Origin of the sequence: Pseudotabrizicola sp. (assembly GCF_030656345.1) — a bacterium.
Taxonomy (GTDB): Bacteria; Pseudomonadota; Alphaproteobacteria; order Rhodobacterales; family Rhodobacteraceae; genus Pseudotabrizicola.
Genome location: NZ_JAUSNR010000012.1, coordinates 1 through 56,610 on the forward strand (window position 1 = coordinate 1; position 56,610 = coordinate 56,610).

Below are 56,610 nucleotides of genomic sequence, written 5' to 3' on the forward strand. Positions count from 1 at the left end.
CAATGCTCAGCCCCGGCCGCGCAACGCTTAACCCATGGCCGCGCTTGTCATGCCGCAGGATACCCCAACCTACGGGCAAGCGCGCGCAAACCCGGTCCCAGACCCGCAGATCGGTGCCCAGCGAATTGCCGAACACCAGCAGCGGGGCAGTTTCTTGGGCCGGGCGATAGCCATAATGCACGCCATCCAGCGCGCTGAATGCCTCGGTCGTCATGCTCATCTCAGGGTCTTTCGGTCGCAAATGCCGACGAAGCAGGTTCAGGACGGCTAAGCCGCAGACATGTAAAATGCAACCTGTTCCGGCGGCACCGGAAAGTCAGGCGACGGTGACTAACGGTTGAAGCCCGCCCCGCGGTGGCAGGCGGGCGCGACGACCGATGCCTCACCCTCCAGATCGGCAAGGATCGGGCAGTCCGGCCGGTCATCCCCCGAACAGCCCCGCGCCAGATGGTCGAGCGTGGCGACCATGCTTTCCATCTCGGCAATCCTGCGCCGCAACCCGTCGATCTGCGCCTGCGCCAGCTGCTTCACATCCGCGCTGTGGCGGCTGCGGTCGCGCCAAAGCGCAAGCAGCTCGCCGATCGCCTCGACCTGAAACCCCAGATCGCGCGCCCGGCGAATGAAGCGCAGCATCCGCACATCAGACGCGGTATAGGTGCGATAGCCCGCTTCGGTGCGCCCGGCCGCAGGGATCAGCCCGGTCTGTTCATAATAGCGGATCATTTTCGCCGAAACGCCCGAGGTTTTCGCGGCCTCTCCGATATTCATACCGCTTCCCCCTCCGTCCCTGACCGAAACCCCCGCAGCCGCAGGGCATTGCCCAGCACGAACACGCTGGACAGCGCCATCGCCCCCGCTGCAAACACCGGCGACAGCAGGATGCCGAAGGCCGGATACAACACCCCCGCCGCCACCGGGATCAGCGCCGCGTTGTAGACAAAGGCCCAGAACAGGTTCTGCCGGATATTGCCCATCGTCGCCCGGCTCAGCGCGATGGCATCCGGCACACCTGTCAACCTGCCCGACATCAGCACCACATCCGCCGCCTCGATCGCAATGTCGGTGCCGGTGCCGATGGCAAGGCCCACATCGGCCTCGGCCAGCGCCGGGGCGTCGTTGATGCCGTCGCCGACAAAGGCCAGCGGCCCGTGGTCCGCGCGCAGTTGCCGGATCGCCGCGACCTTGCCGCCCGGCAGCACCTCGGCCACCACCGTATCAATGCCCAGCTGGCGGCCGATGGCCTGCGCCGTGCGCGCGTTGTCGCCGGTGATCATGGCAACCCGCAGCCCCAGATCCTGCAAGGCACTGATCGCCGCTGGCGTGGTCGGCTTTATCGGATCGGCCACCGCCAGCATCGCCGCCAACCGCCCGCCGATGGCGGCATAGAGCGGCGTCTTGCCCTCGGTCCCCAGGCGCGCGGCGTCTGGCGCAAAGGCCACCACATCCAGCCCCAGCTGCGCCATATACCTGTCAGCGCCGACATGAACCGGCACATCCCCGGCCATCGCCCTGACGCCAAACCCGGTTTCCGACACAAAGCCGGAGACCTCGGGCAGGCGTACCCCCTCGGACCCGGCAGCGGCAACGATGGCCCGCGCAACCGGGTGTTCCGACCGTGCCTCGACCGCAGCCACCAATCCAAGAACCGCGGCCCGCTCAAACCCCGGCGACAGCAGCAGATCGGTCAGCGCTGGTTTGCCTGCCGTCAGCGTGCCGGTCTTGTCCAGCGCCACAACCCGCACGCCCTGCAACGCCTGCAGCGCCTCACCCTTGCGGAACAGCACACCCAGTTCCGCCCCGCGCCCGGTGCCCACCATGATAGAGGTCGGCGTCGCCAACCCCATCGCGCAGGGGCAGGCGATGATCAGCACCGCCACCGCATTGACCAGCCCGAAGGTCAGCGCCGGGTCTGGCCCGAACACCAGCCACACCCCAAAGGTCAGCGCGGCCAGCGCCATCACAACCGGCACGAACCACAGCGTGATGCGGTCTACCACCGTCTGAATCGGCAGCTTGCCACCCTGTGCCGCCTCGACCATGCGGATGATCTGCGCCAGCATCGTGGCGTCGCCCACCGCCGTCGCGCGAAAGGTCAGCGCGCCGGTCTGGTTGACCGTGCCCCCGGTCAGCAGCGCACCGGCGGTTTTCGCCACCGGCGCGGGTTCGCCGGTGATCATCGACTCGTCGATCCAGCTGTCACCCGTCGTCACCGCGCCATCGACCGGCACCCGCGCGCCGGGGGCAAGCTCCAGCAGATCGCCCGTCCGCACCTCGGATACCGGCACCTCAACCACCGCGCCGTCCCGGTGCACCCGGGCCGTGCGGGGTTGCAGACCCACCAACCGGCTGATCGCCTGCGACGTGCGGCCCTTGGCCCGCGCCTCCAGAGTGCGGCCCAGCAGGATCAGGGTGACAATCACCGCCGCCGCCTCGAAATACACATTTACAGTGCCGGGCGGCAGCAGGCCGGGCAGGAACGTCGCCACCACCGAATAGGCATAGGCCGCCGTGGTGCCCACTGCGACAAGGCTGTTCATATCGGGTGCCAGCTGCCACAGCGCCGGATAGCCCTTCAGGTAAAACCGTCGCCCCGGCCCCAGCAGGACCAGCGTGGTCAGCACGAATTGCAAAACCCAGCTTGCCTGCATTCCGATGGTGGTCATGATCAGATGATGAACCGGCGCAAACAGATGCCCGCCCATTTCCAGCGCGAACACCGGCAGGCCCAACCCCGCCGCGACGACAAGATCGCGGCGCAGCACGGCGTCTTCAGCCGCTTTGCGCGCCGCGCCTTCGGCATCCCCTGTAGGTGAGGCGCTAAGCCGCCGCGCCTCGTATCCGACCGCCTCAACCGCCCGCTGCAGCCGGGCGGCATCCGCCGTTCCGGTCACGGTCGCCCGCTCGGTCGCCAGATTGACGCTGGCCACCGTAACCCCCGGCACCGCCATCAGCGCCCGCTCCACCCGCGCCACGCAGGACGCACAGGTCATGCCCTCAATGGCGAAATCCACCGTCTGCGCCGGCACGCTATAGCCCAGCCGGTCCACCGCCGCGACCAGCGCCGCGCGGTCAACCGGCCCTGCCGATACCACCTCGGCCTGTTCAGTCGCCAGATTGACGCTGGCCGACACCACCCCCGGCACCGCCGCCAACGCCCGTTCGACCCGACCCACGCAAGAAGCGCAGGTCATCCCCTCCACCGGCAGGCTTTGGGTGATCGGGGTGGGTGGGGCAACCGGGGCGTTCATGGGGATGATCCTGATGGTGATGTCGGGTTGCAGCATCAGATAGGCCTTCCCATCATGGGAAGGTCAAGGGGCATAATGTACAAAAACACCTCTTGACCTTCCAACGCTGGGAAGCCCCATCTTGGGTAAATTGCAATTCAACTGACCGGGGATGTGATGCAGTTCCATATCGAAACCATGACCTGCGGCGGCTGCGCGCGTGGCGTGACCAAGGCGATTCAGACCGTTGATGCCACAGCCGTTGTTGTGGCTGACCCCCCTGCCCGGCGGGTAGAGGTGACCACCACCGCCGCACGCGATCAGATTGTCGCCGCCCTGACCGAAGCGGGCTTTGCCCCTGCATGATGGCCGCCCGCATCTGACCCGCGCGTTTGCCCCCCGAGTCTGACCCCAAGGAAACGACCATGAAAAAGACCGTAATCGCCCTCTCCGCCGCTGCCGTCATTGTTGCAGGCAGTCTAACCTTTGCCCAGATGACCGGCATGGATCATTCCAACATGGACCACGGCACCATGGATGGGATGTCGATGGACCATTCCACCCTGATCCCGCCCGAATTCGCCGATGACCCGGCCACAAAGGCCTATGCCGCCGCCATGGACAAGATGATGGCCGATATGGCCGTGCCCTTTACCGGCAATCCGGACGTGGATTTCATGGCTGGCATGATCCCGCACCACGAAGCCGCCGTGACGATGGCGCGGATCGTGCTCGACCACGGCACCGACCCCGAAGTGCGCGCACTGGCCGAAGAGGTCATTGTGGCGCAAGAGCGCGAGATTGCCCAGATGAAGGCTTGGCTGGCCGCGCGAAAGTAAACAGATCGTCAACACGGAAAAGCCAAGCTGTTGATTTCAAACAGTTGCCATAGCTGCAACGCAAGGGGAGGCCCCTGTGCCCCCTCACCCAACCGCATCCGCCAGCTGCTCGTCATCCGGCAGGTCGGCCAGGCTTTGCATACCGAAGGCGTCAAGGAAGGCATCTGTGGTCACGTAGGTATAGGGTGCCCCCCGTCGCGGGGCCCGGGGGCCGGTGGCGATCAGCTCGCGCTCAAACAACCGGCCAATCAGGTCGCGGCTGATGTCTTTACCGAAAATCTCGCGCAGCCCGTCGCGGGTGATGGGCTGATGATAGGCAATGGCCGCCAGAACGGCGGTATCAAATTCGCTCAGATTCAGCGCCTTGTCCTTCACATCCGCAGCAGTCCGGATCACCCCGGCATAGGCAGGGCGCGTCCGCAAGGCCCAGCCAGAACCGATCCGCGCCACGGTATAGGGCCGGTCCGCCAGATCGGCGCACAGATCCTCGATCAGCAGATCCACGCTGGACCCCTGTCCCACAATCCGCGCCAGATCCTCACGCGGAACCGGGGCCGCACTGGCAAACAGCACCGCCTCGACCCGGCGCATCCATTCGCGCCAGCGCAGATCGGGGGGAAGATCGGCCAGCTCGCGATCTATGGCGTCGCCCTGCGCCATGGCTAAAGCCCGTAAAGGCGGAAGGTGTCGCGCCCGGTCAGCTCGCGCACGGCACCAAGCGCGACCAGACGGTCACACAACCGCCGCGCGGCCCGGTCTGACAGGATGGGCACCAGCGCCGAGGGCGCGACGGCGTCGCGGGTCAGGAACATCTCCACCGCCTGCCCCGCACCCTTGGCGCGCAGCTTGGGGGCAACCGCCCGCAACCTGTCGGCACGGCGGGCCAGATCGGCTGCCAGCTGAACCGCAGGCCGGGCGGATGTGATGACCGCCCGATGACAGAGCAGCCGCAGCGCAGCACCAGTCTGGCGCAGATCACGTGGTTTCAGACCCGTCGCCAGCAGCGGCAGCAGATGCGACCATCCCAAAGCCAGCGCCAGAACCGCATCTCCCAGAATAAGCGCCGTCGTTTCCGCACGCGGGCTGTCGGTCAGCACCGCCTCGATCACGGCGGCAGCGCGGGCGACCGGGGTGCCTTGCGCTGTGTCCAGCAACAGCGCGATCTTTTCGGCCGGCACCTTTGGCAAAGCGCGGCGCAGACCGGCCACAGAAACCGGCCGCTCTGCCGCGCGGGCCCATTGGCCAAGCACCTCTCCCGCCGGACCGGGATGGTCACCGGGGCGGGTCAGATGCAGCGTATCGCGCAGCGCCGACGCCCCCTCTGGCCGCCCGCCGAACCGGACACAGACTTCGGCTGACGCAAGGGCCAGCCGGGCGCGCCACAGCGCCTGCGGAGTCTGTGCGCAGGTGGTCGAAATCTGCAGATGGGCCAGAGCTGCCCCTGACAGAAACGCCATGTCTTCAATGGCTTCGGCCCGACCGACAGCAACCCACCCTGGCATCACAGGGGTGGCGCGCTGGCCCGGATCAAAGTGTGCAATGGCTGGCTTCATGGCAGAACGCTAGATGATACCGGCGCTTTTGGCAAGCATTAGGCAGGGTTAGCGCCGCAGATATCTGGTTTTCTTTTGCGTCCGGTAATTGCGGTGCCGTTCATGACATGCGTATGATTCAAACCTGAACAAACTGTCGCCGGCCCTTCGGGTTCAGGTGCCAGAGTCACTTCAACCCGGCCCATGGCCCCCTTGGATGATGCGTATGAAAAACGAGACCAGACCAGAGGACGCCGCTGATCAGGTGCAGGCCGAAGCGGCCACCCTGCCCGCCCATGTCGCGGGATCCGGAGCGCTGGACCGGCTGGTTGAGACGGCGCGGGATTATGCCCGTCAGGCAGTTTCAGAGAACACCCTGAAGGCTTATGCGCAGGACTGGGCGCATTTTGCGCGTTGGGCCCGGATGCGCGGGGCAGAGCCGTTGCCGCCATCCCCCGAACTGATCGGCCTTTACATCGCCGATCTGGCGGCCCCCGCGGGAAAGGCCCCTGCCCTGTCGGTTGCCTCGATCGAGCGGCGTTTGTCGGGTCTGTGCTGGGGTTTTGCGCAGCGCGGGGCGCGGCTCGACCGCAAGGACCGCCACATCGCCACCGTGCTGGCCGGTATCCGGCGCAAACACGCCCGGCCTCCGGTGCAGAAAGAGGCGATTCTGCCCGAAGATCTGCGCGACATGCTGGCCACGCTGCCGCACGATCTGCGTGGATTGCGCGACCGGGCGCTTTTGCTGATCGGTTTCGCGGGGGGGCTGCGGCGGTCGGAAATTGTGTGTCTGGATCATGGCAAGGATGACACGCCGGATTCGGGGGGGTGGGTACAGATCCTGGATGATGGCGTGCTGATCACCCTGCGCGGCAAGACCGGCTGGCGTGAGGTGGAAATCGGGCGTGGGTCCAGCGACCAGACCTGCCCGGTGCACGCGCTGACACAATGGCTGCACTTTGCCCGCATTGATTTTGGCCCGGTCTTTGTGGCGGTGTCGCGTGATGGCCGCCGCGCCAACGCCGACCGGCTTTCCGACAAACATGTCGCCCGGCTGATCAAGCGCTGTGTCGAAGATGCAGGTCTGCGGCCCGAACTGTCAAAGGCAGACCGCCTGATGCTCTATTCCGGCCATTCCCTGCGCGCCGGTCTCGCCAGCAGCGCCGAGGTCGATGAGCGTTATGTGCAAAAGCAACTCGGCCATGCAAGCGCCGAGATGACCCGCCGCTATCAGCGGCGACGTGACAGGTTCCGGGTCAATCTGACCAAAGCGGCGGGGCTGTAGGACCGAGAGCGATGCGTGCTAAACACGACTCACCTTTGACATCAGACGGCATTTGCGACGATCTTGCAGAGATTTGCCTACGGTTGGTGGCAATTATGCTTAGACCCACAATATGTCGGACGGTGCGGACCCAAAGGTGTTTTTAAAGACTTTTCAACACTTTATCCGGTCATTCGAGGTCCGTGAGCAAGCTGCTGCAGTGTACTGAGCGCCCAAAGCCAAAAATTTTGTTGCCGTAGCGCGAGTTGCGTGGCATCACTCCACTTGTCGCAAGGTTTCGTTTCTGACGCCCTTATGCGACGAAACGCAAAGTGGCCCGGCAAGAGGTCATCGAGGGTAGTATGATGGCGAGCACCGGACTTCCAGCACCTGGCACTGTGGCGGGCACGATCAGTGCCAATGCGGCGCGGTTGTCAGAAGCGCTGAACATCCATATGCGCAACAGCTTTCAACCCGAAAGCCGCAAATCCCTGCGCAAGTTCCACCCTGCCGAAGTGTCGGAACTGACCGGCATTTCGATGTCGAACATCAGAACACGGCATCAGGAAGGCGATTTTCCGGAGGTAGAAACAGATGGCCGCGGCCGCCGCCTCTACTCTGCCGAAGAAATCGACCAGATCCGGCACGTCATGGCCCGGACGGGCCGCAACGGCGAGACCTATCTTCCCGGGCGTCGTGAGGGTGACGGGCTTCAGGTGATCTCTATCGTAAATTTCAAAGGTGGGTCCAGCAAGACAACGACGGCCATTCATCTGGCGCAGCGCTATGCCTTGCGCGGCTACCGGGTGCTGGCGGTCGACATGGACCCGCAGGCAAGCCTGACGACCATGTTCGGATACCGGCCCGAAATCGAATTCGCAGAGGCCGGGACGATTTACGACGCGCTGCGCTATGAAGACCCCGTTCCCCTGAGCGATGTGATCCGCAAAACCTACTTTCACAATCTGGATCTGGTACCGGCGGGCCTGCTGCTTTCGGAATATGAAACCGAAACCGCCTATGCGCTTCAGCATCGCATTGAACCGCCCTTCACCCAACGTCTGGCGATTGCGCTGGATGAGGTTGAAGACCGCTATGACCTTGTTATCATTGACTGCCCGCCGCAGCTTGGCTTTACCACGATGTCGTCTTTGCTGGCGTCTACCGGCTTGCTGATCACGGTTGTGCCCAGCATGCTGGATGTGGCGTCCATGGCGCAATTCCTTGAAATGGCAGGAGAAACCGTTCGTACGCTGGAGGAATCCACCGGGCCTACGGATTGGAAGTTCCTCAAGTTCCTGATTGCCCGTTATGAACCCACGGACGTGCCGCAGGCGCAAATGGCGGGCTTTCTGCGGTCAATCCTGCTGGATCAGGTGCTGACCACACCCATGCTGAAATCGACCGCGATTTCTGACGCCGGCATGACACAACAGACAATCTACGAACTGGACCCGAACCAGGTGGTGCGCAAAACGCTCGACCGGATTCTGGAAAGCGTGAATGGCATGGCGGATGAGTTCGAGAAGATCATCCAACAAGCCTGGGGACGGAGAACCACCTGATGGCACGTCGCAACATCTTTCAACCGCCTCCGCCTCCCACGCCGGAGAAAGAGGCTGACGCGCGGCCGCGGTTCCCGAATACCGGGGCGATGTCTGGTGTGAAATCGACCCTGCGCGACCTGTCTTCCAATGCGGTAAAGGAAATCGACCCGGGCCTGATCGACGATGACGGGCCCCGCGACCGGCTTGCTATTTCAGATGCCGATGTCGCCGAGCTGTCGGAAAGCATCCGGTTGCACGGTCAGCAGGTGCCGATCATGGTGCGCCCGGTGCCGGACGCGCCCGGGCGCTATCGCATCGTTTACGGCAGGCGGCGGCTACGGGCGCTGAAGCTTGCCGGTGTGCCAGCCAAAGCGCTGGTCCGATCCTTGACGGACGAGCAGGCCATTCTTGCGCAGGGGCAGGAAAACAGCCTGCGTCTTGACCCCAGTTTCATCGAAAAAGCGGTCTTTGTCAGTGAGCTGGCTGACGCCGGATATGAGCCGACAATCATTCTGGATGCGCTGGCCATAGACAAGCCGATGCTTTCGCGGATGACAAAGGTCGCCAGAACGATCCCCGCCGATGTGATCCGCTTTGTCGGTGCAGCGCATGGCGTCGGTCGGCGGCGCTGGGAAGAGCTGGCAGATGCGGCCAGAGACCACGCTGTCGATCTTGCGCTGCTGGCCGACACTCTGGGCACTGCGCTGGCCGAATTGCCGTCAGATGACCGCTTCGCCCGCTTGCAGGCAGCTGTGACAAAGCAAGTCACCAAGGCCCCGAAGTCAGGCGGGCACCCTGCCCTGTCGGTCACGGCCCCCAGCGGGTTGACGATCGCCGAGGTGAAGTCAACGGCGCGTGTCGTGACCATCCGGGTCGCCAGGGACCACAGTCCCGGCTTTACCGACTGGATGCGTGAGAATGCCGAGCGCGAAATCCTGCGACTTTATGAGGATTGGAAGTCGGCAAATTCGTCTGACTGACGAGACATTATCACCGCAACAACAAGGGAGCACATAAGCAGCCACAGGAAACAAAAGAGCCCCCCAAGGTCACCCCCGGAGAGCCCAATCTGTTGCCTAGCATCGACAGATTTATCAGTTTCTCCGCCTCAGTCAAGACAACCGATTCGGTTGATTGATCGCTTTTGCCCAAATCGGGCAAATTGTTCGACCTTTGGTCCGGGCAAACACCTTGGTTTGCCGTGAAGTCACATGAGTTTCAAACATGCCTCTGCGCCCGTCAGCGCGCAGACCAATGAAGCGTTGTCCGCGGACAACGCAAAGCCTGATCGCTTCACCTTGATCGATACGGTCCGCCGCGCCGCAGCAGAGCTGCGCATCGGCCCGCCCGTCATCGCGACGCTCGATGCGCTGTTATCTTGCCTTCCGCCCAAACGCCCCCATGACATCGTGTTCGCCTCCAACGCGACACTTGTCATGCGCCGCAACGGAATCTCTGACCGCACCCTTCGCCGTCATCTGGCCCAGCTTGTCGAAGCCGGTTTCCTGACCCGCATCGACAGCCCCAATGGCAAGCGGTATTCAAGACGCGACCCGGCGATGGGAACGGTTCTGCGCTTTGGCCTTGATCTGGCACCCCTGTTTGCCGCCTTCGCCCGGCTTCGCACAATCGCGCAGGAACAGGCGGTCGCAATCGCCCGCAACGCCTACCTTCGCACCAAACTGCGCGTCGCGATTCACCTTAGCCTTGCCAACGATTGTGACTGCGATGTTGCGACGGCTGCCCAAAAGGCCCTTCGTCGCAAACTCACCAACGACGACCTGAACAGCTGGCTGGAGAAGCTGCCATTAACAGCAAAGATCAATGAGGAATACGAGGGTAAAACCGCTGAAGAAACCATAGATATGTCCGGCAGCAGCGGCCAAAATGTCCGCCACCAACAGAACTCAACAAAAGACCTTAATGATAAAGAAGATCTGACGACTGAACGTAAAACCACAAAGTCTGTCGTAACGCTGGACGCCCTCACCCTGGCATGCCCGCAGGCGACAGGGTTTTTGCTGGAGAAGCTCAGATCGCCCTTGGACATTGTGAGCCACGCCAGACGGCTGGCACCGATGATTGGCATTGATCAGAGGTGTTATGACGCGGCCGAGGCAAAACATGGCCCGTTAGGCGCGGCTTTGACGATTTGGGGCCTGCTTGAAATGCAGGACAAGATCCAAAGGTTGGGCGGATATTTCCGTGCCATTACCAGTGGCGCGCGCAGCGGAACCTTTGATCCTTGGAATCTGATAGATCGGTTGATCGCGAAGTCACAAAATTGTCCGCGGACAACGGCGGCACAGTTGGGATGATTAAGCCGAAGCTCACATTTGAATTCTGGTGCTCTGGGGCGGGGCAGGGGGGCTGTTTAACGTGGACGATTTCCAGTCTGCAATGACATTCCCGTTCCTCTTTCAATCAATTCGCTTTCCGGCCCAACGGCCTCTGCTATCATCACGCCCATGAAAGAACTGACCCTCAGGCAGATGGAAGTGGTGCGCGCAGTGATGATTGCGGGGTCCATTCAGGGTGCCGCAAATCTGCTGCATGTCTCTGCCCCCGGAATCAGCCGGTTGATCAAACACACCGAAGACGGTCTGGGCCTGCGATTGTTTGAACGGCGGGCGGGAGTCTTTGTGCCCGCACCCGAAGCCCATGCGATTTTTGCGATGCTGAACCAGGTCTATCACCAGGTTGAAAATCTGAACGCGGCAGTGTCGTCGGTGCAGAAGGGGCAAAACTTTGCGCTGTCCTTCGCCTCTGCTCCATCCATCGCGCAGTTCATTGCGGCCCGCGCCATCCGGTCGGTCCGTGCACGCTTTCCCGATCTGATGATCGACCTCGACATCCTCAAGATCGAGGAAACGCTGGACTATCTGCTGCTGGAGCGTGGCGAGGTGGTGTTCATGTCCTCTCCGGTTGAAAACTCGGCGCTGGAGTCGACAGCCCTCGCCAAGGGACGCATCGTGGCCATTCTTCCTGAGGCGCATGAGCTTGCGGCCAAAGACACGGTATCGGTGCATGATCTGATGAAGTATCCGTTCATTGGCGTCGATCCTGATGATCCCTATGGCGAAACGTTGTCGCGCCCGTTCCGCGAGGCGGGTCTGACGCCGCATCATGCGATCCGCGGGCGTTTCGCGCAAACACTGGTGAGCCTTGTGCGGCATGGTCTGGGGGTTGCGGCGATAGATGAATTCGCTGTCGCCGAAGTGTACATGCCCGGGCTGGTGCGCAGGCCATTGGCGGAAACGGCGGAAATCACTGCGTATGTCGTGCAGAAGCGGGGCCGCCAGTTGTCCAGTTTTGCTGAATTTACGATCCAGCGCTTTCGCCATGAACTGACCGAAGCGACCTCACGCCGACACTGGGACCCACCAACCGGAAGATAACATCATGTTACGATATTATTAATATCGGTATTTGCGGTTACAGGGTGTTTGAGCGATAGTGCCTTCATCAAAGCTGCCATGGGGGCGGGGGATTACATAAGGCGACGATGGGGGAGGGGGGGTCAGCTGTTTCATGACGCCTTACCGCTATCCTGAGCTTCATCGCTAAACCCCACTTTGGGGCCTGATTTTCCGCAAGAGGACCGTATGACCGACCTGATACACTTGGGCCTGATCGGCGACAATATTGCCAAATCGCAGTCCCCCCGGCTGCATCGTCTGGCCGGTGCGCAGAACGGGCGGCGGGTGATTTATGATCAGCTGGTCCCGGCAGAGCGCGGCCAGCCGTTCGATGATCTGTTTGAATGGGTGCGCGTGAATGGCTATCGGGGGATCAATGTCACCTATCCCTACAAGGAACGCGTGACGGCCAAGGTACGGGTGGATGATCCGCTGGTGCGAGGGATCGGGGCGGTGAACACCGTGGTGTTCGATGCGGGCGGGCCACTGGGGTTCAACACCGACTATTCGGGCTTTATCGCGGCCTATCGCCGGGTGCGCGCAGACGCGGGCCCCGGCCCGGTGCTGATGATCGGCGCGGGTGGTGTGGGCAAGGCCGTGGCCTTCGGGCTGGTGGCGCTTGGCCTGACCGAGATAAGGATCGCTGACCGTGATCTGCCCAAGGCGCAGGCACTGGCCGACGCTCTGGCTGCTGCAAGCCCGGAGCTTGTCATCCAGACCGGCACCGATGCTGCAACCTTCGCGGCCGGAGCCAGCGGGATCATCAACTGCACACCCGTGGGCATGGTCGGCTATGACGGCACGCCGTTGCCCGCGGCTTATCTTGCCGGAGCCGAATGGGCTTTTGATGCGGTTTACACCCCGGTTGATACCCAGTTCCTGCAGGACGCAGGGGTTGCAGGTCTGCAGGTGATTTCAGGCTATGAGCTGTTCTTTGGTCAGGGCGTCGATGCCTGGGCTATCTTCACCGGGCTGGGTCTGGACGAAGCGCGGATGCGCCGCGAGCTGGCGGAAGGAAAGGACGTGACATGAAGACCTCGATCGCCACCGTATCGATCTCGGGCGGGTTTGCCGAAAAGCTGAATGCCATCGCGGGCGCGGGCTTTGACGGCATTGAGATCTTTGAACAGGATTTCATCGCATCAGATTTCACCCCCGCCGAGGTCGGCGAAATGGTGCGCGATCACGGTCTGACCATCACGCTGTTCCAGCCGTTCCGCGATTTTGAGGGCCTGCCCGAACCGCTGCGTAGCCGGGCCTTTGCCCGCGCCGCGCGCAAGTTTGATCTGATGAACCAGCTGGGCACCGATCTGGTACTGGTCTGTTCGTCGGTTCATCCGGCGGCGATGGGGGGCGTCGACCGCATGGCGCAGGATTTTCACGATCTGGGCGATCTGGCGGCCAGCCATGGCGTTCGCGTCGGGTTCGAAGCGCTGGCATGGGGCCGCCATGTCAACGATCACCGTGACGCGTGGGAAGTGGTGCGCCGCGCAGATCATGCCCATGTGGGGCTGATTCTTGACAGTTTTCACACGCTGGGCCGCAAGATTGACCCTGACACCATCCGCCGCATTCCCGGCGACAAGATCTTTTTCGTGCAGCTGGCCGATGCGCCCGCCATCGAGATGGACCTGCTGTACTGGTCGCGCCACTTTCGCAACATGCCGGGGGAGGGCGATCTGGATGTTACCGGATTCATGCGTGCGGTGACGGCGACGGGCTATGCTGGCCCGCTCAGTCTTGAGATTTTCAACGATCAGTTCCGCGCCGGGGTGCCGCGCCTTGTGGCCACCGATGGCCACCGCAGTTTGATCTCGCTGATGGACAGTGTCCGCCGCACGGAACCCACGCTGATGGTCGACCTGCCGGCGTTTCCGCCATCGGCCCCGGTGCAGCGCATCGAGTTTCTGGAATTTGCCACCGCTTCCGCCGATGCCCCGGCGTTGGAATCCTTGCTGACGTCCACCGGGTTCACGCAGACCGGCCGCCATGTGTCGCGCCCGGTGACCCTGTGGCGGCAGGGTGGGGTCAACATTCTGGTCAACACCGACGCCGAAGGGTTTTCGCGCACATCCTATGTCGCGCATGGCACCACGGTGTCTGAGGTGGCGCTGATGGTGCCTGATGCGCGCGCCGCCCATGCCCGCGCTTTGGCACTTCTGGCGCAAGACCATGACCAGCCCGCCCGCGCGGGTGAGCTGGACATTCCCGCCATTCGCGGCGTGGGCGGCAGCATGATCCGGCTGCTGGACGCAGGTTCTGACCTTGCCCGAATCTGGGATGTGGATTTCCGCACCAAAGCCACCGGCCCCGGCGCCGGGCTGACCGGTATTGATCACCTTGGCCAGACCATGGCCTATGATGAAATGCTGTCCTGGGCACTGTATTACACGTCAATCTTTGGCGCGACCAAGGCCCCGATGGTGGATGTGGCCGACCCCGACGGTCTGGTGCGCAGTCAGGCGGTGCAGTCCGGCGGCCTGCGCGTCACCCTGAACGGGGCCGAGGCGCGCCGCACGCTGGCGGGACGCTTTGTCGAGGAAACCTTTGGCGCATCGGTGCAGCATATCGCCTTTGCCACGGCGGATATCTTTGCGACGGCGGCGGATCTGGCAAGCCGGGGCTTTCCGGCGCTGCAGATCGGCGCGAATTATTATGAGGATGTTCAGGCCCGGTTCGGCCTTGATCCCGCCCTTGTGGCCCGGATGAATGCGGCGAATGTGCTTTATGACGAAGACGCAGGCGGGCAGTTCTTTCAGCTCTATTCCGCGTCGCGGTCCGACGGGCTGTTCTTTGAAATCGTGCAGCGGCAGGGCAACTATCAGGGCTATGGTGCGCCGAATGCTCCGTTCCGCATTGCCGCGCAGAAGCGCAGCACGCGGCCTTCGGGAATGCCCCGTGCGTAAGGTGTCGGGATGGCACAGCAGCTGAAAGGATATCTCCATGACTGACCTGACCGCCAAAGCCATGACCACCCGCCGCCGCGTGTTGGGTGAGGTGCATGTCAACCGGGCCGAAGCGGTGAAGACCGGCTTCGACGCGCCGTTTCAGGCGCTGATCACCGATGCGGCCTGGGGCCATGTCTGGAGCCGCGACACCATCAGCCTGCGCGAACGGTCGATGCTGACCATCGCGCTGCTGGCGGGTCTGGGCAACGATCATGAACTTGTGTTGCACCTGCGCGCCACCCGCAACACCGGCGCGACCGAGGCTGACGTGCTGGAGGCGCTGCTGCATGTGGCAATCTATGCCGGTGTGCCGCGCGCCAACCACGCCATCAAGATCGCAAAAGACACGTTTGCCGCCATGGCAGAGGAGGAAGAATGAAACCCGCCGAGTATTATCAGCGCGACCGCCTGGTCCAGCCGCCCGCCCTGACCCCCGACTACAAGACAAGCGTGGCGCGCAGCCCGCGTCTGGCGATGCTGTCGCTGCAAGGCTCGATGTCGGAAATCACCGGGCCGACCTTTGGTCACAGCGACATTGGCCCGATCGACAACGACCTGATCAAAAACTACGCCAAGAGCGGCGATCCGGTGGGCGAGCGGATCATCGTGCATGGCCGGGTGCTGGATGAAAACGGGCGTGGCGTGCCGGGCACGCTGGTAGAAGTGTGGCAGGCCAATGCGGGCGGGCGCTACCGGCACAAGAAAGACAGCTACCTTGCGCCCATCGACCCCAACTTTGGTGGGTGCGGGCGTACTTTGACCGATGAAAACGGCTGCTATTTTTTCCGCACCATCAAGCCGGGGGCCTACCCCTGGCGCAACTGGGTGAACAACTGGCGCCCCGCGCATATCCATGTGTCGGTCTTTGGCGCGGCGTTCTGCCAGCGGCTGATCACCCAGATGTATTTCGAAGGCGACCCGCTGATTGCGAAATGCCCCATCGTCAACACCATTCCCGACCCGCGCGCGATTGATCAGCTGATCGCTCCGCTGGACATGAATGCTGCGGTTCCGCTGGATTGTCTGGCCTACAAGTTCGACATCGTGCTGCGCGGTCGCCGGTCAACGATGTTCGAAAACCGGCTGGAGGGGAACTGACATGGCGCAACCATTGGGCTACCTGAAGGAATCCGCGTCGCAGACGGCGGGGCCCTATGTTCACATCGGCCTTGCGCCGGGGGCTGCGGGGTTTGACATCTACCGGCAGGAACTGGGGCTGGATATCGCCGGGCCAGACGCCCCGGGAGAGCGGATAAGGGTGGAGGGCGTGGTCTTTGACGGCACCGGTGCCCCGGTCAAAGACGTGCTGCTGGAGGCATGGCAGGCCGATGCGGCCGGCATCCATCCGCACCCCGAAGACCCGCGCCACGCCGGTTGCGCGCCGGGGTTTCGCGGCTGGGGCCGGATCATCACCGATTTTGACACCGGGGTCTGGGGGTTCGACACCATCAAGCCCGGGTCGGTCATGGGCCGCGACGGCCGCCCGATGGCCCCGCATATCAGCCTGTGGCTCGTGGCGCGTGGCCTCAACATCGGGCTGCACACCCGGATGTATTTCGAGGATGAAGACAACAGCGCCGATCCGGTGATCAACCTGATCGAACATGTGCAGCGTCGCCAGACCTTGCTGGCGCGCAAGACCGCGCCGGGGCAGTACCGGTTTGACATCCGCCTGCAGGGTGACGGCGAAACCGTTTTCATGGATGTGTAAGCGATGACCTTTTTGCCGCGCGTGGAAGGACCCCGATGCCCGCAGCCGTAGCCGATTCCGCCATATATAGCCGCCTGTTCGGCGATGCCGAAGTCGCCCGGCTGTTTTCCGACAGCGCCGAACTGCGCGCCATGCTGTTGGTCGAAGGCGCGCTTGCGCGGGTGCAGGGGGCCTTGGGCCTGATCCCTGCCGAGGCCGCTGCCTTCATCGACCGCGCCGCGCAGGAGGTGCAGATCGACCCGTCGGCACTTGCCGCCGAGACGGCGCGCAACGGGGTGCCGGTTCCGGCCTTTCTGGCCGCATTTCGCAAGGCCGCCATGGCCCCCGATCCGATGCAATACCTGCATTGGGGGGCGACCAGTCAGGACATCATGGATACCGCACTGGCCCTGCGCCTGCGCCCGATGCTGGCCCTGTGGGAGGCGCGGCTGGATGGCCTGACGGCCCGACTTGCCGATCTGGCGGAAAGCGGCGCCGATTTGCCGATGGCGGCGCGGACCTATGGCCAGTTTGCCACTCCCACCAGTTTCGGGGCGGTGGTGGCAGGCTGGGGCTGGCCGGTGCTGGACTGGCGCGCGCGGATGGCAGCCTTGCGCGGGGATGTGCTGAAGGTTTCCCTTTCCGGGGCGGCGGGCACCTTGTCGGCCATGGGCGACGCCGGGCCGCAGGTGCGCGCGGATCTCGCCCGCGAACTGGGCCTGACTGATCCCGGCCGCAGCTGGCACAGCGACCGCAGCGCGCCGGGCCAGCTTGCCGGTTTCGCCGCCGGTCTGGCGGGCAGCCTTGGCAAACTGGGCGAAGATGTGCTGGCGCTGTCGCAATCGGGGTTGGGCGAGGTGGGCTTTCGTGGCGGATCGGGGGCGTCTTCGACCATGCCGCAAAAGCAGAACCCGGTGGCGGCTTCGGCGCTGGTTGCCCTGGCGCGACAGGTGATCGGGCTGGCCGGTCTGGTGCAGGGCGCGGCACTGCACCGGCAGCAGCGCGATGGCGCGGCGTGGTTCAGCGAATGGCTGAGCCTGCCACAACTGTGCATCAGCACCAGCCGGATGCTGACCCTGGCGGATGAGATTGCAGCCAGTCTGGTGCCCGACGCCATGGCCATGGCGCGGCTGCTGGAGGATGGTCTGGGCCTGATCCACGCCGAGGCGCTGAGCTTTGCGCTGGCAGGCCAGATGCCCCGCCCCGACGCGATGGCCGCCGTGAAAGAACTGTGCCAGGAGGCGCAGGCGACGCAGACGCCGCTGACACAGCTTGCGGGCCAGCGGTTTCCCGGCACCGACTGGGCGGAACGATTGGCCACAGGTGGCCTTGGTCAGGCCCCGGTTGAAGCGATGGCCTTTGTGGCACGGGTGCGCACGGGCTGATCCATTGCGCAGCCTTGCCGGAGCGGGGTGCGGCAAGGCTCTGACTGTGATCCGAACACCTTGGCTTCTGAGCCTCATCAGGGTTCGGACAGGCCCGCGCTTGCGCATCTGGCAGATGCACAGCGCTCGTTTCCACGCATCACATCCCTTCCGCAAGGTCAGCGTTGACGACGACATAATCGATCTATAACCATCCAAGTGGATTATATTTGGATTACAAAAATGCCGCCGCTGCAAAAAACAACAGCTGATCACCGATCCAACGACAGCGAAAAGGTCACGATCAACCTTGGTCATATTGAGGCTGGCCAGATCGAATTGCTGGTGCTGGAGGGGTTTTACGCCAACCGCTCGGACTTTATCCGGACCGCGATCCGCAACCTGATCGACAAGCACGCACTGGCGGTTGATCAGGCGATGGCGCGGCGACGCGTCGTGCTTGGGCTGCACCGATTCAGCAGGGCAGAGCTTGAGGCGTTGCTTTCAAACGGCGAAGCGCTGGAGATACGGGTGCTTGGCCTTGCCGTCATCGATCCGGACGTCCCCGCCGAGCTTGCCCGCGCCACCATCCGTTCGGTGTCTGTGCTGGGGGCCTTTCAGTGCAGCGCGGCTGTGAAAGCGGCGCTTGCAGACCGAATGTCCTGACCCTTTATATTGGAAAACCGCTATGAACCGCAAATTCCTGTCTGACATGGCCGAAGCCACCGCATTGACCCGCGCTGGCAAGCTGACCGATGCGACTGAAATGTTGCAACGCGCGCTGCGGGGTCAATCCGAAGATCCCCGGCCGGACGCGGCCTTGGAAACTTCGGGGGATGATATCATCGATGGTGCATTCACGGTCGTGACCGAACCCGCCAGGGAACCGTCCGGCCAAAGCACTGCCCCCAAAGCCGACCCGAAGCCGCGCAAGCCGCTGGGGGCAACCTTGCGTGACATATCCCGGGGCGGCATGCCGGATTTCGGCTTTCGCACCACCCGGCCTTCCGAAGCCGATCCGAATTTTACCCTGCACCAGCACAGCAGCGCAGCAGGGTCGCGTGATTACATGATGTTCCTGCCAAATCCGATGCCGGCGGCCCCTTGTCCGGTCGTGGTCATGCTGCACGGCTGCACCCAATCGCCACAGGATTTCGCAAACGGCACCCGGATGAATGCCCTTGCCCAGACCGAGGGGGTGATCGTCATCTACCCCGCGCAACCTGCCGGGGCGAATATGAACAAATGCTGGAACTGGTTCCGCCCGGAGGATCAGCGGCGTGACACGGGCGAGCTTGCCATCATCGCGGCAATCACCCGCGAAGTGCTGTCACAGCAAAATGCCGATCCGGCCCGGGTATATGTGGCAGGTCTGTCTGCTGGCGGGGCAGCGGCGGTTCTGCTCGCGCAGGCCTGTCCTGATCTGTTTGCCGCCGTGGGTGTGCACTCTGGCCTGGCAGCGGGGGCGGCAACGGATATGCCGCAGGCATTTGCCGCGATGCGCAGTGGTGCAGCAGGATCGGTGACCAAACACAGCATCCCGACCATTGTGTTCCATGGAACTGCCGATGCGACGGTGCATGTTGAAAATGCCCATGCGGTGGCGAAACAGGCGCAACGCGGGCTGGGCGGCAATCGCAGCATGACCAAGGCCACATCGGCAAATGGCCGATCCTATGACCGCACCCTTCTGACCTCGGCGGATGGCAAGGCTCTGGGTGAGGTGTGGCTGATCGACGGGGCGGGCCATGCCTGGGCGGGGGGCAGCACCGATGGCAGCTTTACCGACCCAAAGGGCCCTGATGCCAGCGCTGAAATGCTGCGCTTCTTCCTGCAGCATCGCCAAGCCCGCAACTGATGCAAGGGCGTGCCCGCCAGACCAAATGGCCTGCCATCATACGCCCGAACCTCGGCCCCCACCTGCGGGAACCGTTCCGGCAGTCACGCGTTAGTGTGCCATGCAACCCGCCTGAAACAAGGCACATAGGTCTGAGGGATTATCATGAACAGCGTCATTTACATTGTCGGTCTTGTCGTCGTCGTCATCGCCATTCTGTCCTTCTTCGGTCTGCGCTGACGGCGCGGACCGGAAAGCGCTGGCCGCTGCACCTTCCCTCCGCAGGAACGCTGCAGCGGCGGTCGCTCATTCGTGATCCATACCAGTGATGATGCGTTCGACAGCCTCTACGCTGGTGGTGCGCGGGTCGATATCGTCGGCCACGACTGTGCCAAGCCGCATCACGGCAATGCGGTCAACCACTTGGAACACGTGGTGAATGTTGTGCGCGATGAACACGCAGGAATGGCCGGTATCCCGCGCGGCGCGCACAAACCGCAGCACACCTTGGGTTTCGGCCACGCCCAGATTGTTGGTCGGCTCATCCAGGATAATCAGGTCACTGTCAAAATGCATCGCACGTGCGATGGCGACCGCCTGACGCTCGCCCCCCGACAGGGCGGCGATAGGGGTAGTGGGCGGGATATTCTTGGAAATACCGACCTGCTTCAACAGCTCTGACGCGACCCTTTCCATCATCGGCAGGTCAAGACGGTTGAAGAACCTGCCACCCCGCAGCGGCTCGCGCCCCAGGAACAGGTTCCGTGCGATGGAAAGCTGCGCCACAAGGGCAGAGTCCTGATAAATCGTCTCGATTCCGTTGGCGATGGCGTCTGCCGTGGTTTTCATTTCGACACGTTTGCCCCGGATGTAGATCTCGCCACTGGTGCTGGGCACGGCCCCGGACAGCACCTTGATCAGTGTGGATTTCCCGGCCCCATTGTCGCCCAGCAGGCCCAGAACCTCGCCCCGGTTCACCGTCAGATTGACACTGTCGAGCGCTTTGACCCGGCCATAATGCTTCGTGATGTTCACCATCCGGATAAGTTCGTCGGTCATGTCAGCCGCCCGATTGGTTGCGGCGGTCAAGCCATGAATGCAAAGCCATCATGCCAAGGATGATCGCGCCGATGAAGATGTTATAGGCCAGTCCCGGCACCCCGATCATCACGATGCCATTGCGCATCAGCCGCAGGATGAAGATGCCAAGGATGGTGCCGATGATGGTGCCACGCCCGCCCATCAGGGCGGTGCCGCCGATCACCACCATGGCGATCACCTCCAGCTCATACCCGGTGCCCGAATTCGGATTGGCGGCCGAGGTGCGGATGGAACTTATGATCCCGGCAAAACCCGCAAGTGTGGCGCTGAGCACAAACAGCGCGACCTTGGTGCGCGCCACATTGACCCCTCGCGCGGCGGCGGCACCGGCATTGCCGCCGGTGGCCTGAATCCAGTTTCCGACGCGGGTTCCGGTCAGCACGTAATGCAGCAGCAGGGCAAAGGCGATGAACCAGAACAGCGACATATACAACCGCAACTGGCCAAAGCGGACATCGCCGACCAGCACTGCCGCCAGCCATTCGCCGTCGGCATTCCAGGTTCTTTGTGGAAAGCCGTCGGTGATGTAAAGCGCGGTGCCGCGTGCCACCAGCAGCATCCCCAGCGTCACCAGAAACGACGGAATCTTCAGCGCCGTCACAAACCAGCCGCTGACCGATCCGATCAGGCCGGCAATGCCAAGGGCCAGCAGAAAGGCCAGCTCCAGCGATGTGGCACCGGAATTGAACAGGCTCCACATCAACACCGGGGTCAGGCCAAACAGCGCGCCCACCGACAGATCGAATTCGCCAGCGGTCATCAGCAGGGTCATTGCAAGCGCGATCAGGCCAAGCTCAACAGTAAAGGCCAGCGTGTTGGAAATGTTGAGGACGGAAAGAAACGCCGGATTGATCGAGGTAAAGGTCACGATCAGCAGCACGAGCAGGATGGCAGGGCCGGCTTCTGGCCTTGCAAACACCCGTTTGGCAAGATTCTGCGGTTCCAAGGCAAGTCCTTTTCGGCTGTCTTCGGGGGGCGTGACGCGGGGGTCACGCAAGGCTCGGAGGCCCCGCAACTGCGGTGCTGCGGGGCGCAAAGCCGTTTACTTGCCGCTCATGATATCGTCATAAATCTGCGCTGTGGCTTTTTCATACAGCGCGCCGGTGATCACATCAAAGGCCGCCGGGGTGCCGCCCGCCTGCATTGCCGCCAGCGACAGGCTGACATAGCTTGTGGCCTGCGGGTCCTGCCACTGCGCGGCGTTGATATAGCCGTTCAGCACACCTTGGCTGGTATCAAGCGAGTTGCCCCAGCCGACGACCGGAATCTCGCCCGCTGCAACGCCGACCTGATCAAACACCCGTGGGATCGATCCGGTCACCAGATCGCCCAGACCGATCACTGCGTTGATGCGGCTGCGGTTTGCGGTCAGGTAGTCCGACATCCGGGTGATGATCTCGGCCTGATCCAGCGTGGTGTCTGTCACCTCCCACGTGATGTTCAGCGGGGTGAAGACTGACGAAATTCCCGCCTCTTCCTGTACGCCATAGGTCGCGCCCGGAACTTCGACCGGCATCCAGACAAAATCGCCTTCCTTGACCAGATTTTTGTCGACCAGATACTGCGCCCAGCCAGCCCCCACCACCTCCAGATCAGACCCGACATAGGCGTCGAAATCGGCGGTCGGGTCCGGAGTGTTCATGTTGATGATCGGGATGCCGGCGGCGACAGCCTCGGATACCACTTCAACCAGACTGCCCGGATCGGGGCTGGATGACACGATGCCATCGGCCCCGGTCGCTATGGCAGCGCGGATGGCTTCCTGATGCGATGGCACGTCGCCGGAGTGAAAGGACGTATTGACCCTGTTGCCGGTATCGGCGGCCCAACGATTGGCCCCGTCCAGAAAGTAGGTCCATACCGGGTCTGCCGGGGACCCGTGCGACACCCAGTAAAACGTTTTGCCCTCTGCCAGCGCCACAGACCCTGTGGCAACAACCGCGACAAGGGCTGTCGTCAGGCCAAGAAATGTTCTTCTGATCATGGTCGTCTCCTCCTCTGAGCAAGCCCGGACCGCACTGCCGGAACCATGGTTCCGACCGGCCCTTTCTGATGGTTCTCTGCTATGGGCAGAGGTCTGTGCAGTTGCCGCCGTTTGCCGGGCCTGCCTTCTGGTCATCAATTGCTGAGGCGGCGGGATAGGGAATGCAAACCAAAGTCACATCAGATTACATCAGGGGTGTTGTGATGCTTGTCCGCATTCCCTCGGACCGTCGCGGAAATCCGAAACGCTGACAACTGGATCGCTGTAGCGCCCCATTGCGACGCATGTGCAGAACTGATGCAATCGCATCAGCTTTGTGCTCATCTTGCGGCTGATTTCTCACCTCACACATCACCGGCGGGGACCATCATGCGCAAAGTGACCATTCGCGACATTGCTGCCCGCGCCGCGCTGTCCACCGCCACGGTGGACCGGGTGCTGAACGGCCGTCCCGGCGTGTCGGCGGCCAATCGTCAGCGGGTGAACATGGCGGTTGAAGAGTTGGGGTATCTGCCCAGCGACGGTAAGGTTGCGCTGCCATCGCGGCCCGCGCATCTGGAGTTCTTCATTCCCCTTGGCCGCAGCGAGTTCATGCACAATCTGGCCGCCACGATCCGCGATTTCGCCGAAAACCTGCCGCTTGTGGCGTCCTGCACCATTCACAGTCTGGACGGCTTGTCGCCGCAGGCACTGGTCAGGGCGGCAGAGAATATCGCCTTGCCGACCAGTGGCGTGGGGCTGATCACGGTTGACCATCCGGTGACCCGCAATGCAATCCGCCAGCTTTCCGATGCGGGTCTGCGGGTTGTGACGATTGCGTCCGATCTGCCTTCAACACCGCGTTCGGCCTATGTCGGGGTCGACAACCGGATTGCGGGGCGCACGGCTGGGCTGGTCATGGGCAAGATGGCGGGCACGGGCGGTGGTGCGCTGGCGCTGTTCCTCGGCACCCGCGCCTATCACGGGCATGAAGAGCGGGAAAACGGGTTTAGGGCCATGATATCCGAACAGTTCCCGCACATGGAATTGCTGCCCGCGATCCAGACCGATGAAGACAACGCGGCATCTTACGCCGCCGCCACACGGTTGCTGCGCAGCCGGGCCGATGTGCGGGGGATCTATTGTGTCGGGGCAGGGCGGTCTGGCATCGTGCAGGCCGTGGCCGAGATCGACCGCCCCCGCCCCTTTGTCATCCTGCATGATCTGACCAACCTGACCCGACGCTTTCTGGCCGAGGACCTGATCGACGTGGTGATCGACCAGAACGCCCGGCTGACCGGCGAACAGGCGGTGATCCGGCTGTTGGGTTCCATCGCCTCGACTGCGCCGTTTCTGACGCTGAAATACATCGAACCGCGCATCATCCTGCGCGAGAATATCCCGGTGCGGTGACCGCGCGCCTCTAAATCTCAAGCCGGGTGGCTGCGCCTATGGCGACTTCGGCCCCGCTGCGCCGCGACTGGATGGCGGCAAAGGCAAGCGCCAGACTGTGCAGGTTTTCGGTCGCCCCGTTTGCCGGTTTGGTATCGTTCTCGATCGCCACCAGCAGCGCCCCCATCGCCCCGCGAAAGCCGTCGTTGAACCACGTGCCCTGCAAAACCGGCCGGGCGACCCCGGCTGCGGTGGTCAGGGTCACGGTTTGCTGGCCAAGGTCGGGGCCGGTGCTGGTCAGCGACCCGAGGGTGCCAGCGATAAACGTGGTGTCACGCGGCCCGTGCGCGGTTGATCCGTCAAAGATCAGCGAAGCCTGACCACCCTGCAGCCGGATCAGCACCTGTGCCAGAAGCGGGGCGGCAGCGCCCTGCCCGATGGCAGGGCCCGACATCGCCACCACCGACTGCGCCCGGTCCCCGACGATGCTGTGCAGGAAATCAAACCAGTGAATTCCGAAATCATACAGGATCAGATCTTCGATCCGGTCAAACGGGGTGCCGGTGATCCAGCCGTGGTTCCAGTGCACCGTACACTGCAGGCTGATCACATCGCCGATCAGCCCGGCCCGAACCGCCTCTCGCATCCAGGCCATGTGGGGGGACCAGCGGCCGTTCTGGTTGATGGCAAGTTTCACACCATTGTCGCGGGCCAGTGCTGCCAGACGTGCGCCGTCGGCCAGATCGAGCACGAAGGGCTTTTGCGACAGCACATGCTTGCCCGCGCGCAACGCGGCCTCAATGATCGGCAGGCGGTCTGCGGGATGCGGCGTGATGTCGACCACATCAATCGCCCGGTCGTCCAGAATGTCCTGATAGCGATCAGTCACCCGGGCGAGGGGGGCAAATTCATCTGCCCGTGCCTGCGCGCGGGCGCGGGTGCGGTTGCAGATCGCCGCAACATGCCACCCGGCGCTGCGATAGGCATCCAGATGCGCCGCAGCGATGCCGCCTGCACCGACAATCCCGATCCGCGGGCGATAGGCGCGCGGGGCAGGGGGCTGCCATGGCAAATCGGGGGCGGCCACGTCGGCCAGCCGGGCGGTGCGCAGCGCATACGTGTCGGCGTCGGGCAGATCCTGTGTCATGCGATCAGCGGCAGTGTGCGCTTTTCGCGGGCGGACAGCGCGGCGGTGTCAACGATGCGTTGGCCCAGCAGGCTGACCGCCGGGTCCAGCGGGCCGGTCACGGGCGCGCCGGTTGCAATGCAGCCAAGCATATACTCCACCGGGTTGCGCTGCCCGGCTGGCAGTGGATCTGCCGGAACCGGGTGCGGTTCGGGGCGGTCGCGGGTCTGGACCATGACATGATCGGTATAATCCCAGCTGGCAATCGTGCCATCGGTGCCGACCAGCACAAAGCCGCATTTGGGTTGCGGCTGGATCATCCACGGGTCGGTGAAGGTGCCCCAGCGGGTTTCCATCTTTGACAGGCCGCGCGGATAGCGGCAGATCGTGATGGCGTGCTGGTCAACCTCTATGCCCGGCGTTTCATCGACGACACATGTCACCTCGACCGGGGCCTCGCCGTTCATGTACCATGTGCCCAATGTGGCCCCATATCCCAGATAATCCAGCAGGCTGCCACCGCCCGCCGCCCGTTTGTACCACCACGAGTCGGGCTTTTGCCGCTCCACCTCTTCGCCCGACACTTCGACCTTGTCGGCCAGATGATACAGCGGGCCACGGTTGCCGCCGTAATAGTGAATCTCGGTCAGATCGCCGATCAGGCCTTCGTCAATCAACCGCTTGGCGGTGACATGGCTTGCCACCCAAGCCAGTGGCCAGTTGACCGCCAGCCGCTTGCCGGCAGGCTCCATCGCGGCGATCATCGCCCGGGCATCGGCGACCGAGGCTGCAAAGGGCTTTTCCACCAGCACATGCACGCCATATGCCGCCAGCCGTTCGGTATAGCGCGCATGATCCGCAGTGGCGGCGCACAGGATGGCAAGGTCGGGTTTCACCGTGCCCATGCAGGCGTCAAAATCAGTGAACACCCGATCCGGGGACAGGCCGAACTGCGCCACCGCCCGGTCCATCGTGGCCCGGTCGGGATCGAAGATCCCGGCGATTTCGGCCTGCGGATCATCCTGCACCAGCCGCAACAGATCGCCCATGTGCATGTGATCGAAACTGATGCCGACAACCTTTGTCTGTCCCATGTCTTTTCCTTTTCAGCTGCGGTCGGTTAGGCGGATATACAGGGCCGTGACCGCTAGAATGATCGCCCCGAACAGAATGCGCCGCCCGCCCTCTGGCATTTGCAAGAGCGTCAGCATCGTCGCCAGCACCGTCAGGATCAGCGCGCCCACAACTGTGCCGCCATAGCCGCCCCGCCCGCCGAAAATAGACGTGCCACCAATCACCGCCGCCGCCACCGATGGCAGATCCAGCGGCAGCGCAAGCGACAGCGATGCGGTTCTGACCATCCCCAGATACAACAGCCCGGTCAGCCCGGCGATGAACCCGGACAGCGCGTAAAGCGCCAGATGCACCTGCCACACCCGCACACCCGACAGGCGCGCCGCCTGTTCGTTCGCGCCGATCGCATACAGCAACCGCCCGAATCCGGTGCGGCGCTGGCCCCAGATCAGCAGGATGGCAAAGGGGATGAACACCACCAGCGCATTGGGCAGCCCCCATGTGCGGCCGGTGCCCAGCCAGACAAACACCTCTGGAATCCGGGTGCCGGTCGAGATGAAATAGCGCTGATAGACCAGCAGACAGCCGGTCGCGATCAGCCCGGTGCCCAGCGTCATGATCAGCGGATGCACCCGGCAGAAGGCGACGCCGACGCCGTTGACCAGACCGGCGGTCAGGGCGCAGGCCAGGGCGATCAGAACCGCCTCGGGTGCGCCCAGCATTGGTGTCAGCGTGGCGGTGACAAAGGCGCTGATCGTGGCGACGGTGCCCACCGACAGGTCGATGCCGCCGGTCAGCATCGTCAGCGTCTGGCAGGCCGCCAGCATGGCCAGCGGAATCGCAAACTTCATCGTGTTGCTGATCCAGCGCGGGTTGAGGATACCGGGCTGCATGGCCTCCAGAACTGCGACCAGCCCGACCAGCAGCCCGATCAGCGGGATCAGGGGGAAATCGACCATCAGACGGCCAAGGCGGGCCAATGGTGTGGGGGTTTCAGCCACCGTGGTCATGCCGTGCCCCCCGCATCGCCAGAACGCCGCCGAACATCACGACCACCACCATGATCGTGCCCTCAACGATGGCAGACACATTCGGATCGACCGACAGCAATGTCAGATCCAGCCGCACCAGCCGCAGCACGAACACCGCAAGGATTGGCCCCAGAATGCCACCGCGACCGCCACCCAGCACAACGCCGCCCAGAACAACCGCCGCGACCGAGGCCAGCAGATAGGGCCCCGGTATCGGCTCTCCAATGCCGGTGCCCATCGTCACCGACAGCCCGCCAAGGGCGGCGAACAGGCCGCAAAGGGCATAGGCCGCCACCCGTGTCAGCCCCACCGGCACGCCAGAGCGGAAGGCGGCCAGCGGGTCAGAGCCGATGGCATAGAACATCAGCCCCAGCTTTGACCGCCGGACCGGGACCCAGATCACCGCTACGCAGACGACCAGAAACACCAGCCCCTTGGGCAGCCATTGGGTCAGCACAGGCGGCACGCCGGGCAGGGTAACCCCGCCCACAATCAGGGCGCGCAGCCATGGGGCCGCCCCGCCGCCGGGCGCGTTCAGGATCAACAGGGCCACGCCCTGCCAGATGAACAGCATGGCCAGCGTCACCACAATGTCAGGCACCCGGGTGACGACGATCAGCGCGCCGTTGATCGCGCCCATCGTCAGCCCCAGCGCCAGCACGGCCAGAACCGCCAGCACCGATTGCCCGCCCGTCGCCCCGTCCATCAGCACGGCGGCTGTCACGCTGGCCACCGCCATCATCGCGGCAATCGACAGGTCAATCCCGCCCGCAATCACCACAACTGCCATGCCGACCGTGGCCAGCGCAAAGGGCAGTGCGGCGCGGGCCAGACTGTCGAGGCCGGATATGCCGAAATCGGGCTGGATAAGCTTGGTCGAGATCAGCAACAGCACCAGCAGCACGCCAAGCCCGGCCGTCCACCCGTGTTTTCCGATCAGCCGGGTCATGCCGGTGCGCCCTTTTGTTCGGTCAGACCGTAGGCGGCGCGCATCAGGGTGGGTTCATCGGCATCGGCGGCGTCGATCACATCGACCACCCGCCCGCCAAAGATCACCACCGCCCGGTCACAGGCCAGCCGCACCTCGGCCAGTTCTGATGTGTAGAACAACACTGCAGCGCCCTGATCGGCCAGATCGCGCACCAGCGCGTAGATCTGGCGCTTGGTGCGGATGTCGATGCCGCGGGTCGGATCGAACAGCAGCAGGGTTTCCACCCCCCGTGCGATCCAGCGGGCAATCGTGACCTTTTGCTGATTGCCGCCCGACAGCCGGCGCACCTCGCCCTGCGCCCTTGTGTCGATCTGCAACCTGTCTATGGCGGATGCAACCCGGGTCGCCTCGGCCCGCATCGGCACCGCGCCCCATGTGCTGACGCGGGCAAACAGCGGCAGCGCTATATTCTCCCGCACGGAACGTTGCATCAGCAGCGCATGGGCGCGGTCGCCGGGCACCAGTGTCAGACCGGCTGCGATGGCATCGGCCGGGTGGGAAAACACCATCGGCTTGCCGTCAACCTCGACTGTGCCGCCGGTGGGACGGCGGTTGCCGGCCAGAATGTCGAACACCTCATCCTGGCCCTGACCTTCCAGCGCGATCACGCCCAGCACCTCACCCCGTCGCAGATCGAACGACACATCTGTCAGCCGCTGCCCGGTTTGCAGGGCGCGGACGCGCAGGCGCGGGGTTTCGGGCGCGGCGGCGCACGATGGGGCAGGACGGTCTGCCGCTGCGGTGGCGATGGCATTGCCCAGCATCAGTTCGACAATCCGGTCTTCGATCCCGGGTTCAATGGGCAGATCGGCCACGGTCAGCCCGTCGCGCAGCACCGTCGCGCGGTCACAGATCGCAGCAATCTCGGTAAAGCGGTGCGAGATGTAGATGACCGCCCGCCCGGCATCTGCCTGCGCCCGTACCACCTTCAGAACCCTGTCCACCAGATCGGTCGGCAAGGCGGCGGTCATCTCATCCAGCAGCAGCACATCCGGCTCTGCCGCCAGGGCGCGGGCCAGATCAAGGATGCGCAGGCTGGCCAGCGGCAGCCGCCCGATCATCGCATCCAGCCGCAGACCGGCCAGCCCCAGTTCGGCGACCCAATGACGAAAAGGCTCCACCGGGGTGTCGCCAAGGCGCAGGTTGTCGGCGACCGACAGATCCGGGATCAGCGACGGTTCCTGATACACCGGCACCAGACCAGAGTGGCGCGCGCCGGCAGGCGAGGCGACGGTGCTGTCGCGCCCCTTGATGCGGACATGGCCGCTGTCAGGCTTCAGGGCGCCGGTCAGGATTTTCACAAAGGTGGATTTGCCTGCCCCGTTGGCCCCCATCAGCGCCACGATCTGCCCACGGTTCACCAGCAATGACGCATCGCGCAGGGCAACCACCGCGCCAAAGCGCCGGGCAATGCCGCGGGCATCAAGAACGGGCACAGGCCCTGTCGGGTCGGTCATGAAATCTGTCACCTGATCAGGGAAGACATGGCCCCCGGACAGCGCCGGGGGCCGGATAGGTTCAGGCGTGAAAGCTCATTCACCCGGGCCTTTGCAGGCGATGATCTGCTCGATGGTATAGGTGGTCCAGCCGGGGATAGAGACCGAAACCGGCCATTCCGGTGACAGGTCCGGGTTCTGGCCGCCTGCGATCAGGGCCTTGCCCTCTTCGCTGACATTGTCCCACAGGACCGGATCGACCAGCACAGTCTTTTCTGCCGGAACCTGACCATCGAGGATCTGCAACGCCAGTGCGACGCCCGCCCCACCGACCGAGCCGGGGTTGGTGACAGCGGCCCCTTGCAGCCCTTCGACGCTGACCAGCTGGTTCACAAAGCCTGCGTTGTCGGCCCCGACAATCGGCACCAGCTCGGCACCGGATTCGACAAAGGCATCGACGATCACATTGTCGATGCCCGAGGTCCAGACGCCCTGAAACGGCAGGCCCGCTGCGATCAGATCGTTGATCTGCTGCTTGCCCTGATCCTGCTGCCAGCCGGTGAACACTTCCTGCGCGATGGTGATGTCGGGGAATTCCGCCATCGCCCGTTTGAAGCCCTTGTCGCGGTCATTGTCGGCCCCGGCCCCGGCGGCACCGCGCATATAGACCACGGCCCCGGTTCCGCCCATCGTCTCGAACAGCCATTTTGCACCGATATAGGCGTATTCTTCCTGATTGTTTGACAGGATATAGGCCGAAGGCTCTGTCACCGCCTGATCGACGGCCACCACCACAATCCCGGCATCCGTCGCCTCTTTGATCGCAGCGTTGATGCCATCGGCATTCGCGGGGTTGACCACGATGGCATTTACCCCGGCCTGAATCAGGTTGCGGATGTCTTCCTGCTGACCTGCCGCATCAGTGTTGCGGTGCGCGATGTTCAGCGAGGCGACCTTGCCCGAAGACAACGCCTCTGCCTTCATCGCGCAGACCATCTCTTCGCGCCAGCCGTTGCCCTGAACGGTGTTTGAAATGCCGATCTTGTATCCGTCGGCCTGCGCCATTCCACCAAGGCCAAGGGCCATGGCCACAGAGGCGGTTCCCAGTAGCAGCTTTTTCATCGGTGATCCTCCCAGATCGTTCAGTTCTGTCGTCTTCACTGTGCCTCAGGTCACAAAGGGGCGAAGCACATTTCCTGCCAGTCGGAAGCCGCGTTTGATTGCGGCGTCTGATCCCTCAAAGTTGCGGTCTTCGTGTTCGATGATGACGGAGCCGTCGTAACCGGCATGGTAAAGCCCGGCAAAGAATTCCGCCCAGTTCACTTCCCCCAACCCCGGCATCCGTGGCACCTGCCAGCCCATCCCCGCTGACAGGATACCGTTTTCATACAATCCGTCACGATCAATCATCAGATCCTTGGCATGAACATGCACCATATGTGCGCCAAATTCACGGATGAACCTTGGCTGATCAATCATCTGCCAGACCAGATGGCTGGGATCGTAGTTCATGCCGACCGCATCGCCCCAGGTCTCGAAAATGCGCCGCCAGATTTTCGGCGCATAGGCGATGTTATGGCCGCCCGGCCATTCGTCGTGTGAAAAGATCATCGGGCAGTTTTCAAAGGCCAGCGTTACACCCGCATCGCGGGCCTGCGCGATGATCGGCGCGAAAATCCCGATCGCGCGGGTCCAGTTCTGATCAACGGTCAGCGCGCGGTCCCCGCCAAGAAAGGTGTTGACCACCGGCACCTGCATCATCGACGCGGCAACGATAACCCGTCCCAGATGGGCGATCACCGCGTCGCGGTGTGCCGCATCGGCGTGCAGGGGGTTGGGATAGTAGCCCAGACCCGAAACTGTCAGCCCCTTGTCAGCCAGCATGGCCACAATCTCTGTGCCGCGTGCCGGGGTCATGTCTTCCACCGGCAGATGGGCTGTCCCTGCATAGCGCCGCTTTTCTCCACCCGCCGTGGGCCAGCTGGCGATTTCAAGGGCCTCAAACCCCTCGGCGGCAGCCCAATCGGCCACCTGGGCCAAGGTCTGATCGGCGAAAGGTGCGGTCAGTATGCCAAGTTTCATGCGGCGCTCTTTCTATGCATCCGGAATATCCACCCACCGCCCGTCCTGCGCGCTTTTCAGCACGGCATCGCAGAACAGCATCTCGTAATGCCCGTCATCGAAACTGGCATAGCTTGACGCAGCCCCGCGTGCCCCACGTTCTACATCGGCATAAACCTGCCGGAAGAATGCGTGGAACGTATCGGCAAACCCCTCTGAATGACCGCCGGGCAGGGTCGAGGCGGCTATGCCCATGGGGTTCATCATCGACGGGTCGCGCAGCATGATCTGGTTGGGTGCATCGCGGTGCCCGATCCACAGCTGTTCCGGCCGGTCGGCGTGCCACGCGGCCGAGGCGTCGGTGCCCGACATATCCCACCACAGCGTGCCCCTGTGCCCCCGGCTGATCTGGCTGGTGGACATCACGCCGCGCGCGCCATCCGGATAGCGCAGCAGGATCATTGCCGCGTCATCGGTGTTGATCCGGCGCGGTTCAGTCCCGCCCTTTGCGGCAGAGAAGGTTTCGACCGGACCGGTCGGCTTTTGCCGGACCGGCATAAAGGTGGCCAGTTCGGCAAACACCGCGCTGGCCCGCTGACCCGAGATAAAGCTGGTCAGATCGATCCAATGCGTGCCGATATCGCTGACCGAGCGCAGCGGGCCGCCCTCATCCGCCTCCAGCCGCCAGTTCCAGTCGGTGTCCTTTGCCAGCCAGTCCTGATGAAACTGGCCACTGATCAGGCGGATCTGCCCCAGCTCTCCCGCTGCCACCATGCCGCGCGCCTGCTGGTTCAGCGGGTAAAAGCGGGTGTTGTAGCAGACGGCGGCAATCTTGCCGCTGTTATGCGCCAGCGTCACCATCTGCGCCGATTGGGCAGAGGTCATTGCCAGCGGCTTTTCGCAGATCACATGCTTTCCGGCGGACAGGATCTGCGTCACCTGATCGAAATGCGCGACATTGGGCGAGGTGACATGCACCACCTGCACGAGCGGATCGGCCAGCAGCTCATCCAGCGAGCGGTATGCTTGCGCCACGCCAAGCGCCGCTGCCCGTTCGGCACCGCGTTCGGGGCTTGACCCCAGAACGCCAATGACCGGCACCCCAAGCCTGCGTAGTGCGCCAATGTGTACGGTTCCGATAAAGCCGGTGCCGACCACCGCCGCCCCTGTTCGTGCCACATCATGCAATCGAGTATCCTCCATCAATCGGCAGACAGGCCCCTGTCATGAACCCGGCAGCGGGCGAGGCCAGAAACAGCACCGGCCCCGCGATATCTTCTGCCTGACCCCAGCGGCCCATCGGTGTGCGCAGATTGACCGCCGCCACATGCGCGGGGTCGGTCCGGCTGCGTGCTGATTGTTCCGTCACAACGAAGCCCGGCGCAACTGCATTGACGCGGATGCCATCGGCGGCCCAGGCAATGGCCAGCGATTTGGTCAGCTGAACCACGGCGGCCTTGCTGGCACCGTAAGCCGGGTTTCGCGGGCTGCCGAACATCGCATACATCGAGGCGATGTTGATCAGGACACCGGAGCGCGCCTTGAGATGCGGGTGAAACGCTTCGGCCATCCGAAACGTGCCGTGCAGGTTCACATTCACCACATGCTCAAAAAACGCGGGGGCCATTTCTTCGCCCCGCGCGGTGATGGCGGCGCAGTTGACAAGGATGTCGAGCCGGTCCGTCGCCTCTGCCAGCGCCCGGACGGCACCTGCGTCGGTCACATCCAGCCGGGTATAGGCAAAGCGGCCCCGGTCTTCGGGGGCGGGTTCCGGTTCGGCACCCGTGATGGCGACGCTGGCCCCGGCGGTCTGGAACGCGCGGGCGATGGCGGCACCGATTCCGGCCCGGCTGGCCCCCACAACCAGCACCGAAGCGCCGGAAAAGTCGAAGTGCATGGGCATCATGATGGTCCTTCGGGGGGATGGACTGGTTGGGGACACAGGGGTTTTCCGGCTGACATGGTTCAGATCGCCCCTGCCACACGCTGTTCAAAATCAATCACCGCCCCGCTCATCGGCGCGGACGCACCGCCCAGCAAAAACACCGCCAGTTTCGCGGTTTCCTCTGCTGTCACCAGCCGCCCCAGCGGCATCGCGGCCGCAGCCTGTGCTTGCCAGTCAGGCCCCTTGCCAAGGATCTCGGCCTGCATCCGGTGTTCAGCTTCGGTCGCGACCCAGCCCAGATTGATCGCGTTCACCCGGATGCGGTCGGCCATATGGGCATGGGCGGCATTGCGGGTCAGCGTGGCCATCGCGGCCTTTGACCCGGCATAGATTGCAAGGTCAGGGTGGCCGCAATGTGCGTGAAGCGACAGGATATTGACCACCGATCCTGCCGCGTCGCGCGCCAGCATATCGGCGATTGCGGCCTGCATCAGGAAGAATCCGGCCCGGGCGTTTACCGCAAACAGTTGATCCCAGATCGCGGCTGTGCCGGTGAGGACCGATCCGCGCGTGGTCAGCCCCGCTGCATTCACCAGACCGTCGATCCGGCCAAACCGGGCAACGGCGGCCTGCGCAATCCGCTGCGGGGCGGTGTCTTCGGCAAGATCGGCGGGCACGCAGCACATCTCGGTTGCGCCGACAAGCTCATCTGCCAGCCGCCCGCAGCCATCGGCGTGCCTGTCCGTCAGCACAAGGGCCCCCACGCCTTCGGCAGCCGCGCGGCGGGCGATGGCGGCACCGATGCCACTTGCGGCCCCGGTGACGATGATCACCTTGTCTGCCAGTTCCATTTTCATGCGCCCATCCCGGGCATCACCTTGCCTCGCCGACGGCGATTTCGATCTGACCGTTCACCACCCGCGCCGGATAGGTCGCCAGCGCCACGCAGACCGGCGACCGCAACGGTGCCCCGGTCTTGTAGTTGAAGCGCCCGTTGTGCTTGGGGCATTCGATGGTGTCGTCGATCACCAGACCATCAGCCAGATGCACCTTTTCATGGGTGCAAAGCCCGTCGGTCGCAAACACTTCCCCCGCCGCTGACCGGTAGACCGCATAGGTCTGACCGGCGTGGTCAAAGCGGATCACGTCTTCGGGGTCGATATCATCTTCGGCGCAGACGGCTACCCAGTCGCTCATGCCGCACCCGTCGTTTGTTGATTGCGGACACGCCCGATTTCAACCGCGTGCAGGTCGGCGCGATAGGGTCGCGCCGTGGCGGGCAGGGTGCGGATGATGGTGTAGCCCGGATCGGTCCTTTGCCGCCAAAGCGCGCGCAGCATCGTGGCATAGGCGTGGGGAATTGACGGATCGGGCGGCGGCAGATCGTCCTTGATCAGCGCATGAAGCTGCGGCAGGGCGTGGTAGGGCACCATCGGGAACATGTGGTGCTCGATATGGTAGTTCATGTTCCAGTAAATCCAGCGGCTTATGGGGTTCATGTACACGGTGCGGCTGTTCAGCCGATGGTCCAGCACATCTTCGGCCAGCCCGCCATGCTGCAAAAGCCCGGTCATCACCATGTGCCATGCGCCATAGATGCGCGGCCCGCCGATCAGCATCAGCGGCAGGACCGACCATGTTGCCAGTGCAAGCGCGACAGCAGCGGCATAGACCGCCATATGCACCCGCGCCCAGAACACCGCCTTGGCGCGTTCGGTGTCGGGCAGGTATTCCGCCTCTTCGGCGCTGATGATGCCAAGGGCGTTGCGGGCAATCACCCGGAAATGCAGCCAGATATCGGGTATCCCGATGAAATGGAGTGCTGTCATCAGCATTTGTGGCGGGCGGAAATGCGCGATTTCAGGGTCGCGCCCGACGATGATGGTATCGGTGTGATGGCGCGCATGGCTCCATCGCCAGCTGACCGGGTTGCGCATCACCATGAAGCTGGCGATATGGTAGACCACATCGTTCATCCAGCCGGTGCGGAAGGCCGTTCCGTGGCCGCATTCATGCCAGCGGCTGTCGCAGGCCGATCCGTAAAGCACGCCGTAGACGGCAAAGAACGGCACCGCCCACCATGTGTCCCAGGTCAGCGCGCCGCCCAGGCCTGTCAGCAGCAACAACCCCAGCCACAGCGCAGTGTCGCGCAGGGCAGGGCCATCGCGGCGCTGCATCAGCTGCTTCATCACCTTGCGTGGCACGTCCGAATGATACCATCCGGCAGAGGCCAGACCGGCATCAACGGCGCGGCGCGCCTCTGGCCCGGTCAGGCTGTAATCACGCGGGGCGGTGGGGGAAATGGTGGCTGTCATGCTGGCACCCCGGTCTGGTCAGTGGCGTTGTGCAGCGATGCAAAGCGCCCGGTCGGCACGGGATGGTCCGTGTCGGGTTGGGGTGCGATGCCGGTGATCCGGGCCTCAGCCGCTGCAATCGCGTCCGCCCCGTCCAGCACGCTGAAACGGGTGTCGTAGCTGCGGCTCTCCTGCGCTCCCAGCCAGATCATCTCGCCCCTGCTGCGGGCGAACAGGTTGCCTTTGACGTGGTGCGTCGACGGCTCGACCGCCATCACATACTGGCCTGACTGAAAGTTCTGCCATTGATAGGTGCAGGGTAACTGGTCTTTGCGGGTTTCGACCTGAAGACCCAGCCCGATCCGGTCGTTTACGACGGCAACGGGGACAAGGCCCTGTGCGTCACACGCCATTTCGTGCTGCCAGACCTGTTCAGCAGCGCCGCCGGGCAGGGGGGCAGGGCAGCGGCGATAGCTTGCCTGCGCCGGGCCGGTGGCATCATGCGAGGCCCAGACCACCTCTTGTATTGGGGCCAGAAGGCGGGTGCCTTCGTCGATCACCGGATAGCCGATGTTGATGTGGTAAAAGAACATATGCGGCGTGCGGACAAAGCCTGCGTTGACCACCCGGTCAGACAGGCGCACATCGTTTCCGCCCAGATCAGCCTCTATCCGGCGGTGCAGATGCAGCACCTCGCCAAAGACGGCGGCCTGCACCATCACGCTTTCGGCCCAGAGAATGCAGCGATTCCCCTCCCAGCGTTCGCCGTAACCAGTCAACCGCGCCGGAACAGACCCGATCCGGCCATGCAGCCCATGCCCGGCTATAGCCCGGCGGGGATAGTTATAGTCATCGGCAGGCACGGTTTCCGGCCCAAGGATATGGTCCAGCCCGCAGGTGTTCAGAAACCCCGAGAAAGAGCGCAACCAGCCAAGCCCGCCTTCGGCCTCGGCGTCATGCAGGCCGGGGTGGCGGAAGCCGGTGGCCGAATGCCATCCGATGGCCCGGCCATTGTGGGACAGATCCGCAATATCCATTGCCCGGTCCAGCAGGACAGAAAAGCACAGCCCACTTCCGGTGCGGAACTCCAGCATGCGGACCCCACGTTCGACCCCGTCGGCCAGTGTCACCAGACGCACACCGCCAACCTGCGACAGGCTGCCGGTGCGGGCCGCTAGGGTCGCGGCATCGAACGTCCTGCCGTAAAGTTCGGCCAAATATTGTCCCTTCCTCCATTTGCCTCGCCAGAGGTCTGGCAGAGCCGCACGCTACTGGTCGGGAGGATAGGAAGAGCAAGACCATCATCACAACTTCAAAAGCCATCAGTTCACATCAGCTGCTGATGAACACCCGAAGGCTGCAACGCAGAGCCGTGCGGCCAGTCCCCGGACAGGGTGGATGGCCACACGGCGTTTCGCGGTTCAGCTGTGCGTGATCCGGGTGCCCAGCACCTTCAGGCATTCACGCATGAACGCCGCCAGCCCGGTCCAGCCTTTGGCCGAAACCATGGTGCCATCGACATAGGCTTCATGCGGTTTGACGTCGATATAGGTGCCTCCTGCCAATGTGACCTCGGGTTCACAGGCGCCAAGAGCGGCGACCTTTTTGCCGCGCACCACACCATCCACCGCGATCAGGATCTGAACGCCGTGACAGATGGTGAAGATCGGCTTCTTGGTCTCATGGAAATGCCGCACCATGGCCTGAATCCGCTTGTCGGTGCGGATGTATTCCGGGCCGCGTCCGCCCGCGCAGTAAACGGCGTCATACTCATCCAGCACGACTTCGGAGAAGGTCTTGTTGATTTCGGCAAGGTGGCCGAAGCGTTCGATATAGGTCTGGTGACCTTCGAAATCATGCAGCGAGGTCTGGATCATCTCACCCTTTTTCTTGTCGGGGCAGATGACATGGACGGTATGGCCTACGGCCTCCATCCCTTGTTGAAAGACAAAGATTTCATATTCTTCGGTGAACTCACCACAGAGCATGAGGATTTTCTTGCCGGGCATCGTCGGTATCTCCTTTTCGCGGATAATCCGGGGCGCCCCGCAAAGAGCGCCCCGGCAGGATCAGAACGGGGAATCGGGGAAGTAGAACTGATCGGCATTTTCAGGCGTGATCAGCGGCGCATCCAGTTTGAAGCTGCCGCGCATCGGGGCCTGACCAGTGAACTGGCCCGCAACCATATAGATCGCGGTCTTGATCATCGACGGCGGGTACGGGGTCGAAATCGGCGTCATCGGATCGTTGGCCATGACCATTTCGATCACGTCTTTCATGCCATTGCCGCCAAGCGCATATTTGATATCGGTCCGCCCGGACTGCTTGACGGCTTCGAGCACACCCAGCAGCATATCGTCATCATTGGCCCAGACCGCATCAATCTGCGGGTATTTGGCAAGGTAATCCTGCATCAGGGTAAAGGCTTCATCCTGATTCCAGTTGGCATACTGGATGTCCAGAATTTCGACGTTGGTATCCTTCATCACATCGGTGAAGCCCTGAATACGCTCGTCATCGATGACGGTCGGAATGCCGCGCAGCACGACAACCTTGCCTTCGTTGCCCAGCTTGTCCGCCATCCATTTGGCGGTATTGGCACCCACGGCGATGTTGTCACCCGCGACATACAGGTCCTGAATCGACGGATCGGTCAGGCCACGGTCCACCACGGCGATAAAGGTGCCGTTGGCCTTGATCTGTTCGACCGGGCCGGTCAGCTCTTCCGAGGTGAACGGCAGGATGACCAGCGCATCCAGCGTTTGCGCGGCCGCCAGATCTTCCAGTGCCGACACCTGCGCGGTGGCGGAAGGCGAGGTTTTAACGATCACGTCGATGTTCGGGAACGCCGCCTCGATTTCCTTTTCGGCCTGTTCAGCGTGATAGACCACGCCGCCGGTCCAGCCATGGGTTGCCGCCGGGATCGACACCGCGATAACCCTTTTTTCCTGCGCCATGGCCGTGCTTGCCATAAGCGCCGCGAAGCTGCCCGCCGCAATCAGGCCAAGCGCCCGTCTGTTGATGAACGTCATTGTCGTATTCCTCCCTTTGAAAGACTCCGCCCCTCCCGGGCGGCTATTTGATAAAGCGGTGTGCCAGCATGGCGAGGATGATGATCACCCCCTGAACCGCCGCGACCAGATACTCGGACACCATGTTTGACAGCACCATCAGGTTGGCGATCACCTCAAGGATGAGTGCCCCGGCGACTGTGCCCCAGACCCGCGCCTTTCCACCGCGCAAGGCGGTGCCGCCGATCACCACTGCGGTGATGACCTGCAATTCCCAAAGTTGCCCCGTGGTCGGCGTGGCCGCGCCCAGACGGGGGATGTAGCAGATCGCCGCGATGGCCACGCAAATGCCCTGAATGACAAAGGCCATGGTGCGGACCCGTGCTACCGACACGCCGGAAAACCGCGCGACCTCGGCGTTCGATCCGGCGGCCATGCAGCGGCGGCCGTATTTCGTGCGGTACAGGATGAACGCCCCGATCAGCACAACGATCAGCGTCAGGATCACCGGAAAGGGGATGCCCAGCACATTGCCAAAGTAAACCGGGCGGTAAGGTTCACGCAGCGCGCGATCAATCGGAATGGACCCGCCATCCGACATCCAGGTGATCAGCGCGCGGAAAATCCCCATGGTGCCAAGGGTGGCGATGAACGGCTCGATCTTGCCCACCGTCACGATCAGCCCGTTCAGCAAGCCGCACAGCGCGCCCACTACCAGCCCGACACCCGCCCCGGCCAGAATGGCGTTTGCCCCCATTGATGGTTCCAGCCGGTTCATGGTCAGGATCATGATGCCGGTGACAAAGGCCATCATCGACCCCACGGACAGATCCAGCCCGCCGGACGATATGACAAAGGTCGCCCCCACCGCGATGATGGCGATAAAGGCAGACCGTGTCACCACATTGGCGATGTTCGTGCCGCTCAGAAAGCTGGAGTTCAGCATCACGCCCACCAGCACCACAATGGCCAGCGCAATGAACGGCCCCATGTCGGCCCAGCGAAAACGGCGCGGCGCGGCTGTGCCTTCGGTCAATACGGATGCAGTCATGCTGTTTTCCCTCCGGCCTGCGCCGATCCGCTGGTGGCGGCATAGACCACGTTCTGTTCGGTGACCTGACCACCCGTAAGCTGCGCCACAATGCGCCCTGCGCGCATCACCAGCACCCGGTCGGACAGGCCGACCAGTTCAGGCAGTTCGGATGAAATCACGATGCAGGCCTTGCCCGCCCGCACCAGCTTGTCGATGAAATCGTAGATCTGGCTTTTGTTGCCGATGTCGATGCCGCGCGTGGGTTCATCGATGATCACCACCGAAGGGTCGGTCATCATCACCTTGGCCAGCAGCAGCTTTTGCTGATTACCGCCCGACAACTGCCCCGCATCCAGATGCACTGACCGCACGCGGATATCATAGTCTGCCACCGCCCGTTCCAGCCCGGCCATTTCCTTGCGGCGGCCCAGCGTCAGGCGACCATGCACAACGTCCAGCGCCTGCAGTGTCAGGTTCGGGGCCAGCGGTTCATCCAGCAGCAGGCCTTTGCCCTTGCGGTCCTCGGTCAGGTAGACCAGACCCGCCGCCTGCCAGCCGCTGACCGACCGATGCGCAACGTCAGTGCCGTTCAGCGTGCAGCGGCCCTGCGCCGGGCGCAGGCCCATCAACCCCTCGAACAGTTCGGTGCGGCCAGATCCGATCATGCCGCCGATGCCCAGCACCTCGCCGGGATGCACGGCAAAACTGCCCAACACCGCGCCGTGATCGACGACAAGATCGCTGACTGTCAGCAGCGGATCATTCGTCGGGGCTGGGCGTTTGGGCGGATACAGCATATCCAGTTTGCGACCGACCATCAGCTCGGCCATGTCGCGCTGTGTCAGCCCGGCGGCGGGCCATGTGCCGATCATCCGGCCATCGCGCAGCACGGTGATGCGGTCGGCCAGCGTTTCAACCTCATCCAGCCGGTGTGAGATATACAGCACCGCCGCACCTTTTTCGCGCAGTCCCCGCACCACCGCCAGAAGGGCGGCCACCTCGTCATTGGCGAGAACCGCAGTGGGCTCATCAAAGATCACCACCTTGCGCGGCTCCAGCAGCGCGCGGGCGATCTGCACCAGCTGCCGCTGCGCAAGGGGCAGGCTGCCCACCCGGTCAGAGGGATGACAGCGCGCGCCAATGGCCGAAAGGATTGTGGCGGCCCGCCGGTTCATCTCGCGGTCGTTGACCATCAGGCCCCGGGTCAGTTCGCGGCCAAGGAACAGGTTTTCGGCAACCGACAGGTCACCCGCCAGCAAAATTTCCTGATGCACCAGCACCACGCCCGCCGCTTCGGCTGCGGCAGCATCGGCAAAGCTGACCCGGTGGCCTGCCATTTCCAGATGCCCGGTTGACGGCTGGACATGACCCGCCAGCAGCTTCATCAGGGTCGATTTTCCGGCACCGTTTTCACCGATGACCGCGTGAACCTCGCCCGGCCGGATATCCAAGGCCACATCCGACAGCACCGTGATCGGGCCATAGGCCTTACCCAGGCCTTCGGCGCGCATGGCCGTGGCAGGATCAGCAGTCCTGCTGGCAAAGGGGCCGGATATGGGCAAAGCCTGGGTCATCATCATTCAAAGGCAGACAGCAGACGGTCACGCGACCGCAGGATGTGTTCCCGCATGGCGGCCTCGGCGGCAGGGGCATCATCGGCGCGGAAGGCAGTCAGCAGGCTTTCGTGCTCTTCCAGGGCCTCTTGCGTGACGCGGGTGTGAAACATCAGGCGGAAGATGTGCAGGTGCACATGCTGGTTGAACAAGGTGAAGCGGATCACATCATTGCCGGCAATCTTCAGGATGGCATCGTGGAAATAGGCATCCGCGCGGGCAAAGCGGGAATAACGGCTGGTGCGGTCAACCGGGGCCTCGCCATGGCCCATATCGGCCGCCGCTTCTTCCAGCAGTTTCAGCGCGTCGGGCGTCATGTTCAGCGCCGCCAGCCGCGCGCCTTCGGGTTCGAGCAGCAGGCGAAAGGTGTACAGGTCGTCAAATTGCTTGCGCGTTAGCTGGGGGGCGGCGGAATAGCCGATCAGGTGTTCCTTGCGCACCAGACCCTCACGCTCCAGCCGCGACAGGGCTTCACGCACCGGGGTCTGCGAGACATTCAGATCGCGGGCAATGACATCAATCGGGATGCGGGCGCGCGGCGCGATTTCAAGCGACATCAGCCGTTCGTAGATGTTGTCATAAACACCATCGACCACGCTTGCCGGGCGCACGGATGCTGCCCTGTCTGTCGTCCGGTCCGCTGCGATTGCCATCTGTCCACCCTTTGCATCTTCGACTTGACACGTGGCAATGAGTCGCAAATATGGTATCAAATGTCAAACACAATATCATATACGATCTGATATAGGATTTGATGCGCGGATCGGTTAAGCTCGGAATAGCTGGCTTTTTCCGTACTACAGACCGGCGCGCACTGCTGAACGCCTGACCCATACGGGAGGAATTGGACAAGATGGAATACTTCGGCACGATCAGGGCTCCGCGCGAAATTCTGTTTGGCTTCGGGCAACGCCGTGCACTTGGCACCATTGCGCAACGGCTGGGAAAACGCGCTTTGGTGGTCACTGATGCGCGGCTTGCGGCGGATGCAGATTTCCACGCCATGATTGCCGATCTTGAAGGCTTGGGGAGTGTGGTGCGCGTGGAAGCCGGCACCCTGCCGGATGTGCCCGTCGGGTCCGCCATTGCCGCGGCCGAGGCGGCACGCGGCTTCAACCCCGATCTGGTGATCGCCATCGGCGGCGGCTCTTGCCTTGATATGGCCAAATGCGTCGCCCTGCTGCTGTCGCATGGCGGCAAGCCGCAGGATTACTATGGCGAGTTGAAGGTGCCCGGCCCGGTTCTGCCGCTGATCGCCATTCCGACCACCGCCGGAACCGGGTCAGAGGTGACGCCGGTGGCGGTGCTGTCCGATGCCGAGCGCAGCCTGAAAGTGGGGATCTCCAGTCCGCATCTGATCCCCGCCGTCGCCATCTGTGACCCTGACCTGACCCTGACCTGCCCGGCCAGCCTGACCGCGATTGCCGGGGCAGATGCGTTGACCCATGCGATAGAGGCGTTCACCGCGACCCGGCGCTCGGTGACGGACGGGTTGACGCAAGAGCGTGTGTTCATCGGCAAGAATGCCATTTCCGACCAGTTCGCACTGCGGGCGATTGCGTTGCTGTGGCAAGGGCTGGAAGCGGCCTGCACCGTCGGCACGGACCTGACCGCGCGCGCGCAGGTGATGCAGGGCGCGACCTTTGCCGGTCTGGCCTTTGGCGTTGCAGGCACTGGCGCGGCCCATGCGATTCAGTATCCGGTCGGGGCCCTGACCCATACCGCGCATGGGCAGGGGGTTGCCTGTCTGATGCCATGGGTGATGGACTGGAACCGGCCCGTGATCAGCCGCGAACTGGCGCAGATGGCCACGGCCATGGGGCTGGCGAGTGGCGAAGATGTGATCCCCGCGATCTCTGCCCTGTTCCGGCGCATTGGCATTCCGCCAACCCTGTCAGCGCTCGGTCTTGCGCAGGACCGGCTTGCATGGGTGGCCGAACAGGCCTGCGGCATCGAACGGCTCATCCAGAACAACGCCCGGCCCCTCGCCCGGGCCGACATGCTGCGCCTGCTGAACTCTGCCTTTGCGGGCGACCGCACTCTGATGGCCACCGCCTGACCCATCCTTGCAAGGACACACCATGCCCCTCGAATCTCCGACCCTGTCCGCGTTTTCAGACCCTAACCTGCATGCGCAGGGTCTTTTCATCGGCGGCGACTGGCTGCCCGGTGGCGGCATTCCGGTCATGAACCCGTCAAGCGCAGACCTTTTGGCCGAGGTGGCGGACGCCACCGCCGCCGACGCCTTGCGCGCTGTTGATGCGGCCGAAGCCGCTGCCGCCGGCTGGCGTGCCACACCACCCCGCCAACGCGCGGAAATCTTGCGCCGCTGGTTCACACTGATGACCGACCATGCCGAGGATCTGGCCCGCCTGATCTCGCTGGAAAACGGCAAGGCACTGACCGATGCGCGTGGCGAGGTCGCCTATGCCGCGGAATTCTTTCGCTGGTATGCCGAAGAAGCGGTCCGTATCGCGGGTGAATTCCGTCAGGCCCCGTCGGGTGCGCACCACATTCTGGTCGATCACGATCCCATCGGCATTGCCGTCCTGATCACCCCGTGGAACTTTCCCGCTGCCATGGCGACCCGCAAGATCGGCCCCGCGCTTGCGGCGGGTTGCACCGTGATCCTGAAACCGGCATCCGAAACCCCGCTGACTGCCTTTGCCATGGCGCGTCTGGGGGCGATGGCCGGTGTGCCTGCGGGTGTGGTCAATGTCATCACCACAAGCCAGCCCGGGCCGGTGGTGAACGCCATGCTGGCCGATCCGCGCGTGCGCAAGCTGTCGTTTACCGGATCGACCGGCGTGGGCCGCACCCTGCTGGCCGAGGCTGCAAAGACCGTGGTGTCGTGCTCGATGGAACTGGGCGGCAACGCGCCGTTTCTGGTGTTTGACGACGCCAATCTGGACGCCGCCCTCGATGGTGCGATGATCGCCAAAATGCGCAACGCGGGTGAGGCCTGCACCGCCGCCAACCGCTTTTATGTGCAGTCGGGGATTCACGATGCTTTCGTCGCGGGCCTGACGCAGCGCATGGCGGCGCTGAAAGTGGGGCCGGGAACCGACCCCGCCACACAGGTCGGCCCGATGATCACGACAAAAGCGGTCACCAAGATCGACCGGCTTGTGCGTCAGGCGGTGGCGGGTGGGGCCAGTGTCACCACGGGCGGCGCGCCGCTGCCCGGTTCGGGCTACTACTACCCGCCCACCGTTCTGGAAAACGTGCCCGAAGATGCCGAAATCGCCCATGAAGAAATTTTCGGCCCTGTCGCCCCGGTGTACCGCTTTGACACCGAGGCGCAGGCCATCAACCTTGCCAATGCCACTGAATACGGGCTTGCAGCCTATGTCTATTCGCGCGACCTTTCACGGGCGTTGCGGGTCGGCAAGGGGATTGAAACCGGCATGGTCGGCATCAACCGGGGCCTGATGTCAGACCCGGCCGCCCCGTTTGGCGGTGCCAAGCAAAGCGGGTTGGGGCGGGAGGGCGGCGTCACCGGGATCCTGGAATTTCTGGAACCGAAGTACTTCGCGGTCAATTTCTGAGGGGGCGCATGGCACAGGATCTGTACCGGAACCGCGATTTCATTCCGGATTTCGATGCGCTGATGGCTGAAATTGCGGCACGGTCCCATGAATTTGCCGCAGGGGTGACCGTGCAGGCCGATGTGGCCTATGGCCGGGAACCACGGGCGCGGATGGATATTCTGTTGCCCCCGACTCTGCGGAACGGCGCGCCGGTGCATATGTTCATCCACGGCGGCTATTGGCGGTCGGGAAACAAGGCCGACCATCACCTTGTCGCGGTGCCCGTTCATGCGGTTGGGGGGGTCGCCGTGATCGTGGGCTATGGCCTGCTGCCCGCCACCCGGCTGGGGCCTGTCGTGGCCCAGATCCGCCGTGCGGCCCAGCATGTGCTGGCGATTGCCCCCACGCTTGGGGCCGATCCCGCGCGATTTACCGTCAGCGGTCATTCCGCTGGTGCGCATCTGGCCAGCTACCTTGCCGCCCATGGCCCAAAAGATCCTCCTGCGCCCGAGTTTCCAGCGGTCCGCGCGATTCTGATGGTCAGCGGAATCTATGACCTGTCGGACATCCCCTCCAGCTTTCTGAAAGACGAGGCCGGTATGACCGCACAGGAGGCCAAAGACTGGTCGCCGCTGACCGCTGCACAACGGCCCGGACCTTCCAGAACCATCACCCGTGGCGCACAGGAAACCGCGCCGTTTCACGATCAGGCCCGCGCCTTCGCCAGCCTGCTCGACCACAATGGTCAGCCCTGCACCCTGCACGAAGAACCCGGCCTGAACCACCTGAGCATCCTGCTGGCGCTTGCCGATCCAACCAGCCGTCTGGGCGGTGATCTGGCGGCTATGATCTCGGGATCATAGCGAAAACCGGCTGTTGCACCCGTTACGACGCGCCAGAGTGAATCCGGTCGCCGGTCTTTGCGTCACACAGTGACGCCCTATGGTGAAGGGTGGCATTCCAGCTGCCTCAACGGGACGTCTGGTCTTCTGCCAACAGGCTGCGGAACCGCGCGATGCTGGTTTCAATGAACTGCCGCGCGATTTCTGTCGGCGGAATGCCATCGGTCACGGCGAAGGCGAAACGATGCAAAAGCCGTTCGCGCAGTGGCCGGATTTCGATGGGCAAATGGGCGAAGTCGCGCGCCATCAACTCGTTGACCAGCGTCACGCCAAGCCCGCGCGCGGCCAGCGCGCAGGCCGACTGCACGGAATGCGCCTCGACCCGCACCAGCGGGCGCATTCCGACTTCCCAGAACGCTTCGTCGATATCACGCCGGGGCAGGCGCATGCGGCCCAGAAGGATCAGCGGCACGGCGTGAAGATCACTGATCGAGACCTCCTTGCGGTCGGCAAGGGGGTGACCCCGCGGCATCACGCAAACGGTTGGTACTTCGATCACGGGCGTTGTATCCAGCCCCGAGCGCTGTGTCGGCATCCGCAGAAATCCGACTTCTGCCCGTTCATCCAGCACCATCCGCTCTATCGTGTCATAGGCCCCGGTGTGCAGCTCAACCTGAACCCGTTCATTGCGTTCAAGAAATTCTGCCAGAATGGCCGGCACGATCGATATGGTCAGGCTGGCCGGAAACGCCACGCGCAGCATCTCGGTCGCATAATTGCCGACCTTCAGCTCCGCCGCGCGCTGGGTCAGCCGCGCACCGTGGTCGACAAGCCCGGCGATTTGCGCCTGCAACAGCTGGTTTTCGCGCGTGGCAATCAGACGACCCCGGTCCCGCACAAAAAGCTGCAGGCCCAGATCCTCTTCCAGCTGCGCGATGCGGCGGCTGACGGCAGATTGCGACAGGCCAAGCGCCTGCGCGGCGGCCTGAGTGGTGCCCTTTTCAACCACGGCACGGAATGTCTCCAGAAGGCTCAGGTGCATCTATGCGAATCCATCATAGGGTAACCGGCAATCTTCATAGTCTTGCATAGTCGCGAATCGTTCTGCAATGTCGGATTGCAACGGGAAGGTAACACCCAAAATGGCATCCACTCTGACGTCGGCGCAGGCGCGTCAACGGATGGTCAGGACATGACCGTCTTTATCTTCCGGCGGCTGATTCAGGCAGTGATGGTGCTGCTGGTCACCTCGCTGATCGTGTTTCTGGGCGTCTATGCCATCGGTGACCCGCTGGAGATCTTGTTGCCGGGGGATGCCACAGCGGCAGAACGGGCACAGGTGGCGGCATCGCTCAACCTCGATGCGCCGTTGCCGGTGCAGTACTTCACCTTTCTCGGCTCGGCGCTGACCGGCGATTTCGGCAATTCGTTTGTCTTCAACCGTCCTGCGTTGACCGTTATCTTTGAACGTCTGCCCGCAACGCTGGAGCTGACGATTACCGCACTTGTGCTGTCGCTGGCGATCGGCCTGCCGCTCGGGCTCTGGGCGGGCACCCGACCGGGGACGGTGGTGGATGAAAGCGTGATGACCGGGTCCATCCTTGGCTTTTCGCTGCCGAATTTCTGGCAAGGCATGATGCTGGTGATGATTTTCTCGGTCTGGCTGGGCTGGCTGCCATCGACAGGGCGGGGCCAGACCGGCACGATCTTTGGCATCCGCACAAGTTTTGCCACATGGGACGGGTTTACCCATCTGATCCTGCCGGCCACAAATCTTGCGCTGGCCCAAATTGCGCTGGTGATCCGGCTGACGCGGACCGGCGTGCAGGAAACCATGCCGCTGGATTTCATCAAATTCGCCCGCGCGCGGGGCTTAAGCGAACGGCGTATCCTGTTCGTGCACGTGTTCAAGACCATTCTGATCCCCATTGTCACGGTCATCGGGGTTGAGTTCGGATCGCTGATTGCCTTTGCTGTGGTGACAGAGACGATCTTTGCATGGCCCGGCGTCGGCAAGCTGATCATCGATTCCATCAACGCGCTCGACCGGCCAGTGGTGGTGGCCTATATTCTGGTCATCGTTGCGATGTTCATCGCCATCAACTTCCTTGTCGATGTGCTGTATTCCCTGCTCGACCCGCGCATCCGGGGCCGGGCATGAGCGTGGCGTTGTTTTCAGGCGACACCATGTTTGCGCGTATCCTGCGCGGCATTGTTGCCAGCCCGAAGGCCACCGCGGCGGCGCTTGTCTGCGTGACCTTGATCGCGGCGGCGCTGCTGGCACCGCTGATCGCGCCGCAGAACCCCTATGACCTTGCGGCCATTGATTTCTTCGACGGTCGCCTGCCGCCGGGCAGTGAAAGCCTGTCGGGAATGACCTTCTGGCTGGGGACCGATACGCAAGGCCGCGATATGCTGTCTGCGATGTTGTACGGGCTGCGCACCAGCCTTGCGGTCGGCCTGACATCCGGGCTTCTGGCGCTGCTGGTCGGCACGACGCTTGGGCTGATCGCGGCCTACGCCGGTGGGCGTCTGGATGCCTTTATCATGCGGTTCGTCGATCTGATGCTGGGCTTTCCCACCATCCTTGTCGCGCTGATGATCCTTGTGGTCTTTGGGCAGGGCACGTGGAAGGTGATCCTTGCGCTGGTTTTCGTGCAATGGGCCTATTTCGCCCGCGCCGTCCGGGGGGCCGCGTTGGTTGAGACCGGCAAAGATTATGTCGAGGCCGCGCGCTGCCTTGGGCTGTCGCCCGCGCGTATTCTGGCGGCGCATATCCTGCCCAACTGTTTGCCGCCGCTGATCGTGATCGGCACCATTCAGGTGGCGAATGCTATTGCCGCCGAAGCCACGCTGTCATTCCTCGGGATCGGGCTGCCGATCACTGAACCTTCACTCGGGCTACTGATCGCCAATGGTTATCAGGTGATGCTGGCCGGGTTGTACTGGATGAGCGTCTATCCGGGGCTGCTGCTGCTTGCCATCGTGTTCTCGGTCAACATCGTCGGTGACCGGCTGCGCGAAGTGCTGAACCCGAGGCTGGAAACATGACCGCACCGTTGCTGAAGGTCGAAGGGCTGAAGACCTGGTTCGACACACCCAAGGGCATGGTTAAATCTGTTGACGGTGTCGATCTGGACCTGCGCCGGGGCGAGATTCTGGGGCTGGTCGGCGAAAGCGGATCGGGGAAATCCGTGACCGGCTTTTCGCTGATCGGGCTGGTGGACCCACCCGGCCGCGTGGTCGAGGGGCGGATCGAGTTCAACGGCGAAGACCTGCGCACGGCGTCCCCGGCACGGCTGCGGTCATTGCGCGGCGACCGGATCGCGATGATCTTTCAGGACCCGATGATGACGCTGAACCCGGTTCTGCGCATTGCCACGCAGATGATCGAGACCGTGCGCGCGCATCGCAACGTCAGCCATGCCGAAGCGCGGGCCCGCGCTGTCGAGGCGCTTGGCAAAGTGGGTATTCCGCGCCCGGCAGAGCGGATCGACGCCTATCCGCATGAATTTTCCGGCGGGATGCGGCAGCGCGTGGCGATTGCCATCGCGCTTCTGCACGAACCTGACCTGATCATCGCGGATGAACCCACAACGGCGCTGGATGTCACCATTCAAAGCCAGATTCTGGCCGAGGTGCAGAAGCTGGCGGCGGAAATGGGGATGGGGCTGATCTGGATCAGCCATGATCTTGGCGTCGTGGCCGCGCTCGCGCAGCGGGTGGCGGTGATGTATGCGGGCCGGATTGTCGAACGTGGCACCATTGACGAGGTGCTCGATACCCCCCGCCACCCCTATACCGCCGGGCTGATCGGCTCGACGCCGATGGCCAATGTGCGTGGCCAGCCGTTGCGGCAGATTCCGGGGTCGGCCCCACCGCCGCTTGGCCGCCCCGAAGGCTGCCCGTTCCGCCCGCGCTGCGCCCATGCGACCGAAATCTGCAAGACCGAACCGCAGGAAACCCTTGCCGGTGGCCATGGCTGGCGCTGTTTCCATCCGCTGCAGGATCAGGCCGGGGGGCGCATATGACGGATACACCTGCACCCGTGGCGCGCGCTGTTGCGGTTACCAAACAGTTTCAACGCAAGACCGATTTTGCCGACCGGCTGGCCATCCGGCTTGGCATAGCGTCACCGCCACCCGCCGTTCATGCCCTTGATGCCGTGGATCTGGAGGTGCGCAAGGGCGAGGTGGTGGGGCTGGTCGGCGAATCCGGCTGCGGCAAGTCTACGCTTGGCCGCGTGATCGCCGGAATGCTGCCGCCCACTGCGGGCCGGGTCGAACATGATGGCAAGGACATCTCGCAGCTTCGGGGACAGGCGGCGCGGGATATGCGCCTTGCGACGCAGATCATCTTTCAGGACCCGATGTCATCGCTGAACCCGCGCAAACGGGTGCGCGAGATTATCGGTGAAGCACCCCGTGTCCACGGCCTCGTGTCCCGCGCCAATACGCGCGCACTGGTCGAGGATCTGCTGGCACGGGTCGGGCTTGATCCGGCGATGGCGGATCGCTACCCGCACCAGTTTTCCGGCGGGCAGCGGCAACGCATCGGCATTGCCCGGGCGCTGGCGGTGAACCCCGATTTCCTGATCTGCGATGAAAGCATCGCAGCACTTGACGTGTCGATTCAGGCGCAGGTGATCAACCTGTTCATGCAGTTGCGGGCCGAACTGGGGCTGACGCTGCTGTTCATCAGCCATGATCTGTCAGTCGTGCGCCACATCTCGGACCGCGTGGTCATCATGTATCTGGGCCGGGTGGTGGAGGAAGCGCCGACCGATGCAATCTTTGACACGCCGCGACACCCCTATACCGAGGCACTGCTGCACGAAATACCGCGACTCGACCGGCGGGCCCGCAGCTTTTCGCCGGTGAAGGGCGAAATCCCTTCGCCCGTGAACCCGCCCTCGGGCTGCCATTTCCATCCGCGCTGCCCGTTCGCGATGGAGATCTGCAGCACCACTCGCCCGCCGCTGGTGGAGGTTGCGGCCAACCATCGTACCGCCTGCCACCTGAATGACGGACAGGGGCGGCTTCCGACTGACATCCAGATCCAGACACAAACCGAAAAGCAGGGAGAAGACCTATGACCTTCATGAAATCCGCCGCCCTTGTGGCGTTGCTGAGTGGAACGGCCTTGCCGGCCTATGCGCAGGATCTGACGATTGGCCGTTCCAGCGAGCAATCGTCGATTGATCCCCAGTTTTCGCGCACGGGCAACAACCAGATGACCTCGACCATGATTTTCGGGCGGCTGGTCGAGTTCGACTCGAACCTGCAGGTAAGCCCCGGACTTGCGGAAAGCTGGGAAAACATCGACCCCACCACGTGGGAGATCAAGCTGCGGTCAGGCGTGACCTTTCACGACGGATCGCCCTTCACCGCCGATGATGTGATCTTCTCGCTGGACCGCGCCGATGAAGTCCCGAATTCACCCGCGCCTTATACCGATCAGGTCTCTGCGGTGGCCAGCATGGAAAAGGTGGATGACCTGACCCTCCGCATCACCACCAACGCCCCGGCCCCCACCTTGCTGGAAGACATTGGCCGGGTGTTCATCATTTCGAAAGCTGCAGCCGAAGGCCGGGCGAGCGAAGATTTCATGACCGCAGACGTGGCCGTCGGCACCGGGCCCTACAAGTTCCTGTCGTGGACCCCGGGTGAGACGCTGGAACTGCAGGCCTATGACGGATTTTACGGCGATGCGCCGGAATTCAAGGATGTGCAGGTCCGCTTTATCTCGAACGATGCCGCACGGGTTGCGGCCCTGCTGTCCGGCGCTGTGGATGTGATTGACGCAGTGCCGCCGACCGACGTTGCCACGATTGAAAACAGCACCGGGTTCAAGGTTTACTCCGCGCAATCGGGCCGCATCATCTATCTGGGCCTGTCGATGCGGGGCGATACCGCGCCGGGGGTAACTGATCTGAACGGACAGCCATTGGCTGAAAACCCGTTCAAGGACGCGCGGGTCCGCAAGGCGGTGTCGCTGATGATCGACCGGCAGCTGATCGTTGACCGCATTCTCGGCGGTTCGGGGGTCGCTGCGGGGCAGCTTGTGCCTGACGTACTTGGCGGCCATGCCGCTGATGTCACGCCGGACCAGCCAGATCCGGATCAGGCCCGCGCCCTGTTGGCAGAAGCCGGGTATCCGGAAGGGTTTGGCATCACGATCTATTCGTCGAACGACCGCTTTCCGGGCGATGCCGATCTGGCGCAGGCGCTTGGCCAGATGCTGACGCGTGGCGGACTCAAGGTGAACGGGGTGCAGGTCTTCCCTTACAACGTCTATTCCAAGGCGGCGACGGCGGGCGATTATGGCGCCTTCGTCTTTTCGCTGGGGTCATCAACCCCGACATCGGGACCAAGCCTTCAGGCCCTGCTGCACACATATGACGCAGAGGCCGGGGTTGGGGCTTTCAACCGCGCCCGCTTCTCGAACGCGGAATTTGATGCGGCCATCAACGCCGCCAATCAGGAATTCGACGAAGCCACGCGCATCACCCTGCTGGAAGACGCCACCCGCCTTGTCTTTGCCGAAACTCCGGTGGTTCCATTGTACTGGCAGGTCATTCACTGGGGCATGAAAGACGGGCTGGAAATCTCGGCCGGCCTTTCCGAAGACACCCTGCCACAGGAAGTGCGGAGCGCGGAATGAACCTGCAGGTCGCCCTCTCGCCCGCAGAGCTGGTGGAAGACGGCATCGTCGTCCATCGCAATGTGATGATCCCGATGCGCGATGGTGTGCATCTTGCCACCGACATTTATCGCCCGGCGAAGGGTGGCCACCCGGTCGAAACACCGCTGCCGGTGATCTTCGAACGCACGCCATATGACAAATCAGGCACGCCGCGGACAGAATTGTCCGTGGCGCGCCCCACGGCCTATAGTCGGCCGGAACTGGCCCGATTGCTGGTGCGGGAGGGCTATGTCGTCATCTGGCAGGATTGCCGTGGCCGCTATGGGTCGGAAGGCACGTTCACGAAATATGTGAACGAAGCCGAAGATGGCTATGACTCCATGGTCTGGATCGACGCCCAGCCCTGGACCAACTCGCGCATCGGCACCATGGGACTTAGCTATGACGCGCATGTGCAGATTGCACTGGCCTGCCTGAACCCGCCCGGACTTGCCTGCATGGCGGTGGATTCCGGCGGCTTTTCCAATGCCTTCACCTGCGGCATCCGTCAGGGTGGCGCGCTGGAGATGAAGCAGGTGACATGGGCCTATAACCGCGCGATGGAAAGCCCGCTTGCCGCCGCCGATCCCGCCATCCTGCGCGCGATCGAGGCCGAGGATCTGGCCGGCTGGATGACCCGGACACCCTGGACCAAGGGCCGCTCGCCGGTGAAATGGGACCCGGATTACGAAGCCTATCTGCTGGACCAGTGGCTGCACGGCACCTTTGACGACTTCTGGAAAAAGACCGGGCTATGGGCGGCGGGACACTATGCCAGCTTCCCCAAGGTGCCGATCATTTTCATGTCGAGCTGGTATGACGCCTATGTGCAGACCACGCTGGAGAATTATACCGGGCTGAAAGGGGACGCCGAGCGGCCCTTGTCGCTGATCATGGGGCCATGGACCCATGGCGACAGGTCAGAGCGCGTTTTTGGTGACGTCGATTTCGGCGCAGCCGCCGTTTTTGACGGGCAGGTCGATAGCGACTGGCTGGCCTACCGGCTGAAATTCTTCGCCCGATGGCTCAAGGATGAACCGGAACGCGTGCTTGACGGACGGGTGCATCTGTTCGTGATGGGCGGCGGATCGGGCGGCAAAACCCCCGCCGGGCATCTTGACCATGGCGGCCGCTGGATTGAAACGACCGACTGGCCGGTGCCGGACGCAATGCCGATGACCCTGCATATGCGGGCGGACATGAGTCTTGGTGACGTTCCGGGCACGCAAGCGGTGCTGTCCTATGATTACGACCCACGCAACCCGGTGCCGACCATCGGCGGATCGCTGACATCGGGCGAACCGATCTTTGCCGGCGGCGGCTTCGATCAGGTAGAGGCAGAGGGCATCTTTGGCTGTACCATGCCGGGGATGCCGCTGACCGCAAGGCCGGATGTACTGAGCTTTGAGACGGCACCTTTGGAAAAGGACATGGTGATCGTTGGCCCGGTGACCGTGCGCCTGCGGGTTTCGACCGATGCGCCTGACACGGATTTCACCGCCAAGCTGGTGGATGTCTACCCGCCCTGTGCCGACTATCCGCGCGGCTATGCGCTGAACATCACCGACGGGATTTTCCGGGTGCGCTATCGCAAGGGGTTTGACGCGCCAGCGCCGGTTGCGGTGGATGAGGGGGCGTTCGACATCACCATTACCCCCTTTGCCACGGCCAACCGCTTTGCCAGGGGGCATCGGCTCCGGCTGGATATTTCATCGTCGAATTTTCCAAAATACGACATCAACCCGAACACAGGCGAGCCGGAAGGCACCTCACGCCGGACGCGCATCGCTGTGAACAGTCTGTATCTGGGGGAGGGGCAGGTAAGCTGTATCGAGCTGATGATATTGCCCGATCCGGCGGGATGACAGAGGCGCTGTCAGCCTTTTCAGGCTGCCAGTCTGCCTTCAGACAACAGTGATTTTCAGGTCACCGACGCCCGCGACATGACACTCCATCACGTCGCCGCGCACGACAGGACCAACCCCGGACGGCGTGCCGGTCATGATCACATCACCCGCTGCCAGTTCAAAGAAATCCGACAGATACGAGATCATTTCCGGCACTTTCCAGATCATCTGGTTCAGATCCCCGGTCTGTTTTACCGCGCCATTGACTTTAAGCTGGACCAATCCCGCAGCGGGATGGCCCACATCTGACACCGGACGCAAAGCGCTGACCGGGGCCGAGCCTTCAAAGGCTTTGCCAATTTCCCACGGGCGGCCCATTTCCTTGGCCACGCCCTGAAGATCGCGCCGCGTCATGTCCAGCCCGACCCCGTAGCCAAAAACGTGATTCAGAGCTTTATCCGGCGCAATAGTCTTGCCGCCCGATTTCAGCGCGACAATCATCTCGATCTCATGATGCACGTCGTTGGTCTGATCGGGATAGGGGAAAGTGTTGCCTGTGGTCAGATTGTCGGGGTTTTTCTGAAAGAAGAACGGCGGTTCGCGGTTGGGATCGTGGCCCATTTCGATCGCATGGGCGGCATAGTTGCGACCGATGCAATAGACCCGCCGAACGGGGAACAGCGCGTCAGACCCCTCAACTGGAAGGGTCACGAGGGGCGGTGGATTGAAAGCATAGTCTGACATGGCGACACTTTGTTGTTCGGCGGCTTCTTGGTCACAGATTGCGGCCTGCAAATCAATCAGGTTCATTCCGGCGCAGGCGCCCGCGCACGGCGGCGCTTCAGGGCTCTGTTGAGGCGATTGCCAGGATGCGCCTAAAATTGGCCGTGCAGCAAAGGCCGGGCGTGACGTGCCCGCCGCATGCTGCTAACCCAAGGTCACAATATCCGCACCACAACAAGACAGGTTCACGCCATGGCCAATTCCACTCCCGACATCATCTACACCAAGGTTGACGAAGCGCCGCAGCTTGCTTCGGCCTCGCTCTTGCCGATCATCCGGGCCTTTGCGTCTGCAGCGGGCGTTTCCGTGGGGGTCAAGGACATCTCGCTTGCAGGCCGGATCATTGCCGCGTTTTCGGACCGGCTGACAGCGGCGCAAAAGCAGCCCGATGATCTGGCAGAACTGGGAGAGCTGGTAAAAACGCCGGATGCCAATGTCATCAAACTGCCCAATGTCTCGGCCTCTGCCCCGCAACTGATCGCCGCGGTCAAGGAATTGCAGTCGCAGGGCTACGACATTCCCGACTATCCCGAAGATCCGCAGACCGCCGAGGAAAAAGCCGCACGCGCCCGGTTTGATGCGATCAAAGGCTCTGCCGTGAACCCGGTCCTGCGCGAAGGCAACTCTGACCGCCGCGCAGCGGTTGCGGTCAAGAACTACGCAAAAGCCAATCCGCATTCGATGGGCAAATGGTCGGCAGACAGCAAGACCTGCGTCTCCACCATGACCTCGGGCGATTTCCGGTCGAATGAAACCTCGGTCACCCTGACCGAGGCGCAGGCCGGAGCGGCCCGGATTGAGCATGTGGCCGCAGATGGCACGGTGACCGTGCTCAAAGACAAACTGTCCTACCCCGCCGGGACTGTGGTGGATGCGACGTTCATGTCGGCCAAGGCCCTTGATGCGTTTCTGGCCGAACAGATCGACGCGTCAAAGCAGATGGGGGTGCTGTTTTCCATCCACCTGAAGGCCACCATGATGAAGGTCTCTGACCCGATCATTTTCGGCCACGCGGTCCGTCAGTTCCTGAAACCCGTATTCGACGCGCATGGCCCGGCCCTTGCCGCCGCCGGGGTTGATGCCAATTCCGGCCTTGGCGCGATGCTTGAACGCGTGGCCGAGATGCCGGACGGCAAGGCCATCGCCGACCAGATCCATGCGGTGATCGCCGAGCGCGCGCCGATGTATATGGTCAACTCCGACCGGGGCATCAGCAACCTGCACGTGCCGTCGGACGTGATCATCG

General features: G+C 63.1%; 53 protein-coding genes and 1 pseudogene (1 of these 54 only partly in view). 26 read left to right on the plus strand and 28 right to left on the minus strand.

The features are described from left to right. The 3 genes and pseudogenes from Q7J44_RS06780 to Q7J44_RS06790 form a co-directional block, all read right to left on the minus strand. A pseudogene (locus tag Q7J44_RS06780) lies at positions 1-214 on the minus strand (hypothetical protein); the annotation flags it as partial. Between the two features lie 116 nt (positions 215-330). Beyond that, on the minus strand, positions 331-768 hold the full coding sequence (gene cueR, locus Q7J44_RS06785) for a Cu(I)-responsive transcriptional regulator (RefSeq protein WP_304878291.1): 438 nt from the start codon (positions 766-768) through the stop codon (positions 331-333). Continuing rightward, positions 765-3,248: a heavy metal translocating P-type ATPase gene (locus Q7J44_RS06790; protein ID WP_304878529.1), complete on the minus strand. Its 2,484-nt coding sequence runs from the start codon at positions 3,246-3,248 to the stop codon at positions 765-767. Before Q7J44_RS06790 ends, cueR begins: the two co-directional genes overlap by 4 nt. A gap of 156 nt (positions 3,249-3,404) precedes the next feature. Between Q7J44_RS06790 and Q7J44_RS06795 the strand changes: the two genes are divergently transcribed. Beyond that, complete coding sequence (locus Q7J44_RS06795; protein WP_304878293.1) at positions 3,405-3,593, plus strand: heavy-metal-associated domain-containing protein; 189 nt, start codon at positions 3,405-3,407, stop codon at positions 3,591-3,593. A gap of 59 nt (positions 3,594-3,652) precedes the next feature. After that, on the plus strand, positions 3,653-4,066 hold the full coding sequence (locus Q7J44_RS06800) for a DUF305 domain-containing protein (protein WP_304878294.1): 414 nt from the start codon (positions 3,653-3,655) through the stop codon (positions 4,064-4,066). Positions 4,067-4,150: 84 nt separating this feature from the next. Here Q7J44_RS06800 and Q7J44_RS06805 read toward each other — a convergent pair whose 3' ends face one another. Both Q7J44_RS06805 and Q7J44_RS06810 read right to left on the minus strand, forming a co-directional pair. Further along, complete coding sequence (locus tag Q7J44_RS06805; protein ID WP_304878295.1) at positions 4,151-4,726, minus strand: SMC-Scp complex subunit ScpB; 576 nt, start codon at positions 4,724-4,726, stop codon at positions 4,151-4,153. 2 nt (positions 4,727-4,728) lie between these two features. Beyond that, positions 4,729-5,619: a DUF1403 family protein gene (locus Q7J44_RS06810; protein WP_304878297.1), complete on the minus strand. Its 891-nt coding sequence runs from the start codon at positions 5,617-5,619 to the stop codon at positions 4,729-4,731. A gap of 205 nt (positions 5,620-5,824) precedes the next feature. Between Q7J44_RS06810 and Q7J44_RS06815 the strand changes: the two genes are divergently transcribed. The 13 genes from Q7J44_RS06815 (at position 5,825) to Q7J44_RS06875 (ending at position 19,688) form a co-directional block, all read left to right on the plus strand. Further along, complete coding sequence (locus tag Q7J44_RS06815; protein ID WP_304878299.1) at positions 5,825-6,883, plus strand: tyrosine-type recombinase/integrase; 1,059 nt, start codon at positions 5,825-5,827, stop codon at positions 6,881-6,883. A gap of 344 nt (positions 6,884-7,227) precedes the next feature. Next, on the plus strand, positions 7,228-8,427 hold the full coding sequence (repA, locus tag Q7J44_RS06820) for a plasmid partitioning protein RepA (protein ID WP_304878301.1): 1,200 nt from the start codon (positions 7,228-7,230) through the stop codon (positions 8,425-8,427). Then, positions 8,427-9,389: a plasmid partitioning protein RepB gene (gene repB, locus Q7J44_RS06825; protein WP_304878303.1), complete on the plus strand. Its 963-nt coding sequence runs from the start codon at positions 8,427-8,429 to the stop codon at positions 9,387-9,389. The genes repA and repB overlap by 1 nt, the downstream gene beginning before the upstream one ends. Positions 9,390-9,620: 231 nt before the next feature. Then, positions 9,621-10,727: a plasmid replication protein RepC gene (gene repC / locus Q7J44_RS06830; protein WP_304878305.1), complete on the plus strand. Its 1,107-nt coding sequence runs from the start codon at positions 9,621-9,623 to the stop codon at positions 10,725-10,727. Positions 10,728-10,877: 150 nt separating this feature from the next. Then, positions 10,878-11,807, plus strand: a complete 930-nt coding sequence (locus Q7J44_RS06835) for a LysR family transcriptional regulator (RefSeq protein ID WP_304878307.1) — start codon at positions 10,878-10,880, stop codon at positions 11,805-11,807. Positions 11,808-12,014: 207 nt separating this feature from the next. Beyond that, positions 12,015-12,860, plus strand: coding sequence for a shikimate dehydrogenase (locus Q7J44_RS06840; protein WP_304878309.1), 846 nt, complete (start codon positions 12,015-12,017; stop codon positions 12,858-12,860). Beyond that, entirely contained in the window at positions 12,857-14,734 is a 1,878-nt protein-coding gene (locus tag Q7J44_RS06845) for a bifunctional sugar phosphate isomerase/epimerase/4-hydroxyphenylpyruvate dioxygenase family protein (RefSeq protein ID WP_304878311.1), read from the plus strand. The genes Q7J44_RS06840 and Q7J44_RS06845 overlap by 4 nt, the downstream gene beginning before the upstream one ends. 37 nt (positions 14,735-14,771) lie before the next feature. Then, positions 14,772-15,155: a 4-carboxymuconolactone decarboxylase gene (pcaC, locus tag Q7J44_RS06850; protein ID WP_304878313.1), complete on the plus strand. Its 384-nt coding sequence runs from the start codon at positions 14,772-14,774 to the stop codon at positions 15,153-15,155. Then, on the plus strand, positions 15,152-15,874 hold the full coding sequence (pcaH, locus tag Q7J44_RS06855; RefSeq protein ID WP_304878315.1) for a protocatechuate 3,4-dioxygenase subunit beta: 723 nt from the start codon (positions 15,152-15,154) through the stop codon (positions 15,872-15,874). The genes pcaC and pcaH overlap by 4 nt, the downstream gene beginning before the upstream one ends. Before the next feature lies 1 nt (position 15,875). Then, positions 15,876-16,487, plus strand: a complete 612-nt coding sequence (gene pcaG, locus Q7J44_RS06860) for a protocatechuate 3,4-dioxygenase subunit alpha (RefSeq protein ID WP_304878317.1) — start codon at positions 15,876-15,878, stop codon at positions 16,485-16,487. Between the two features lie 35 nt (positions 16,488-16,522). Next, positions 16,523-17,851 (plus strand): lyase family protein, encoded by a 1,329-nt coding sequence (locus Q7J44_RS06865; protein WP_304878319.1) that lies wholly within the window; start codon positions 16,523-16,525, stop codon positions 17,849-17,851. A gap of 222 nt (positions 17,852-18,073) precedes the next feature. Then, entirely contained in the window at positions 18,074-18,496 is a 423-nt protein-coding gene (locus Q7J44_RS06870) for a CopG family transcriptional regulator (RefSeq protein WP_304878320.1), read from the plus strand. 22 nt (positions 18,497-18,518) lie between these two features. After that, positions 18,519-19,688 carry a PHB depolymerase family esterase gene (locus tag Q7J44_RS06875; protein WP_304878322.1) on the plus strand — a complete coding sequence of 390 codons (1,170 nt, stop codon included), beginning with the start codon at positions 18,519-18,521 and terminating at the stop codon, positions 19,686-19,688. A 285-nt stretch (positions 19,689-19,973) separates the two neighbouring features. Here the strand turns inward: Q7J44_RS06875 and Q7J44_RS06880 are convergent, their stop codons facing one another. The 3 genes from Q7J44_RS06880 to Q7J44_RS06890 form a co-directional block, all read right to left on the minus strand. Further along, a complete protein-coding gene (locus Q7J44_RS06880) occupies positions 19,974-20,726 on the minus strand; it encodes an ATP-binding cassette domain-containing protein (protein ID WP_304878324.1) in 753 nt (250 codons plus the stop codon). Position 20,727: 1 nt separating this feature from the next. After that, positions 20,728-21,714 carry an ABC transporter permease gene (locus Q7J44_RS06885; protein WP_304878326.1) on the minus strand — a complete coding sequence of 329 codons (987 nt, stop codon included), beginning with the start codon at positions 21,712-21,714 and terminating at the stop codon, positions 20,728-20,730. A gap of 96 nt (positions 21,715-21,810) precedes the next feature. Next, positions 21,811-22,752, minus strand: coding sequence for a substrate-binding domain-containing protein (locus Q7J44_RS06890; RefSeq protein WP_304878328.1), 942 nt, complete (start codon positions 22,750-22,752; stop codon positions 21,811-21,813). Positions 22,753-23,121: 369 nt separating this feature from the next. Between Q7J44_RS06890 and Q7J44_RS06895 the strand changes: the two genes are divergently transcribed. After that, complete coding sequence (locus tag Q7J44_RS06895; protein WP_304878330.1) at positions 23,122-24,144, plus strand: LacI family DNA-binding transcriptional regulator; 1,023 nt, start codon at positions 23,122-23,124, stop codon at positions 24,142-24,144. Between the two features lie 10 nt (positions 24,145-24,154). Here Q7J44_RS06895 and Q7J44_RS06900 read toward each other — a convergent pair whose 3' ends face one another. From Q7J44_RS06900 to Q7J44_RS06985, 18 genes are all read right to left on the minus strand, one after another. Then, positions 24,155-25,270, minus strand: a complete 1,116-nt coding sequence (locus Q7J44_RS06900) for a Gfo/Idh/MocA family protein (RefSeq protein ID WP_304878332.1) — start codon at positions 25,268-25,270, stop codon at positions 24,155-24,157. Beyond that, entirely contained in the window at positions 25,267-26,343 is a 1,077-nt protein-coding gene (locus Q7J44_RS06905; protein ID WP_304878334.1) for a Gfo/Idh/MocA family protein, read from the minus strand. Before Q7J44_RS06905 ends, Q7J44_RS06900 begins: the two co-directional genes overlap by 4 nt. Positions 26,344-26,355: 12 nt before the next feature. Beyond that, positions 26,356-27,333 carry an ABC transporter permease gene (locus tag Q7J44_RS06910; RefSeq protein ID WP_304878336.1) on the minus strand — a complete coding sequence of 326 codons (978 nt, stop codon included), beginning with the start codon at positions 27,331-27,333 and terminating at the stop codon, positions 26,356-26,358. Then, positions 27,317-28,303, minus strand: coding sequence for an ABC transporter permease (locus Q7J44_RS06915; protein WP_304878338.1), 987 nt, complete (start codon positions 28,301-28,303; stop codon positions 27,317-27,319). The genes Q7J44_RS06910 and Q7J44_RS06915 overlap by 17 nt, the downstream gene beginning before the upstream one ends. Then, positions 28,300-29,802, minus strand: coding sequence for a sugar ABC transporter ATP-binding protein (locus tag Q7J44_RS06920; RefSeq protein ID WP_304878340.1), 1,503 nt, complete (start codon positions 29,800-29,802; stop codon positions 28,300-28,302). The genes Q7J44_RS06915 and Q7J44_RS06920 overlap by 4 nt, the downstream gene beginning before the upstream one ends. A gap of 75 nt (positions 29,803-29,877) precedes the next feature. After that, on the minus strand, positions 29,878-30,903 hold the full coding sequence (locus Q7J44_RS06925) for a substrate-binding domain-containing protein (RefSeq protein WP_304878342.1): 1,026 nt from the start codon (positions 30,901-30,903) through the stop codon (positions 29,878-29,880). Positions 30,904-30,948: 45 nt separating this feature from the next. Further along, positions 30,949-31,863, minus strand: coding sequence for a sugar phosphate isomerase/epimerase (locus tag Q7J44_RS06930; RefSeq protein ID WP_304878344.1), 915 nt, complete (start codon positions 31,861-31,863; stop codon positions 30,949-30,951). Positions 31,864-31,875: 12 nt separating this feature from the next. After that, positions 31,876-33,045, minus strand: a complete 1,170-nt coding sequence (locus Q7J44_RS06935; protein WP_304878346.1) for a Gfo/Idh/MocA family protein — start codon at positions 33,043-33,045, stop codon at positions 31,876-31,878. Further along, on the minus strand, positions 33,023-33,745 hold the full coding sequence (locus tag Q7J44_RS06940; protein WP_304878348.1) for an SDR family NAD(P)-dependent oxidoreductase: 723 nt from the start codon (positions 33,743-33,745) through the stop codon (positions 33,023-33,025). The genes Q7J44_RS06935 and Q7J44_RS06940 overlap by 23 nt, the downstream gene beginning before the upstream one ends. 62 nt (positions 33,746-33,807) lie before the next feature. Further along, entirely contained in the window at positions 33,808-34,584 is a 777-nt protein-coding gene (locus Q7J44_RS06945) for an oxidoreductase (protein WP_304878350.1), read from the minus strand. A gap of 16 nt (positions 34,585-34,600) precedes the next feature. Further along, positions 34,601-34,924, minus strand: a complete 324-nt coding sequence (locus tag Q7J44_RS06950) for a MocE family 2Fe-2S type ferredoxin (protein WP_304878352.1) — start codon at positions 34,922-34,924, stop codon at positions 34,601-34,603. Beyond that, complete coding sequence (locus tag Q7J44_RS06955; RefSeq protein ID WP_304878354.1) at positions 34,921-36,042, minus strand: fatty acid desaturase family protein; 1,122 nt, start codon at positions 36,040-36,042, stop codon at positions 34,921-34,923. Before Q7J44_RS06955 ends, Q7J44_RS06950 begins: the two co-directional genes overlap by 4 nt. Further along, the gene (locus Q7J44_RS06960; RefSeq protein WP_304878356.1) at positions 36,039-37,238 is read right to left on the minus strand and encodes an aldose 1-epimerase family protein; all 1,200 of its coding nucleotides are present in this window, start codon (positions 37,236-37,238) and stop codon (positions 36,039-36,041) included. Before Q7J44_RS06960 ends, Q7J44_RS06955 begins: the two co-directional genes overlap by 4 nt. Before the next feature lie 204 nt (positions 37,239-37,442). Next, positions 37,443-38,030: a DJ-1/PfpI family protein gene (locus Q7J44_RS06965; RefSeq protein WP_304878358.1), complete on the minus strand. Its 588-nt coding sequence runs from the start codon at positions 38,028-38,030 to the stop codon at positions 37,443-37,445. A 60-nt stretch (positions 38,031-38,090) separates the two neighbouring features. Further along, positions 38,091-39,053 (minus strand): substrate-binding domain-containing protein, encoded by a 963-nt coding sequence (locus Q7J44_RS06970; protein ID WP_304878360.1) that lies wholly within the window; start codon positions 39,051-39,053, stop codon positions 38,091-38,093. Between the two features lie 43 nt (positions 39,054-39,096). Next, a complete protein-coding gene (locus Q7J44_RS06975) occupies positions 39,097-40,083 on the minus strand; it encodes an ABC transporter permease (RefSeq protein WP_304878362.1) in 987 nt (328 codons plus the stop codon). After that, positions 40,080-41,639 carry a sugar ABC transporter ATP-binding protein gene (locus Q7J44_RS06980; protein ID WP_304878364.1) on the minus strand — a complete coding sequence of 520 codons (1,560 nt, stop codon included), beginning with the start codon at positions 41,637-41,639 and terminating at the stop codon, positions 40,080-40,082. Before Q7J44_RS06980 ends, Q7J44_RS06975 begins: the two co-directional genes overlap by 4 nt. 2 nt (positions 41,640-41,641) lie before the next feature. Then, positions 41,642-42,331 carry a GntR family transcriptional regulator gene (locus Q7J44_RS06985; RefSeq protein WP_304878365.1) on the minus strand — a complete coding sequence of 230 codons (690 nt, stop codon included), beginning with the start codon at positions 42,329-42,331 and terminating at the stop codon, positions 41,642-41,644. A 200-nt stretch (positions 42,332-42,531) separates the two neighbouring features. Between Q7J44_RS06985 and Q7J44_RS06990 the strand changes: the two genes are divergently transcribed. The 3 genes from Q7J44_RS06990 to Q7J44_RS07000 are packed head-to-tail and all read left to right on the plus strand — an operon-like array spanning position 42,532 to position 46,071. Beyond that, positions 42,532-43,737 carry an iron-containing alcohol dehydrogenase gene (locus Q7J44_RS06990; RefSeq protein WP_304878366.1) on the plus strand — a complete coding sequence of 402 codons (1,206 nt, stop codon included), beginning with the start codon at positions 42,532-42,534 and terminating at the stop codon, positions 43,735-43,737. Between the two features lie 22 nt (positions 43,738-43,759). Then, positions 43,760-45,226, plus strand: a complete 1,467-nt coding sequence (locus tag Q7J44_RS06995) for an NAD-dependent succinate-semialdehyde dehydrogenase (protein ID WP_304878367.1) — start codon at positions 43,760-43,762, stop codon at positions 45,224-45,226. 8 nt (positions 45,227-45,234) lie between these two features. Beyond that, complete coding sequence (locus Q7J44_RS07000) at positions 45,235-46,071, plus strand: alpha/beta hydrolase (protein ID WP_304878369.1); 837 nt, start codon at positions 45,235-45,237, stop codon at positions 46,069-46,071. Positions 46,072-46,177: 106 nt separating this feature from the next. Here Q7J44_RS07000 and Q7J44_RS07005 read toward each other — a convergent pair whose 3' ends face one another. Then, positions 46,178-47,092 (minus strand): LysR family transcriptional regulator, encoded by a 915-nt coding sequence (locus Q7J44_RS07005; protein ID WP_304878371.1) that lies wholly within the window; start codon positions 47,090-47,092, stop codon positions 46,178-46,180. Positions 47,093-47,242: 150 nt separating this feature from the next. Here Q7J44_RS07005 and Q7J44_RS07010 point away from each other — a divergent pair, with 150 nt between their 5' ends. From Q7J44_RS07010 to Q7J44_RS07035, 6 genes are read left to right on the plus strand one after another with little or no spacing between them, the layout of a single operon-like run. Beyond that, positions 47,243-48,211, plus strand: a complete 969-nt coding sequence (locus tag Q7J44_RS07010; RefSeq protein ID WP_304878373.1) for an ABC transporter permease — start codon at positions 47,243-47,245, stop codon at positions 48,209-48,211. Beyond that, positions 48,208-49,101 carry an ABC transporter permease gene (locus Q7J44_RS07015; protein WP_304878375.1) on the plus strand — a complete coding sequence of 298 codons (894 nt, stop codon included), beginning with the start codon at positions 48,208-48,210 and terminating at the stop codon, positions 49,099-49,101. Before Q7J44_RS07010 ends, Q7J44_RS07015 begins: the two co-directional genes overlap by 4 nt. Next, positions 49,098-50,081, plus strand: a complete 984-nt coding sequence (locus tag Q7J44_RS07020; protein ID WP_304878377.1) for an ABC transporter ATP-binding protein — start codon at positions 49,098-49,100, stop codon at positions 50,079-50,081. Before Q7J44_RS07015 ends, Q7J44_RS07020 begins: the two co-directional genes overlap by 4 nt. After that, complete coding sequence (locus Q7J44_RS07025; protein WP_304878379.1) at positions 50,078-51,145, plus strand: ABC transporter ATP-binding protein; 1,068 nt, start codon at positions 50,078-50,080, stop codon at positions 51,143-51,145. Before Q7J44_RS07020 ends, Q7J44_RS07025 begins: the two co-directional genes overlap by 4 nt. After that, entirely contained in the window at positions 51,142-52,713 is a 1,572-nt protein-coding gene (locus Q7J44_RS07030; RefSeq protein WP_304878381.1) for an ABC transporter substrate-binding protein, read from the plus strand. The genes Q7J44_RS07025 and Q7J44_RS07030 overlap by 4 nt, the downstream gene beginning before the upstream one ends. Next, complete coding sequence (locus Q7J44_RS07035) at positions 52,710-54,599, plus strand: CocE/NonD family hydrolase (RefSeq protein WP_304878383.1); 1,890 nt, start codon at positions 52,710-52,712, stop codon at positions 54,597-54,599. The genes Q7J44_RS07030 and Q7J44_RS07035 overlap by 4 nt, the downstream gene beginning before the upstream one ends. Before the next feature lie 39 nt (positions 54,600-54,638). On the opposite strand, the gene Q7J44_RS07040 is transcribed toward Q7J44_RS07035, so the two are convergent. Continuing rightward, the gene (locus Q7J44_RS07040; protein WP_304878385.1) at positions 54,639-55,325 is read right to left on the minus strand and encodes a fumarylacetoacetate hydrolase family protein; all 687 of its coding nucleotides are present in this window, start codon (positions 55,323-55,325) and stop codon (positions 54,639-54,641) included. 231 nt (positions 55,326-55,556) lie between these two features. On the opposite strand from Q7J44_RS07040, the gene Q7J44_RS07045 reads away from it, so the two are divergent. After that, a protein-coding gene (locus Q7J44_RS07045) for an NADP-dependent isocitrate dehydrogenase (protein ID WP_304878387.1) crosses the window boundary here: on the plus strand, positions 55,557-56,610 show its beginning. 1,166 nt of this gene lie beyond the right edge of the window; the window shows 1,054 of its 2,220 coding nt (coding positions 1-1,054); the start codon lies at positions 55,557-55,559; its stop codon lies beyond the right edge, outside the window.

Bases quoted from the DNA above. Each gene is read 5' to 3' on its own strand.
- cueR (WP_304878291.1), bottom strand. From the start codon at position 768: ATGAATATCGGAGAGGCCGCGAAAACCTCGGGCGTTTCGGCGAAAATG.
- Q7J44_RS06790 (WP_304878529.1), bottom strand. From the start codon at position 3,248: ATGAACGCCCCGGTTGCCCCACCCACCCCGATCACCCAAAGCCTGCCG.
- Q7J44_RS06795 (WP_304878293.1), top strand. From the start codon at position 3,405: ATGCAGTTCCATATCGAAACCATGACCTGCGGCGGCTGCGCGCGTGGC.
- Q7J44_RS06800 (WP_304878294.1), top strand. From the start codon at position 3,653: ATGAAAAAGACCGTAATCGCCCTCTCCGCCGCTGCCGTCATTGTTGCA.
- Q7J44_RS06805 (WP_304878295.1), bottom strand. From the start codon at position 4,726: ATGGCGCAGGGCGACGCCATAGATCGCGAGCTGGCCGATCTTCCCCCC.
- Q7J44_RS06810 (WP_304878297.1), bottom strand. From the start codon at position 5,619: ATGAAGCCAGCCATTGCACACTTTGATCCGGGCCAGCGCGCCACCCCT.
- Q7J44_RS06815 (WP_304878299.1), top strand. From the start codon at position 5,825: ATGAAAAACGAGACCAGACCAGAGGACGCCGCTGATCAGGTGCAGGCC.
- repA (WP_304878301.1), top strand. From the start codon at position 7,228: ATGGCGAGCACCGGACTTCCAGCACCTGGCACTGTGGCGGGCACGATC.
- repB (WP_304878303.1), top strand. From the start codon at position 8,427: ATGGCACGTCGCAACATCTTTCAACCGCCTCCGCCTCCCACGCCGGAG.
- repC (WP_304878305.1), top strand. From the start codon at position 9,621: ATGAGTTTCAAACATGCCTCTGCGCCCGTCAGCGCGCAGACCAATGAA.
- Q7J44_RS06835 (WP_304878307.1), top strand. From the start codon at position 10,878: ATGAAAGAACTGACCCTCAGGCAGATGGAAGTGGTGCGCGCAGTGATG.
- Q7J44_RS06840 (WP_304878309.1), top strand. From the start codon at position 12,015: ATGACCGACCTGATACACTTGGGCCTGATCGGCGACAATATTGCCAAA.
- Q7J44_RS06845 (WP_304878311.1), top strand. From the start codon at position 12,857: ATGAAGACCTCGATCGCCACCGTATCGATCTCGGGCGGGTTTGCCGAA.
- pcaC (WP_304878313.1), top strand. From the start codon at position 14,772: ATGACTGACCTGACCGCCAAAGCCATGACCACCCGCCGCCGCGTGTTG.
- pcaH (WP_304878315.1), top strand. From the start codon at position 15,152: ATGAAACCCGCCGAGTATTATCAGCGCGACCGCCTGGTCCAGCCGCCC.
- pcaG (WP_304878317.1), top strand. From the start codon at position 15,876: ATGGCGCAACCATTGGGCTACCTGAAGGAATCCGCGTCGCAGACGGCG.
- Q7J44_RS06865 (WP_304878319.1), top strand. From the start codon at position 16,523: ATGCCCGCAGCCGTAGCCGATTCCGCCATATATAGCCGCCTGTTCGGC.
- Q7J44_RS06870 (WP_304878320.1), top strand. From the start codon at position 18,074: ATGCCGCCGCTGCAAAAAACAACAGCTGATCACCGATCCAACGACAGC.
- Q7J44_RS06875 (WP_304878322.1), top strand. From the start codon at position 18,519: ATGAACCGCAAATTCCTGTCTGACATGGCCGAAGCCACCGCATTGACC.
- Q7J44_RS06880 (WP_304878324.1), bottom strand. From the start codon at position 20,726: ATGACCGACGAACTTATCCGGATGGTGAACATCACGAAGCATTATGGC.
- Q7J44_RS06890 (WP_304878328.1), bottom strand. From the start codon at position 22,752: ATGATCAGAAGAACATTTCTTGGCCTGACGACAGCCCTTGTCGCGGTT.
- Q7J44_RS06895 (WP_304878330.1), top strand. From the start codon at position 23,122: ATGCGCAAAGTGACCATTCGCGACATTGCTGCCCGCGCCGCGCTGTCC.
- Q7J44_RS06900 (WP_304878332.1), bottom strand. From the start codon at position 25,270: ATGACACAGGATCTGCCCGACGCCGACACGTATGCGCTGCGCACCGCC.
- Q7J44_RS06905 (WP_304878334.1), bottom strand. From the start codon at position 26,343: ATGGGACAGACAAAGGTTGTCGGCATCAGTTTCGATCACATGCACATG.
- Q7J44_RS06910 (WP_304878336.1), bottom strand. From the start codon at position 27,333: ATGACCACGGTGGCTGAAACCCCCACACCATTGGCCCGCCTTGGCCGT.
- Q7J44_RS06915 (WP_304878338.1), bottom strand. From the start codon at position 28,303: ATGACCCGGCTGATCGGAAAACACGGGTGGACGGCCGGGCTTGGCGTG.
- Q7J44_RS06920 (WP_304878340.1), bottom strand. From the start codon at position 29,802: ATGACCGACCCGACAGGGCCTGTGCCCGTTCTTGATGCCCGCGGCATT.
- Q7J44_RS06925 (WP_304878342.1), bottom strand. From the start codon at position 30,903: ATGAAAAAGCTGCTACTGGGAACCGCCTCTGTGGCCATGGCCCTTGGC.
- Q7J44_RS06930 (WP_304878344.1), bottom strand. From the start codon at position 31,863: ATGAAACTTGGCATACTGACCGCACCTTTCGCCGATCAGACCTTGGCC.
- Q7J44_RS06935 (WP_304878346.1), bottom strand. From the start codon at position 33,045: ATGGAGGATACTCGATTGCATGATGTGGCACGAACAGGGGCGGCGGTG.
- Q7J44_RS06940 (WP_304878348.1), bottom strand. From the start codon at position 33,745: ATGCCCATGCACTTCGACTTTTCCGGCGCTTCGGTGCTGGTTGTGGGG.
- Q7J44_RS06945 (WP_304878350.1), bottom strand. From the start codon at position 34,584: ATGAAAATGGAACTGGCAGACAAGGTGATCATCGTCACCGGGGCCGCA.
- Q7J44_RS06950 (WP_304878352.1), bottom strand. From the start codon at position 34,924: ATGAGCGACTGGGTAGCCGTCTGCGCCGAAGATGATATCGACCCCGAA.
- Q7J44_RS06955 (WP_304878354.1), bottom strand. From the start codon at position 36,042: ATGACAGCCACCATTTCCCCCACCGCCCCGCGTGATTACAGCCTGACC.
- Q7J44_RS06965 (WP_304878358.1), bottom strand. From the start codon at position 38,030: ATGCCCGGCAAGAAAATCCTCATGCTCTGTGGTGAGTTCACCGAAGAA.
- Q7J44_RS06970 (WP_304878360.1), bottom strand. From the start codon at position 39,053: ATGACGTTCATCAACAGACGGGCGCTTGGCCTGATTGCGGCGGGCAGC.
- Q7J44_RS06975 (WP_304878362.1), bottom strand. From the start codon at position 40,083: ATGACTGCATCCGTATTGACCGAAGGCACAGCCGCGCCGCGCCGTTTT.
- Q7J44_RS06980 (WP_304878364.1), bottom strand. From the start codon at position 41,639: ATGACCCAGGCTTTGCCCATATCCGGCCCCTTTGCCAGCAGGACTGCT.
- Q7J44_RS06985 (WP_304878365.1), bottom strand. From the start codon at position 42,331: ATGGCAATCGCAGCGGACCGGACGACAGACAGGGCAGCATCCGTGCGC.
- Q7J44_RS06990 (WP_304878366.1), top strand. From the start codon at position 42,532: ATGGAATACTTCGGCACGATCAGGGCTCCGCGCGAAATTCTGTTTGGC.
- Q7J44_RS06995 (WP_304878367.1), top strand. From the start codon at position 43,760: ATGCCCCTCGAATCTCCGACCCTGTCCGCGTTTTCAGACCCTAACCTG.
- Q7J44_RS07000 (WP_304878369.1), top strand. From the start codon at position 45,235: ATGGCACAGGATCTGTACCGGAACCGCGATTTCATTCCGGATTTCGAT.
- Q7J44_RS07005 (WP_304878371.1), bottom strand. From the start codon at position 47,092: ATGCACCTGAGCCTTCTGGAGACATTCCGTGCCGTGGTTGAAAAGGGC.
- Q7J44_RS07010 (WP_304878373.1), top strand. From the start codon at position 47,243: ATGACCGTCTTTATCTTCCGGCGGCTGATTCAGGCAGTGATGGTGCTG.
- Q7J44_RS07015 (WP_304878375.1), top strand. From the start codon at position 48,208: ATGAGCGTGGCGTTGTTTTCAGGCGACACCATGTTTGCGCGTATCCTG.
- Q7J44_RS07020 (WP_304878377.1), top strand. From the start codon at position 49,098: ATGACCGCACCGTTGCTGAAGGTCGAAGGGCTGAAGACCTGGTTCGAC.
- Q7J44_RS07025 (WP_304878379.1), top strand. From the start codon at position 50,078: ATGACGGATACACCTGCACCCGTGGCGCGCGCTGTTGCGGTTACCAAA.
- Q7J44_RS07030 (WP_304878381.1), top strand. From the start codon at position 51,142: ATGACCTTCATGAAATCCGCCGCCCTTGTGGCGTTGCTGAGTGGAACG.
- Q7J44_RS07035 (WP_304878383.1), top strand. From the start codon at position 52,710: ATGAACCTGCAGGTCGCCCTCTCGCCCGCAGAGCTGGTGGAAGACGGC.
- Q7J44_RS07040 (WP_304878385.1), bottom strand. From the start codon at position 55,325: ATGTCAGACTATGCTTTCAATCCACCGCCCCTCGTGACCCTTCCAGTT.